This window comes from Paenibacillus sp. D51F (genome assembly GCF_053345695.1).
The window spans coordinates 171,206-228,876 of sequence record NZ_JBKFAO010000004.1 but is presented as its reverse complement, the minus strand read 5'-3'; the positions used below and the strand labels follow the sequence as shown (position 1 = coordinate 228,876).

Sequence of the window (57,671 nt, the reverse complement as noted above, 5' to 3'; positions counted from 1 at the left end):
AGGAATGGAGCCTGCGCTGTCGTGTCGCTGAAGGATCGCTAGCCAAGCGGCGGCAGCCCGGTTATACTAATGCTGTATTCATTTAGGAGCGGAACAGGTGAAGCACACCCGTCGGCGGCGAGCCGCAGGGGTGTGCTTTTTTTTGCGTCCTCCTGCCGCGGGCATGCGGTTCCCTCAGGGAGGTTGAGCAAATGGAGGCAGCGGTATATATCAGCCGATCGTCGTCAGGGAATTGGCAGGCAGGTTTGACTATCTTTCCAGAGATCGACCGGCTGTGGTTATTGAACGCGAAGTGGAGGAAGGAAGCTTGCAGCGCTGCTGGAGAGGAATTTCGTCCTGGCGCAGAGGAAGTGCTGGCATGCGGCATGCTTCCGCTGGATATTGCCGTCCGGGTTGCGGAGCTGTGGGAAGAAGCCGGCTTGAGGAGCACAGGCCATCGGCCTGCTGCGGAGATGCTGGCAAGCTGCGCAGCCGAAGCGGAACGCCAACGCGGAGAAAGAGAGCCGGCTCCACAGCGGCAGGTAGTCCGCTGGGAGGCGGACTTGGCCGCAGATCCGGCTGCAGCGCCGGGCGGAGCGGCCGAGCTGGCGCGCGCGGCCTGCGCAGCCGCAACCGGGCTGCAAGGCCGCGCGCTGCTTCGCGGCGAGGCGCATGCGCTGCTCGGCGGCGGTGCCGGAGCCGCCGGCAGCTGCGACGCCGCGCTGCAGCTAGCGGCGCTGCTAGGCCGGCTGCGCCTCGGCAGCGCCGTTGCCGCGCCAGCGGGGCGCGGGCGGCCCGGCGGCTTCGCCGCCCTCCGCTGCCGGCGCTGCGGCAGCGGCAAGGCTCAGCTGCGGCGCGCGGAATGCGCGTCGTGCGGGCGCCGCAGCTGCGCCTACTGCGAGGCATGCCTCGCCATGGGCCGCAGCCGCGAATGCGGGCTGCTCGTGCTAGGCATGCCGCAGCCTAGCCGGCGGGCGGCAGCTCCCGCCCCGCCGCATGCATTGCCGCCAGCGGCGGACAGGCTGCGCCGCTGGCGGCTGAGCCCCGCGCAGAGCGCCGCAGCCGCAGCCGCGCTGCAGTTCATCGAGCGGCCGGATCAGCCCGGTTCGGCTCATTACGCAATGCCTGCAGCGGCATTATCCCGGCCATCTGTCATCGCTGCTGTCCCCCCGGACACTCGTTCGGACGGTTCCGCAGCGGCGGAACGGGTACAATCCGAGCTCGGCCGAAGGAGTTCCGTGATGGCAAGGGTTCCAGCTCTGTTGTCCGATTTGGCCGGAGCTTTCCGTTCCCGCTTTTGCAGCCCGGCTGCCCCTCTTCCGGCATTCCTGATCTGGGCGGTGACCGGAGCAGGCAAGACGGAGATGGTGTTTCCGCTGCTGGAGTCGGTGCTCTCCAGGGGAGGCCGGGTGCTGGTGGCGGCGCCCCGCCGGGATGTCGTCCTGGAGCTGGAGCCCCGCGTCCGCCGCGCCTTCCCGGATCAGCAGGTAATCGCTCTCTACGGAGGAAGCTCCCAGCGTTGGGAGAGCGGCTCCATCACGCTGGCGACGACGCATCAGCTGCTCCGCTTCCGGGAGGCCTTCGATCTTGTGGTAATGGACGAGATCGATGCCTTTCCTTATGCGGGCGATCCGCTGTTGGCCCGTGCCGCCGCAGCCGTCTGCCGCCGCGGCGCGCCGGTCATCCTGCTCACGGCGACTCCCGGCCGGACTCTCCGGCAGCTCGCCCAAAGCGGCCGGCTGCCGCATGCCAAGGTCCCGGTCCGCTACCACGGCCATGCGCTGCCGGTTCCCCAGCGTCTTGCCTGTCCGCCAGCAGCGCGTCTGATCGAAGCGAGGAGCCTTCCCCGCAGCCTGGCGAAGGCAATCCGGATTTCTCTGGCGAGAGATGCCCAGATCTTCGTATTCGTCAGCCGAATCCGGCAGGTGGAGCCCCTGGCTGCCCGTCTGGCAGATTGGTTTCCCGGTACGGAGGTGGCGGGCACCCATTCCCAGGATCCCGAACGCGGCGACAAGGTGCTGCGGTTCCGCGAACGAGGCATTCGGCTGCTGGTCACCACGACTATTCTCGAGAGGGGAGTGACGGTTCCGAAGAGCGATGTTTTCGTCCTGGACGCCAATGACCGTATTTTCGGGGAAGCATCGCTGGTGCAGATCGCAGGCAGAGCGGGCAGATCGTCGGATGACCCCGGAGGCAGGGTATATTTCGCGGCGCCGGAATATACGGGTTCGCAGGCGGGTGCTATCCGTCAGATCCATTCGATGAACCGTCTGGCCGGCAGCGGAGCGCTCGGAAGGCCGGGCTCGACCTGCCGGTCGGAGCCGGGGAGCCGATCATGATGGCGCAGCTGCACCGCCCTGCCGGCACCGGCGATAGAACCGGTCCATTCCTGCCTGGAGGAGAGAAGCCGTCCTTTGTATCCTCGCGGCTGCGCCGCCTTCTGGACCTCCTCTCGCCGGCGCCGGCGCGCTGCATCATGTGCGGCAAGCCATACCGGCCGGGAGCTCCCAACTCCCAGGGCATCTATGCGACGACATCTCTTCCCCCGGATTCATTCCCTAGAGCCTGGCAGGATTCCCTATGCCGGCCATGCAAGGGAGGCATTCCATGGATACGGAAGACGGTCTGTCCGGTGTGCGGACGCCCGGAGCAATGCGGGGACTGCCGGAGGCGGACAAATGGGGGGCTGCTTCGCAACCGGAGCTCCGTCCGTTATGATCCCTTCATGAAGGAGCTTCTCGCGAGATACAAATACAAGGGAGACGAGGCGCTGCTCCCCCTGCTCGGCGCCATGCTGCTGCCCGCTTACGAGCAGCTGGCCTCGGATGCCCTCCGCATGCGGGCGGGGCAAGGCCGCTCTCGTCCGGCTTTTGATTTGATTACGTATGTGCCGGTCAGTCCGGAACGGCTGCGCGAACGCGGTTTCAATCAGGCGGAGCGGCTGGCGCATCAGCTCGGCATGCATGCGGGCTTGCCCGTGGCTGACCTGCTCCGGCGCCAGGAGGAACGGGGCAAAATGAGCTCCAAATCCCGGAGCGAGCGTCTGCAAGCTTCCGAGTCCTTGTTCGCGGCCTCAGCGGAAGCGAAGGCGCTTCTGCAGGCAGCCGCTCTAAGCCACGCTTCGATGCCGGGCGATCCGCCTCCTTCCAGCCAGCCGCTGAGCCTTCTCATCGTGGATGATATTTATACGACGGGAGGGACGCTCGACGGCTGCGCCAACGCGCTGCATGCAGCTTCGCCTGTACCGCTCGATATCCGGTCCCTTGCTTGGGCGCGGGCTTGAGAGCGTCCTCCCTTTTTTTCTCCCGTGCAATCGCTCCCCGCCCTCGAGAGGCGGCGGAGCTGTTTTGCATGTCTAGCAGAGGTTGCCTGCAAAACGCTTGCAACTCTTCTCGACCTCCGCGAGCACCCGCATTCTCTATACAAGGGTGGATCTTTACAAATCCCAATACATTCCTGCAATCCTGGACTCCAATGTGACGAGCTCTCCGCCGATAATAGAACTACACAGTCTGGTATAATGAAAGGGGCTTGGCCCATCTGATGAACAATCTCGACAATTGCCCGCGCTGCGGCAGGCTGTTCGCCAAAAACTTCCGCGATGTCTGTCCCCAATGCATCCGGGATATCGATCATGAATACGAGCTCTGCTCCGACTATCTCCGCAAGAACCGGGGCACGGCCATCAACGAGCTGTCCGACATGACCGGCGTCAGCATCCGGCAGATCACGAAGTTCATCAAGGACGGCCGCATTTCGCTGATGGATGCCCCTAATCTGAGTTATCCATGCGAGTCCTGCGGAATCTTGATCCGCGAAGACCATATGTGCGACTCCTGCCGGGCCCGCCTCAAGAACGACGTGCGTCGAATGAAGTCGGCTGAAGAGGAATCGCTCCGCAACACCTCGGCCTTAAGGGCCTATCAGAGCAAGAATTTGGGCAAAGATCATACTTGAGTACGGTATGAAATTCTTGTTTATACGATAAATATAGGACTTGACAATTAGTCCGGCCGCTCTATTCAGAAAGCTTTTGGGCAGGCCGATAATACGTATATAAGCCAAGGCCGATCAGAAAGCCCAATAACGAGGTGAATGGCATGAAAATAAATGAAACCGGCAGGATCCTTCCTGTCAGCGCTTATCAGAAGACAGGCGCCGAGAACCGGGTGCAGGAAAGCGCCCGTCCCCGCAAGACCGACCAAGTGGAAATTTCCGAGGAGGCCAAGGAAATGCTAGCCAGCCGCCAGCCGGAAAGCGCCGAGCGCAAGCAGCGCATCCAGGAGCTGAAGAACGAAGTGGCTTCCGGCAATTACCGCGTAGACGCCCGCAAGATCGCCGACAAGCTATGGGATCATTTGAACTTTTGAGGAGCAACCCGTTATGCGCATTGAAGATATTATCGCGACCTTGGAGGATCAGCAAGCTCTCTATTCCCAATTGAATGAGCTTGCCGAAGAAAAGACGCCTGCGCTCGTAAAGGGAGACCTCGACGTTCTTAATAAGATTCTTATGAAAGAGCGCAAGCTGACAAAGACCGCTGAAGAGCTCGAAACACGGCGGATGACCCAGGTCAACATTCATTTTTCCCGTTTGCAGCTTAGACTGAGAACAGGAAGGCTTTCCGATTTGATCCGAACCATCAGCAACCCGGAGGACAAGCAGAGACTGGCTGAAATCCAGAATGCTTTGAGCGTCAAGCTTGAGCAATTGAAAATGAAAAACGACCATAATCAGCAGTTGGCCGAGCAGGCCGTCTCCTTTGTCAACTATTCCATTGAACTCCTGTCGGTGGAGCCGGAGCAGGATTACATCTACAAGCACCCGATGAACTCATACGGGGAAGGCAAATTCATGACATTCAACACGAAAGGATAGGGGGAACCATATGGCATCCACGTTTCACTCTATAGAAACTGCCAAAAGGAGCCTATTCACTCAGACGACAGCGTTGAATACGACCGGCCATAACATCGCCAACGCCAATACGGAAGGTTATTCTCGCCAGGTCGTGAATATGAAGGCCGCCAGTCCGATCGAAGCTTTTGGCGTCAATCGTTCGAACGCGCCTGGACAACTTGGAACCGGCGTTGAGTTCTCTAACATCGAGCGGATTCGCGAAGCTTTCCTTGACGCGCAGTTCCGCGAGGAGAATGCCGCCAAGGCGGGATGGGACACCCAGCTGGAAACCCTGGACAAGCTCCAGACCATCTTCAATGAGCCTTCAGATTCGGGTATCCGCACCGTGATGCAGAATTTCTGGAAATCATGGTCGGACCTCAGCAAAGACCCCCAGAACGTCACTGCCCGAACAATTGTCAAAGAAAATGCGTTGGCCCTTACCGATGCTTTCAATCAAATCAGCAAGCAGCTGGATAACCTGCAAAGCGATTTGACTGCGAACGTGGACGTGAAAGGGAGGGAGATTCAAGGGTATCTCTCTTCGATAAGGGACCTGAACCGTTCCATCGTCAAGATCGAAGGTCTGGGAGATAAAGCCAACGATCTCCGTGATCAGCGGGATCTTCTGACGGACAAGCTCTCCAAAATCATGAATATCACCGTAACTCAAGGAGAGCAGGGCTATACGATCAGCAGCGGCGGGCAGACCCTGGTCGAGGGCTATTCGGATCCCATTCCTGTGAACGGAGCCTGGCTGAGCGAGGCTTACTCATCCGGAGGCCTCACCGGAGGAGAAGTCTACGGGATGCTCAAGTCGAGAGACGGTTATGTGGCGGATTACAAAAATCAGCTCAACGGACTTGTACGGACGATAGCGGAAGGGGACACTCAGGTCACGATACCGAAGGGATCCGTCCTTCCGGAGGGCACGGTATTGAACGGCGTCACTTACAGCGGCGCTGGCCGTACGCTTGCATCGGATTTGACGGTTGTCGTCAAAGGCATTAACGGCCTCCATCAGCTCGGATATTCCCTTCAGACAGGGACAGACGGCAAGCCTCTCCCGGGAGAAGCATTTTTTACAGCGGCGGGCGGGGGCGAGCTCACGGCAGGAAATATCATCCTAAATCAGAAGATTGCCGCCGATCCTTCCCTGATTGCGTCCTCAATGAAATTGACGGAAAACGGGGATCTGGTAAAAGGAAACAACTCTCTGGCGATGTTGATGTCCCAGCTCAATATCGGCAAGTTCGACATGGGCAACGGCGCCAGCAACACGCTCGACTCTATCTATGCTGCCGTTATCGGTCAACTCGGAGTTCAGACGCAGGAGGCTGCCAGGCAGGCGGACAACGCCAATTCGATGTTGACGCAGGTGGACCTGCGCAGGCAATCGGTGAGCGGCGTCTCGCTGGATGAGGAAATGAGCGAGCTGCTCAAGTTCCAGCATGCATACAATGCCGCCGCGAGGTTCATGACAACCTTCGACGAGCTGCTGGACAAGCTGATTAACGGAACCGGAACCGTAGGCCGCTAAGGCGAGGAAGGAGATCATCGATGAGAGTAACGAACAACATGCTGAGTTCCCAATTGCTGCTTAACCTGAACCGGAACAACAGCCGGATGACCGAGCTGCAGAACCAACTATCGACTGGACGCCAGATCAACAAGCCATCCGACAACCCTGTCGGAATCACTTACGCACTCCGTTACCGTTCTGAGCTTGCATACAACGAACAGTATCAGTCCAATGTGGACAGCGCCGTTTCCTGGCTTGATTTCAGCGACACAGTGATGGGACAGACCGGGGAGATCGTCCAAAGGCTGCGGGAACTGGTTGTGCAGGCTTCCACAGGAAGCAATCCCCAATCGGCGCTGGACAGCATCAGCCAAGAAGTCCAGCAGCTCAAGGGCCAGCTGGTGGACGTCGGCAACAGCCAGCTCAACGGAAAGTACGTGTTCAACGGCCAGCAGTACGACGTCAAGCCGTACGACCTTCCTCTAGGAGCGGACGGCAGCGTTGACACTTCTGCGGCTGCGCTTGTGAAGACGGATAACTTCCCGGTCAGCTATGTTGTCGGAGACGGCATCCAGCTTCCGGTCAATATAACAGGCAATTCCATCTTCGGCAGCCCATCCGATCCTGACAATCTATTTACTCTTATGAATCGTATTTCCGATGCCCTTCAGGCAGGAAACTACAGTCAGATTTCCTCCGAGCTTGTTGGCATCGACAGTCGTCATGACACGCTGTTGAAGAACCGCGCCGAGCTTGGCGCGCGCTCGAACCGCGTTGAGCTCATGCAAAACCGCTTAGCTGATCTAAATTCCAACTTGACGGAGCTCCAGTCTAAAACCGAGGATGCTGATTATGCGGAGCTTCTGATGAAATCCAAGATCCAGGAGAACATCTACAACGCCTCCCTCTCGGCCGGCTCCAAAATAATTACTCCTTCCCTGGTTGATTTCCTGCGGTAGGAAGGATGTGCGCGTATGAGCATAGCCCCAATTGTACAAATCCGACAGACTCCAGCTCTTATTGGAATTGATGCTGATCTGGGTCAATATTCAATCGAGCAGAAGCCGGCTGACCTTCAGATGAAGACAACTCCGGGAGAGCTGTCCATCCGGCAGTTCGCGCCTGAGCTGCAAGTAGATTCTACTGCGGCGCGAGAGGCGATAACAGGCGGTGGCCTGCCAGCTGTACTGAACCGGATTTACTCGGGAATCCAACAACTCTATTTGGAGGGCATAGCCAATCGGATGGAGCAGGGCAGCCGTATGGCTGCTATATACAATCCTTCCAATACGATAGCCGATATTGTCGGAACCGATAACCAGCCGGCCCCATTTCCGGAAACGAGAGGACCGGCTTCGATTGATAATGTGGACATAAGCTTTACGATAAGGCCTCCGGAGATCTCCGTCTCCCGGGCTTCCAGCGAGCTGCATGTGGAGGTTCATCGTCCCGATATCAGTTATGCGCGCGGCAAACTGGATATTTACATGAAGCAATACCCCGGAGTGCAGTTTATCCCTCCGGAGATCGATGTGCTAAAATAAAATCGAGAACAGCTGCAGAAACGTCGTTCAAACGCGTTTCCCTGCGGCTTTTTTTATCGATTAGGAGGAAACATAATGATGCGGATCGATACGGCGGCCATGGGCTGTCTGGAAATCAAGCCTGATCAAATCTACCTGTTCCCCAAAGGTCTGCCAGGATTCGAGGACGAGCTGCGTTTTGCCGTCATTCCGGTAGAGGATTCGGATTTTTGTTTCCTGCAATCCCTTACTCAGAAGGAGCTTGCCTTCGTGCTGGCGGACCCGTTCTCCGCATTGTCCGATTACGAATTCAAGCTGTCGGAAGCGGATAAAGCCGAGCTTGACCTGCATGACCAAGTGCGAGTGTACGGCATAGTGACTCTCCGGACTCCAATGGAGGAATCCACGATCAACTTACTAGCCCCACTTGTTTTAAGTCCCGCTGCAGGAATTGCAAAACAGATTGTGCTTCATCACAGCGAATACTCCGCCAGACATCCTTTATTTGCTTCCGACCGTGCAAAGGAGGAAGTCTGACATGCTGGTGCTGTCCCGGCGAAAAGGCGAAGCCATCATTATTCAGGATCATATTGAAATCATTGTCGTCGGCGTGGAAGGAGATACAGTCAAGCTTGGCATCTCTGCTCCTCGGGAGGTTGATGTCTATCGCAAGGAAGTGTATGAGGCCATCAAACAGAGCAATCTTGAAGCCTCTCTCATGCCTTCCATGGATGCAGTAGGCCTGCTGGCTGCGAGACTGAAAAAATAAGGTAAAAATCTCCCTGTTATGACGAAGGGACTATACAAACTTGTATAGGGTCTGCCGATAAAAGGTATATCGCCGTTGCCATAGGGCGGCCGACCTTAAGGCGGCGGCGGACCACATGGATGTGGGACATACCATTTCAGGGAGGAAATTAATCATGATTATCAATCACAACATCGCAGCATTGAACACTCACCGTCAGTTGTCTACCAACACTGCAGCAACTAGCAAATCCATCGAGAAATTGTCTTCAGGTCTTCGCATCAACCGTGCAGGTGACGATGCAGCAGGCTTGGCAATCTCCGAAAAAATGCGCGGTCAAATCCGCGGTTTGGATATGGCCTCTAAGAACTCTCAAGATGGTATTTCTTTGATTCAAACAGCTGAGGGTGCTTTAAATGAAACGCATAGCATTCTTCAACGTATGCGTGAATTGGCAGTTCAATCTTCCAATGATACAAACACAGGTACTGACCGTGGTGAACTTCAAAAAGAGATTACCCAGTTGAAAGAAGAAATTGACCGTATCGGTAACACGACTGAATTTAATACCAAGAATCTATTGGATGGTCGTTCTGGTAAGAATGCACTAGTGACTGGTAGTACAGCTACAGGCAACAAGGTTGAAGTAGTTTCTACTGGTGCGAATGCAATTGGGGCAACATATACTGGTATTACAGTTGATGCTGCAGCAACTAAAACAACTGTAGCTGCAGGTGCAGATATTGCTGCGGCAGTAACAAATGCGGCTGATACAAATCTAGTACTCAACAATGTTTCTTTCACTTTTGCTAAAGGTACATCTGCAGCGGATATGGCAGCAGCTATCAACGCAAAATCTCAAGAAATTGGATTTACAGCTACGGAGACGGGTGGAAAATTATCATTTGATGCTATTGACTACGGTTCCGGATATACTTTGAATGCAACTGGTACAGCAAAAGCAGCAGTTGGAACTGCAACTGCTGGTACAAATGCAGACGTATCAACAGGTTTGCCAGCTGGTGTGACTGCTACGGTAACTGATGCTAAACACGGTTCAACTGTTACGCTTAAAGGCGGCGCATTAGATGGTACTGTAATCAACACTGCTGGAACAGCTGACGATGCTACTTTTGAGTTAACAGTTGCTGACAATAGCCTTAACTTCCAAATCGGTGCAAATGAAGGACAAAAGATCAACGTATCAATCCAAGATATGCGTGCAGGTGCGCTTGGTGTTAACAATATTGATGTGAGCAACGCTACTAGTGCTAGTTCTGCAATCACAACAATTAATAATGCACTTGAAAAAGTATCAGGTGAGCGTTCTAAACTTGGTGCATACCAAAACCGTTTGGAGCACACAATCAACAACTTGAACACTTCTTCCGAAAACCTGACAGCTGCTGAATCTCGTATCCGTGATACAGATATGGCGAAAGAAATGATGAACCAAACGAAGAACAGCATCTTGGCTCAAGCTGCACAAGCTATGTTGGCTCAAGCGAACCAACAGCCGCAAGGCGTACTTCAATTGCTTCGTTAATCTTAACGAGTTACAAGGGGATCCTAGACTATCTAGGGTCTCTTTTGCTTGAAGGTGAACTAAAGCAAAACGAAAACATATATCATATTCTTGACATACATACGTATGATGTTCACCAACATTTGGGGCTTCTCTTCGGAGGGGCCCTATTTTCGTCTTTAGCGAATATTACGAAAGGGATGATGAGTTGAAAATGATCTTGACTCACGCGGATCTAATGTCGCTGAAAGCCGCTAAGGAGTTTCCTGAACTGTTACTCTCCTACATTGAAAGAGAATGGTGCGACCTGCACGAAGCCTACTCTGACGGAAAGGCGATGTTGGAGTTCAGCCTAGCAGGGCATGATTGCCAAGTCTGCTTGGGACCGGGCGACAGTTTGCCGAAAGAGCTCGGCTGGCCCGAGTACGTCGAACGGGTCCAGTTAGGCGGTCTTCAAATGTACAGAACGTACGTGATGGAAGCGGAAGATTGCGGCATCCTGTACTACTCGGTTGTAGGCACGCTTGATGAAGCATCCGAACGTTTTTTGATGGAACAAGCGGAAATGAATGAAAGATGAACAGCCTCAATCTCTTCGCAGAGATTGGGGCATTTTTAGTTTTGGGAGGAAGAGTGCCATGAGACAGAACGGATACGAAATGAAGAGCTCAATGGAAACGAAAACCAACTTGCCAGCCAAGCGGGTGGATATCGTGAGCCTGAAGCTTGTTAAGGAGTCGAGCGTACTGTACCGTCAGCGTATTGTCAGGTCGCCAAGGGACGCGTACGACTTGGTGCAGGGCTTTGTGGCGGATGCGGACCGGGAGCACTTTTTAGTGGTGTGCTTGGACACCAAGAATCGCCCGACCTCGATCAACGTGTGCCATGTGGGTAGCCTGAATGCCAGCATCGCACACCCGCGGGAGGTGCTAAAAGACGGCTGTTCTGACGAACGCCGCCTCAGTGCTGGTGGCGCACAACCATCCGAGCGGAGATCCAACACCTAGCCCGGAGGACATTGAAGTAACCAAAAGGCTTGTGCAGGCTGGTGAGATTCTAGGAATCGAGGTCATCGACCATCTGATCATCGGCGACGGGGAGTTCATATCACTCAAAGAAAAAGGATACCTGTAAAGGAGCGGAAAGAAGATGCTGAAAGAGACGAAGCTGTTTTCGATATACATGCTTCACGCGCATGACATAGTTATTGACGAACGGAAATTGGCATGGGAGTCAAACGTATTTTGTCGTGAGGAATTGGACGAGCAGGTCGTACCCGTTGGGGAGCTACAAGGGCTTCCGAGCCAGCTTACCATCTCCTGCTCAACGTACGATGACGAGTTTGGGAGTCAGTGGCTGTGGTCGGAGAGGCTGGCAAATGGCTGTGCGCTTGGATCGTGAAGGACGGAGAAATAGTATATCGTAATGTCCCTCTTAGAGGGGGAGAAGACGGGCAAGGTCAGGTCTAACTCCCTGCAAAAAACAACAAGATCTCCCTGCAAAACGAAACAAGGAGTGGTGCAAACCATCCCTTTCTAGTTCTACCAAGGATTTCGATGAAAACCAGATGCCCAAACTCGCTGCATAATAATCATTCTGCAGGGAGTCCATCGAAATCACCCTCGAAAGTTACCCTACTGAAAACCTCCAAATTGCTGCCATAATTTCAAAACAAATTCATAGACATCTACGTGGACGTAGAAGTAAACGTAGATGATTACGATTGCGGAAGAAACACTATGTTGAGGAACAGCAGAGAAGGCATTAGGCAGCTTGTTGAAAAGCACCAGCAAGAAAGGAATCTGTACACGAAGGAAACTAATTCAGCCGATGCACCCAGGAAGGTGCTAAAGGTGAAACCTCTTTCTCAAGTCAAAGCAATTCCCGTAGTCGCGGTAAAAGAAAGAAATGAAGGTGCTATCCTCCCTAGACATGAAATTGTTGCGCCAAATGACCCCACGATTAATTTGCCAAAGGACGATCGCCTACCGAGAAGAAAAGGACCGCGGTTTGAAGAAACGCATGTTCGTCTTACTAATTACTTGCAGAAGGAACTGTATGCAGCTGTTCAGGCCTTGAGGAAAAGCGGGGAGATCGAAAGCGTGACAGCTCTATTGGATGCGTCTGTTCGGATTACCTTCAGTGCCCTCAGTCTACCTAGGGTCTTTTTTTGTTATGGAGCGATGCACACCTCATTTGGGCGTGCGATTGGACGATCAAAACCGGCTCTCTTAACAACAACAAAGGAGGGGCTTGTTTTTGTGATTTGAGTCTGAAGTCTCTAACTGATTGAGGGGAGCGGGCCGATATAAAGGGTAACTATTCACGTCGCTAAGGGGTTGTCTGGATGAAAGTTCAATTGACCTTATCTGCTTCAGCTGCTTCTACCAATTCTACTGCTAACGTTGCTTCAATTACTGACGGCGGTTCACTCCAATTCGCCGAAGACAAGATCGGGTCCATTTCGAGTGTGAAGGAAATGGATACGCTCCTGCAGCAAGGAGTGCCGATACCTCCTGGTTCAGCACAACTGATTAAAAATATCGACCGTGCCGTCAAATCTCTCCAGGGACCGGAGACTATGCTGGATATAAGTATCCACGACAAGACCCATCAATTGCTCGTGAAAGTGATCAACAAGGAGACGGGAGATCTCATCCGGGAAGTTCCGCAGGAGAAAACCCTTGAACTCGTAGCCAAAATGATGGAGCTCGCAGGAATCATTATCGATACCAAAGTGTAAGGAGGTTCATTATGACCATTCGTATCAGTGGGAGTTCCGGCATCGACGTCGATTCTATAGTCAAGCAATTGATGACTGCCAAGCGTGTCCCTCTCGATAATCTGAATCAGAGCAAGCAGCAGGTTCAGTGGCAGAGAGACAGCATTTTGGAGCTTAACAGCAAAATCGTCGACTTTAAAACCAATAAACTTGGCAAATATGGTATCTCAGCTGCCCTCAATTCCCAGAAGGCGGTTCTGACCGGAGATACGGCATCTGTTAAAGCAGAAGCAACGGCCATGGCCAACGGAGTCAAGATGGAAGTGACAGTCGAGAAGCTGGCTACCAAGGCAACCATCCAAACGGAGGGGCTTAATAAGGATGCTATGAAGTCCATTACATCACAGTCTACTCTTGCACAAGTCTTGGCTGCTAATAATGGAGGCTCGGTTGATGAATATCAGATTAAAATCAATGATTTGGAACAGTTAGAATTTGATGGGAATACCAGCATTTCTTCTATGCTTACAAAAATAAACAGTGCGGCTTCATCCAATATAAAAGCTTCTTTTGACGAGTCGACAGGGAAGTTGATTATTGAGTCGAAAATGTATGGGAAGACAAGTAAGGTAGATGATACGGGTTCAATATTTACGGTTTTTGGAAAAGTTGATACTAGTAATTCTGCAATAGAAGGTAAGGATGCCACTGTTGTCATAAATGGGCAATCGATGACAAAATCAAGCAACACCTTTGTAGTCAACGGAGTGCAGCTGACTCTACTAGCTCAGACAGCAGCGGAGGCATCGACAACGGTTTCAACTGAAGTAAATGCAGATAACGCTCTTGCGACTATCAAATCTCTCATCAGCGATTACAATGATCTTCTCGATACATTCAATACTAAAGTAAAAGAAGCCAAGTATAGGGACTTCCTTCCGCTGACCGATGCGCAAAAAGAATCCATGAAAGAGGACGAAATCAAGAAATGGGAGGAGAAAGCGAAAAGCGGACTCCTGCGGAACGATGAATCTCTAAGCTTCGCAATAGCTTCCATGCGTTCCATCCTTTCCTCGCAAATGGGCGAGCTCAGCAAAATGGGAATTACAGCCGGACAGTATTACGAGAACGGAAAAATATATATCGATGATGAAAAGCTCAAGCAAGCCATCCAGAACGATCCTCAAAAAGTGATGGAATTGTTTCAAGGCCCAAACGGCAAGCCGGAGGATGGGATCATCGGCAAGCTCAAGGGAGTCATGGACACGGTCCTCGACAAGTTCGTCCAGAAGGCCGGTACCAGCAAATTTACAACCAGCCTTAATGTTACGCTCAAAGAAGACAGCGCCATCGGCAAGCAGCTTAAGGATTACACCACACGAATTTCGGATCTCAACTCCAAAATGTCCGCTTGGGAGAACCAATACTACAAGCAGTTCAGCGCCATGGAACAGGCCATGAATTCCTATAACGCCCAGTCATCCAGTCTGGCAAACTACTTTAAATAACGGCGGGAGGCTAATGCTATGAATATGGCAGCCTACGATAAATACCGACAGTCATCCGTAAAGACCGCGACACCAGGGCAGCTTCTATTGTCGCTCTATGATGGAGCCATCCGCTTCATTAAGATCGCTATTCAAGGCATTGAAGAGAGAAATATTGAAAATGCCAATCTGAACCTGGGAAAAGCACAGTCTATCGTCAGCGAACTGAGCGTAAGCCTTGATCCTTCCTATGAAGTATCCAAGCCTCTGGAGATGTTATACGAGTACATCAAATATCTTCTGCTGGAAGCGAATATAAAGAAAGACCGCAATCTGGCTGAAGAAGCTCTGGGATACCTGACGGACCTTCGCCAGACCTGGGCGGAGGCCAACAGGCAAATGGCAGGCCAGCAGCTGGTAACCAATGGATAAGTTGATTGAGGAGCTGGAGGAGCTTACGCGAGATTGCCTCCCCGCGCTGAATTCAAATGGCTATGTGGAACTGTACGACTTTGTACAAAAAAGAGGCCAATTGGTGGAGCAGCTTGTAGAAGCTGCAGCGCGGAGGAACCCGTCAGAAGAAGAGAAGCAACGGGTCAAGCAGCTTCTGGGTCTTGATCCGGATTTTCAAGGCGCCATCCAAAGCCGTCTTGACGAAGCCTCCGAATGGCTCGCACAAAGGAACAGGGCAAAGGTTCAATTGAATGCATACGAGAATCCTTATGATGCGGATGCTATTTTAATGGATAAAAAAAGATAGGATAGAGCTATGAAGTTACCCCTGTCATGTAGACAGGTATAAAAGAAGCACAACAAGCAGCCTTAGTCCGGTGCTCCACGGGACTAAGGTTATTCGATTTCTTTTGTAGACCGGAGAGATCCACACTTGAGCTGACCGAAGAAGCTCTCCATGCATTAACGTGTTATTGTGACAATTACCTTGAGTGACATGCTGGTTTGAGTCCCGTGCCATCCAGCAGCGGGATATATGTTTTGAACATGTTAAATCTTTTTTGGACGAAGTGTTAACCTTTCACCCTGCTTGGTCATATAAAATATTGGCTTATTCTACAAAAGGTCCTTCATAAATACAATCTTAGATAAGTTTTGACAAAAGGCGTTCATATAAAGGCAAACTTCTCTAATAATTCTGTATGAATCCGCTTCCATCTCATATTGACAACTGTTTTAATCCGGTGCTATAGTCAAAATGTGGGCCATTCATAAAGGCGTCTCACAGCATTTGAAGATGAAGGGAATGTTCTGAATGCAAGGTAAAGTGAAATGGTTCAATGCAGAAAAAGGCTACGGATTCATCGAGACTGAGCAAGGCGGCGACGTATTTGTTCACTTCTCCGCAATCCAATCCGAGGGCTTCAAAACCCTGGAAGAAGGCCAATCCGTCGAGTTCGACATCGTAGAAGGCGCTCGCGGTCCACAAGCTGCCAACGTAGTCAAACTGTAATCATCCGGCCAATTGGCCATGCATAGATGATTGACGAGAATGACAAGTGCCTGTACGAGGCCCTGCAATTGCAGGGCCTCTTTTTTTGTTTCCTTTTCGGAAATCCATGATTTTTATCGATTGAAAGCGGTTAGTAAGACACTATATAGCCAAATCAAAGAGGGAGGGACGAAGTCGGATCCGGTTTATTCATCGGATTTAATTAGGAAGAACAATATCGAATCTGCGGAACAATGCCAGCATAAATAGTAATCAGAATATTCACAATTGATCAATAAGTCTTTTGATTTGAAAGCGCAACCCATGTTATAATGGGTTCATGCAAAGGAGGAGTGCTCAATGAACTACAACATTCGAGGTCAAAACATTCAGGTGACGGACGCCATGCGCGAATACGTCGAGAAGAAGTTGAACCGACTGGAAAAGTATTTTGATGCCCCCCTCAACACAGACTCCAATGTGACGATGGCTGTCCACAAGGGACGCCACGGCGTCGAGGTGACGATTCCGATGACGGGAGTCATTCTCCGGGCCGAAGAGAAAAGCCCTGACATGTACGCCTCGGTGGATACGGTCGTCGACAAGCTGGAGCGCCAGATCCGGAAGTACAAAACGAAGGTCAACCGCAAATTCCGGCAGAATGAAAGCATCAAGACGCTGTTCCGCGAGGACGACGTGAGCTCCGTTCAGCTGCAGGATCCTGAAGACGACCTTGAAGTTGTACGCATGAAGAAATTCCAACTGAAGCCGATGGATGTGGAGGAAGCCATTCTCCAGATGGATATGGTCGGACACAGCTTTTATGTCTTCTCCAACATCGAGACCAAGGAAGTGAACGTGGTCTATCGCCGCAACGACGGCAAGTACGGCCTGATCGAGCAGGGCTGAACCGACAGCTCGAGGCCGATCGTTGAAGTCGCATCCAATAACGAATCAAACCCCGCCCTTTCCTTTGCCGGAGAGGGCTTTCTGCGTCCATTCCAGCCGTTGCCTGGCAACTAGAAGGCGGGTAAGCGCGTATATCGGATGCGGTATATTTGCGCAGCTAAGATGTCATTTGTTTTAGTACGCAAGCTTTTTATCGCCCAAATCAAGAAGAAGCCCCATTACTTATTGGAAATGATTTTCCTCTCATTGCTACAGGGTCGGCTAACTGTTAAAATTAAGGCAAAGTGGGTTTACGAAAGGGGAAAACCATGCTCGGACTGGTGAAGAAGATATTCGGCGACGCGAATGAGCGGGAAGTAAAACGGCTCTTGCGAACGGTCGAAGCGATAAATGGAATCGAGCCGGAGTTTGCGGCATTGACGGATGAGCAGCTGCGGGCCAAGACTCAGGAATTCCGCGACCGCCTCGAGAACGGCGAGGAGCTCGACGACCTGCTGCCGGAAGCTTACGCGACGGTCCGCGAAGCGGGCAAGCGCGTTCTCGGCATGCGGCATTTCGATGTGCAGCTGATTGGCGGCATGGCACTGCATGAAGGCAAGATTGCGGAGATGAAAACAGGCGAGGGCAAAACGCTGGTCGGAACATTGCCTGTTTATTTGAACGCCCTTCTCGGCAAAGGCGTGCATGTCGTCACGGTCAATGACTATCTGGCCTCGCGCGACAGCGAGATCATGCGTCCGCTGTACGAGTTCCTCGGCATGACGGTCGGCTGCAACCTGCATTCCCTCTCCCATGAGGAGAAGCAGGAAGCTTATGCCTGCGACATCACGTACGGAACGAACAACGAATTCGGCTTCGACTATCTCCGCGACAACATGGTCCTCTATAAAGAACAAATGGTTCAGAAGCCGCTCTACTTCGCCATCATCGACGAAGTGGACTCCATTCTCATCGATGAGGCCCGTACGCCGCTCATCATTTCGGGACAAGCGGCCAAGTCGACGGAGCTGTACCATTCGGCGGACAAATTCGTCAGCCGCCTGAAGCATGAAGACGACTACACCGTCGACATCAAGCTGCGTTCCGTCATGCTGACGGAAGCCGGCGTCGAGAAGGCGGAGAAGGCGTTCGGCGTCGAGAACCTGTTCGACCATGCGAACGTGACGCTCAACCATCATATCCAGCAGGCGCTCAAGGCGCATGCGATCATGAAGCGCGACGTAGACTATGTCGTGCAAGATGAAGAAGTGCTTATCGTCGACGAGTTCACGGGCCGGATCATGTCCGGACGCCGCTACAGCGACGGCCTCCACCAGGCCATCGAGGCGAAGGAAGACCTCAAGGTCCAGAACGAGAGCATGACGCTCGCGACGATTACGTTCCAGAACTACTTCCGGATGTACCGCAAGCTGGCCGGCATGACCGGTACGGCCAAGACGGAGGAAGAAGAGTTCAAGAAGATCTACGGCCTCGAGGTGCTTCAAGTACCGACGAACCGTACGATGATCCGTCAAGACAGCCCGGACGTAGTCTACAAGACCGAGATGGGCAAGTTCAAGGCGGTCGTAGAGGAGATCGTGGAGCGGCACGGCAAGAACCAGCCGGTGCTCGTCGGCACGGTATCGATCGAGAACTCCGAGAAGCTGTCGGAAATGCTCAAGAAGCGCGGCATCACGCATAAGGTCCTCAACGCCAAGTACCACGCTGAGGAAGCGGAGATCATCTCCCGCGCCGGACAAGCCGGCTCCGTCACGATCGCGACGAACATGGCCGGCCGCGGCACGGACATCCTGCTCGGCGATACGGTGCATGACATCGGCGGCCTTCATATCATCGGCACGGAGCGTCATGAGAGCCGCCGCATCGACAACCAGCTGCGCGGACGCGCGGGACGTCAAGGCGATCCGGGCTCCTCGAGCTTCTACCTGTCGCTCGAAGACGATCTGATGCGCCGCTTCGGCTCGGAAAATATCATGGGCATGATGGAGCGTCTCGGCTTCGAGGAAGACCAGCCGATCGAAAGCCGCCTCATCACCAAGGCGATCGAATCCGCCCAGAAGCGCGTCGAGGGCAACAACTTCGACACACGCAAAGTCGTCCTGCAGTATGACGACGTCATGAACCAGCAGCGCGAGATCATCTACAAGCAGCGCCGCGAGGTGCTGTTCTCGGAGAACATCCGCGATATCGTCATGGATATGGTCAAGCCGGTCATCGACCGCATCATCGAAGCCCATTGTCCGAAGGACGAGGTTCCGGAGAACTGGGATCTGCAAGCCATCGTGGATTATGCCGAAGCGACCTTCCTCAACGAGGGAGCCGTCACGAAGGAAGATCTGTGGGGCAAGGAGCCGGAGGAGATTTCCGAATTCCTGTTCGGCAAGCTGACGGCGCTCTACGACGAGCGCGAGGAAGCCATGGGCAGCGAGACGATGCGCGAATTCGAGAAGGTCATCGTGCTGCGCGCCGTGGACAGCAAGTGGATGGATCACATCGACGCCATGGACCAGCTGCGTCAGGGCATCCATCTTCGCGCTTACGGCGGTACGGACCCGCTTCGCGAGTACCAGTTCGAAGGCTTCGAGATGTTCAAGGAAATGATCGACACCATCCAGGAAGAAGTCACGAAGTACATCATGAAGGCCCAAGTCGAGCAGAACCTGGAGCGCCAGGAAGTCGTCAAAGGCCAGGTCATGGAAATGGGCGGCAGCAGCGAAGGCCGCGAGCAGCGTCCGGCCAAGCGCGAGGAGCGCATCGGCCGCAATGATCCTTGCCCATGCGGCAGCGGCAAGAAATACAAGCTCTGCCACGGCAAGTAAGGAGTTCCGCAGCTATTCAAGCTCTGCAACTGCAAGTAAGGAACACCGCAGCTGTTCAGGCTCTGCCGCGGCAAGCAGCTGAGTCCGCAGCGCGTCCAGGCTGACTGGAACGCAAGATGGTGTGATCGGCAACGCATGATGGCTGTAAACCGCAAGGCAGGATGACTGCCTGACGGCCAGCAGTCCCAACAGCATGAGAGGCCGGGAGAGACGCGTCATATGCGCCTGCTCCCGGCTCCTGTCATGAATAGACGAAAATTTGAGGTGAAGCATTGTCATGATCGACGTAACGGTTAAGCAAGACCTGCGCGAGGCGGCAAAGCGGCTCCAAGCTCTCAGGGGGTCTCTTTGACTTAGATCTCAAGCAGGAGATCATAGCCAACTATGAAGAGAAGATGACCGCTCCGGATTTCTGGGACGACAACGAGAAGGCGCAGAAGGTCATCGCCGAAATGAACGCAATCAAGTCCGTCGTAGAGCTGTACGACAGACTCGCTTCCCAGCAGGAGGATCTGGAAACGCTGCTGGAGCTGGCCGGCGAGGAAGAGGATGAATCTCTCGATGCCGAGCTGACGGATGGCGTGGCCGACCTGATGGGCAAGATCGCCGACTTCGAGCTGCAGCTGCTGCTCAACCAGCCTTATGACAGGCTGGATGCGATTCTGGAGCTGCATCCGGGAGCCGGCGGCACGGAGTCCCAGGACTGGGGCCAGATGCTGTACCGGATGTACACGCGCTGGGCGGAGAAGCACGGCTACAAGGTGGAGCTGCTGGACTATTTGCCCGGCGACGAAGCCGGCATCAAGAGCGTCACGATCTCCATCAAGGGCTACAATGCATACGGATACCTGAAGGCGGAGAAAGGCGTTCACCGGCTCGTGCGGATTTCTCCGTTCGATGCTTCGGGCCGCCGCCACACCTCCTTCGTCTCCTGCGACGTCATGCCGGAGATCGAGGATGATATCGAGATCGAGATCCGTCCGGATGACCTCAAGGTCGACACGTACCGCTCCAGCGGCGCCGGCGGCCAGCATGTCAACAAGACGGAATCCGCGATCCGGATCACCCACCTACCGAGCGGAATCGTCGTGGCTTGCCAGACGCAGCGCTCCCAGATCCAGAACCGCGAGCAGGCGATGAAGATGCTTCGCTCCAAGCTCTACGAGCGCAAGATCGAGGAGCAGCAGAAGCATCTGGCCGAAATCCGCGGGGAGCAGTCGGAGATCGCCTGGGGCAGCCAGATCCGCTCTTATGTCTTCCATCCGTACAGCATGGTCAAGGACCATCGCACCTCGGTGGAGACAGGCAACGTCGGCGCCGTCATGGACGGCGATCTCGATGCTTTCATCAACGGCTATCTGCGCCACCAGATCAGGCATCAGCCGGAAGCCTGAGGGCAAGCAAGGAACGGCGCTTCGGCACGCAGCGAATAGAAGCACGGAAGAGTTCCAACACTGGATACAGTGTGGAACTCTTTTTCGCGCGGAATGAATTCATGCTCTGCGTTACCGCGGCAGAGCAGGGGGAACCGGCTTCTGGGAACCGGGCTCTCCATGCGGCCGGCGGAGATAGAGAGGGGAAAACTCGTGAGCAACAGGAACGAAGGGTCATCGAGGGAAATGCAGATAGGCGCGGAACGCGGCAAGAGCCGTAAGCCCCGTCGCATGACCAAACCGGTCATCAATCATCCCGTCACAAATACGCTGCTGCTGCTCGCAGGAGCGTTTATCATCGCCATCAGCTTCAACTGCTTCCTGCTCCCCAACGGGGTCGCTTCCGGAGGCGTATCGGGGATATCGGTCATTATCCAGCATTTATACGGCATCACGCCCGCATATACGCAGTGGGCGCTCAATATTCCGCTGTTCTTCGCGGGACTGCTGCTGCTCGGACGCCGCTTTGCCCTGCAGACTCTGTTCGGCTCTGCCATTATGCCGCTGTTCGTGCTGCTGACGGCCCACTGGGGCGCTCCGACGGACAGTCCGCTGCTCGGATCGATCTATGGAGGAATAGGCGTCGGCCTCGGCCTCGGACTCGTATTCAGAGGACGCGGCTCTACCGGCGGCACGGATCTCGCGGCTCAAATCCTGCACCGGTACTCGGGGCTTACGCTCGGCTTGTCCGTCGCCTGCCTGGACGGACTTGTCATCGCCGCGGCCGGAGTGTTCCTCTCGCCGGAGAATGCGCTGTACGCGCTGATCGGCTTGTTCGTGACGACGAAGACGATCGACATCGTGCAGACGGGACTCGCCCTGTCCAAGGTCGCGTTCATCATCAGTTCCCGTGCGGAAGAGCTGGCAGACGCCGTGCTGCATGATCTCGACCGGGGGCTGACGCGCCTGGACGCGCATGGAGGCTATACGGGGGATGCGCGCACGGTGCTGATGGTCGTCGTCAGCCAGAACGAGGTTTCCGAGCTGAAGCGGCTCGTGCAGACGGTCGATCCCGAAGCCTTTGTCATCATCAGCCATACGGCGGAGGTGTTGGGGCGCGGGTTCAAGCTGGAGTAATCCGGCTCAGATAAGGAATGGAATCGATATCCAGCACTTTTCCGAGCAGCGGCTGAATCCAACCGGATTCGCCGCTTGCTAGGGAAAGTGTTTTTTTATTTCCCGGATTCAATTAAATACAAGGCGGCGGATTACCGGTTTTCACGCTCCGTACCGGTGGATCCGCTGCATCCAGGCGCTGCTCAGCACGGCGACGCTCCGGCTCGGCGCGATGCTTGCGGGCAGATGGGCCGGTTTGCTGGCCGCCTTTATTGGCGCCGTGTATCCCTCCTTCATTTGGACGACAGGAGGCATCCTGACGGAGACGCTTGCCGCTCTTCTATTGGTGCTGTACGTATATGTCCAGCTCCTCGCTTACCGGACACGACGGAAGCTGCCGCCGGCGACGAACTCCGGCAATTACGGGGTGCTGTGCAAGATCGTTCTGGAGCACGTGGCTCCCCATTCGCTGCTCACCTTTAATCCGCGCGGAGGCCTGTTCCGCGGCTCGGCGCTGGTCAACGGATCGGTCGTCACGTTCTCCCATCTGGGAGCGGCCGCGGCAACCGATCCGAACAGCGTCCTCTACCGGACGGGCGCGAGCGAGGAGTCCGTAGAGATTTGGATCTCTCCAACTGCCGGAAGCAATCTTCTGTTCTGCCTGCAGCTGTCGCCGCTGCCGTCCGTTAGGAACTGAACATTCATGCCGAGAAGACGCGGATTCTTTCCGCGTCTTTTTTGCTCTCTTGAAGGAAGGCGGAAGCCGGGTCTAGAAGGAAAGGATAGTCACATTTCTGGTTGTATTATTATTAATATAAACGTATAATGATTCAGGTATAAGAGGCCTGCGACGGCTTCTCTCAGGAATCAGGGCGAAGAAGGGGAGTGCTGAATGATGGGGACAAAAATAAGAGCTGCCATTGTAGGCTCAACCGGCTACGGAGGCGTTGAATTGATCCGGCTGCTTCAGGCGCATCCGTATGCGGAGGTCAGTTCGGTCATTTCCTCTTCCAGCGCAGGAACGCCGATTGCGGACGGATATCCGCATCTGTCGGATATTTTCCCCGGGGTTCTGGATGGCGTAGACCCCAAAGAGATCAAGAGCAAGGCGGATGTCGTCTTCCTGGCCGCTCCGGCCGGAGTGGCGAGCCGGATGGCGCCGCAGCTGCTGGAGGAAGGGCTGAAGGTCATCGACCTGTCGGGAGACTTCCGCCTGCCTCAGCCGGATGTATATGAGCAGTGGTACGGCAAGCCGGCGGCAGACCCGGCCTACTTGGAGAAGGCGGTGTTCGGCCTTTCGGAGATCTACGGAGAACAGGTGCGCGGGGCGGAGCTGCTGTCCAATCCGGGCTGCTATCCGACAGCGACGCTGCTGGGTGCGGTGCCGGCTATCAAGGCGGGCTGGATCGATCCGTCCACGCTGATCGTCGACGCCAAGAGCGGCGTATCCGGCGCGGGCAGGGGAGCGAGCCTCGGCACCCATTATTCGGAGCTGAACGAGAACTTCAAGGCTTACAAGGTCAACAAGCATCAGCATATCCCGGAGATCGAGCGCGTCCTGTCCGATGCGGCAGGCAGGAATATCGTCACCACCTTCACGACCCATCTCGTTCCGATGACGCGGGGCATCATGGCGACGATGTACGCTACGCTTGCGGAAAAGCGGACCGAGCAGGAATTCATCGAGCTGTATCGGCAGTTCTATGAGGGCCGCCCGTTCGTGCGCATTCGGCCGGAAGGCGTCATGCCGGCGACGAAGGAAGTCGCGGGCTCGAACTTCTGCGACATCGGCTTTGCCGTCGACAACCGCACGGGACGTGTGACGATCGTGTCGGTCATCGACAATCTCGTCAAAGGCGCAGCCGGCCAAGCGATCCAGAACCTCAACCTAATGATGGGCTGGGAAGAGAATGCCGGCCTGCAGTTCATCCCGATGTATCCTTAATTCCCTGGCGGAACCCCACTAGAAGGAGATGCGATTTACGCGATGACACAAGAGACAGCAGGCAAGGCGTTCACGATCGTCGAGGACGGCTCCGTTACGACACCGGCAGGCTTTCGGGCGGGCGGGCTTCACTGCGGACTGAAAAAAACGAGCCGCAACGATCTGGGAGCGATCGTATGCGAGGTTCCTGCGGCGGCTGCGGCGGTATATACGACCAACAAGGTGCAGGCGGCCCCGATCAAGGTGACCCGGGAAAGCCTGGCGGCGGGAGGACGGCTGCGCGCGCTGCTCGTGAACAGCGGCAACGCCAATGCCTGCACGGGCAAGCAAGGAGAGGCCGATGCGTACGAGATGCGCTCCGCCTTCGCGGAAGCGGCCGGAATTCCGGCCGAGCAGATCGCGGTGGCCTCTACCGGCGTCATCGGCGAGCTTCTCAAGATGGATCGCGTGCGCGAAGGCATCAGCCGTCTGCCGCAGCAGCTTGCGGGCGACGAGCAGAGCGCGGGTGAGTTCTGCCAGGCGATCCTGACGACGGATCTTGTGAAAAAATCGATCTGCGTCGCCGTCGAGGCCGGCGGAAGGACGATTCATGTGGCAGGCGCCGCCAAAGGCTCCGGCATGATCCATCCCAACATGGCGACGATGCTCGGCTTCGTCACGACGGATGCCAATATCGGCAGCGAAGCTCTCCAAAGCCTGCTGAGCTCCGCTACGGACCGCACCTTCAACATGATTACGGTAGACGGGGACACGAGCACCAACGACATGCTGGTCGCGATGGCGAGCGGCCTTGCCGGCGGCGAGGAGCTGACGCCGCTGCATCCGGATTGGAATTCGTTCGGCGATGCGCTGAGATATGTATGCGAGGTGCTGGCCAAGGCGATCGCCCGCGACGGCGAAGGCGCCACCAAGCTCGTCGAGGTCCGCGTCAACGGAGCGCAGAGCGACCGGTCGGCGGCTGCCATCGCGAAGACGATCGTCGGCTCTTCGCTCGTGAAGTCGGCCGTCTTCGGCGCCGACGCCAACTGGGGCCGCATCATTGCGGCCGCTGGCCGGGCCGGCGAGCCGCTCGATCCGGATACCGTCGATATTTCGCTCGGACCGATCCTGACGCTCAAGGAATCCCGGCCGGTCGCCTTCGACGAAGAAGCGGCGCTGGAATACTTGAAGGGCGACACGGTGGAAATCATCGTCGATCTCCATATCGGCGGCGGCGCGGCCGTAGCCTGGGGCTGCGACCTGACCTATGACTACGTAAGGATCAACGCGGCTTACCGCACTTGACAGCAGGAACCGTTAACAGGCGAAAATATAAGCGGCATGAAGCTTCAACCGGCTTGAGCATAAGCGGCATGAAGCGGATGAAGGAGCATGAGGCAGATGGAACAGCGGTTTGTGATGAAATGCGGGGGAAGCACGCTTGCGGCTCTTCCCGCCGCGTTCTTCGAAGATCTCCGGCGCCTGCAGGAGCAGGGCGTGAAGCCGGTCATCGTGCATGGCGGCGGCCCCGCCATCTCCGGGACGCTGGAGAAGCTCGGCATCGAGACCGAGTTCGTCGACGGGCTCAGGCGGACGACGGAGGAAGTGCTCGACGTCGTCGAGATGGTGCTCTCCGGAACGATCAACAAGGAGATCGTCAGGCGCATCCAAGGCGCGGGAGCGCGGGCGCTCGGGCTCTCCGGCGTCGACGGCATGCTCATCCAGGCCAGGCCTGTCGGCAATGCCGACAAGGTCGGCCATGTCGGCGAAGTGACGGACGTCAACGCGGAAATCATCGAAGGCGTGATGGGAATGGGCTACATCCCGGTCATCGCGCCGGTCGGCATCGATGCGGCCGGACAGCGCTACAACATCAATGCCGATACGGCGGCTGGAGCCGTCGCCTCCCATCTGGGCGTGGAGCGGATGATCGTCGTGACCGACGTGCCGGGCATCATGCGCACCGTGGACGGAGCCAAGACGGTCCTGCCTCGCGTGAGCGCGGCCGATATCGAGGAGATGATCGCCAGCGGAGAAATCTATGGCGGCATGATCCCGAAGGTGCGGGCGGCGCTCGCCTGCTTGCACGGCAATGTCCGCGAGGTGACCATTGTCAGCGGCACCGAGCCGGACATTCTCAGCCGGGCGGTCCTCGAGGGCGGCGTCGGCACAGTCATCACAGGCTGAAGCGGGAAGTGGACTCCGAAAACGGAGGGCTCTTCCGATGGAGCAGACTCCGAAAACGGAGGGCTCTTCCGATGGAGCAGACTCCGAAAACGGAGGGCTCTTCCGATCGCTGTTGAAGCCCGAATTCCTTGAACTTACCCCATGAATGGGGGAATCCGGTCTTCAAATGTGAACGCTCCGCTTCTTCAGAGTCCCTCCGTCTTTCTTCGTCCTTGCGCCTTGCTCGGATGGAAGAAGAAGCTCTGCCTGCTGGCTGGCCCCTCCATCAGCAGAGTCAGAAATCCGCTCTGCGGAGCCTGCCTGTAGCGGCAGCTTGAGGCTGATCCGGAGCGAAGCATCCGGAGTAGCGCCTTGGAGCCAGAACCCGGAGCGGAGCACCGAATTGGCGCCTTGGAGCTGAAGCCCGGAGCGAAGCGGCCGAATTGGCGCCTTGGAGCTGAAGCCCGGAGCTAAGCAACCGGGAAGGCACCTTGGGTTGAAGCCTGGAGCGAAGCATTCGGGGTGGCCCTTGGGGTTGAATCCCGGAGCGGAGTGGCCGGAATGGCCCTGGAGAAATGACAATGGTCGCCTTTGCCGCCGGATTTCTACCATTGAATTCATCTATTCATGAAATCTGGCGGCAACAGCGATCGGAAGGGCCATCCGGCCGCGGAGCGAATTCAGGATTCAACAGCAGGAAGGCCATCCGGCAGCGGAGCAACTCTAGGATTCAACAGCCGGAAGAGCCATCCGGCCGCGGAGCGAATTCAGGATTCAACAACCGCAAGGGCCATCCAGCAGCGGAGCGAATTCAGGATTCAACAGCAGGAAGGCCATCCGGCAGCGGAGCAACTCTAGGATTCAACAACCGCAAGAGCCATCCGGCGGCGGAGCGACTCTAGGATTCGACGCACCAAGGGCCATCCGGCGTGGAGCGACCTCCAGGAGTCAGCGCAACAACAGCCATCCGGCTGCGAGTCCATTTAACGATAGGGAGAGGTGGATCTGCAATGAGTAACAGCGCACTGTTTCCAACCTACGCAAGATATCCGATCGCGCTCGTCAAAGGCGAGGGAAGCTGGCTCTGGGACGATGCCGGCAAGAAATATCTCGATTTCATGAGCGGCCTCGCCGTCACGAACCTCGGCCATGCTCCGAAAGTGATCAAGGATGCCCTCGTGAAGCAGCTGGATGAAGTCTGGCATGTGTCGAATCTGTTCCATATTCCGGGGCAGGAAGCGGCAGCGGAGCTGCTCGTGAAGCATACATGCGCGGATGCGGTCTTCTTCTGCAACTCCGGAGCGGAGGCGAACGAAGGCGCGATCAAGCTGGCCCGCCGGTACTTCCAGAAGATCAAGGGAGAGCACCGGTACGAGATCATCACCTTCTCCCAGTCCTTCCATGGACGGACGCTCGCGACGCTGACGGCAACGGGCCAGGACAAGGTCAAGGAAGGCTATCTGCCGCTGCCGGAAGGCTTCACCACCGTGCCGATGGACGATCTCGACGCACTCAAGGCTGCCGTGAACGAACGGACCGCCGCGATCATGCTGGAGCTCGTCCAAGCCGAGGGCGGCGTCCTGCCTGTCCGGGCGGAGTTCCTGCACGACATCGTCAAGCTGTGCAAGGATAACGGCATTCTGCTGATTGTCGACGAGGTGCAAACCGGCATGGGACGCACGGGCAAGCTGTTCGCACACGAGCATTACGGCGTGCAGCCGGATATTTTCACCTCCGCCAAAGGCCTGGGAAGCGGCTTCCCGGTAGGCGCCGTCCTCGCGAAGGAATTTCTCCGCGAAGCGTTCACTCCGGGCTCCCATGCGACGACCTTCGGGGGAACGCCGATTGCTTCCGCCGTCGTCAAGGCGACGGTCGAGGAAATCGCCGGCAACCGAGTGTATGACCGCGCGGCAGGCGCGGCCAGCTACCTGACCGGACAGCTGCGCGAGAAGCTCGCCGGCAATCCGTGGGTGACGCAGATCCGCGGGCTCGGCCTGCTGATCGGCATCGAATGCGCAGGACCGGTCGCCGACGTGATCGCGACGATCCACGAGAGCGGACTGCTGGTCGTGCCTGCCGGCCCGACCGTCATCCGCCTGCTGCCGAACCTGCTCGTCTCCAATGACGAGATCGATCAGGCGGTCGGCATCATCGCCGCCGTCCTCAAGGAGAAGACGGTCACGGCATCCCAGAACTAGACATCCCGGAACGAGAAGGGATACAGGTTCCCGATCCCCACGAATCCAAGCGCCGCCGGACGACCGGCGGCGAGCAAAGAAAGAGCAGGTGTTCCATTGATGCAGCAACCTCTTATCTTGGCCGGAGCCCGCAGCGAGGAGCTGGCGGCAGGCCTCAAAGGGCGCGATTTCCTCGCGCTGGCGGACTACACGCCGGAGGAGCTCCGCTACCTCATCGATTTGGCGATCGAGCTGAAGCGCGTCCAGAAATCCGGAGAGGCCTATCATCCGCTCAAGGGCAAAACCCTCGGCATGATTTTCGAAAAGGCGTCCACCCGCACGCGGGTCAGCTTTGAAGTCGGCATGTACCAGCTCGGAGGACATGCGCTGTTCCTGAGCGGCAACGATCTTCAGATCGGACGCGGCGAGCCGATCTCGGACACGGCGCAGGTGCTGTCCCGCTATCTGGACGGCATCATGATCCGCACGTTCGCGCACCGCACCGTCATCGAGCTTGCGCGCGCTTCCACCGTGCCGGTCATCAACGGCCTGACCGATTCCGAGCACCCATGCCAGGTCATGGCCGATTACCAGACCGCCCTGGAGCATAAGGGCAGGCTGGAAGGCCTCAAGGTCACCTACATCGGAGACGGCAACAATATGGCGCATTCGCTGCTCATGGGCGCGGCCAAGCTCGGCCTGCACATGAGTGTGGCGACTCCGGAAGGCTATGAGCCGGACGCCTCTATCGTGAAGCAGACCCAGGCCGTCGCTGCGGGCACGGGATCGGTCATTCACGTCTGCCGCGATCCGCGCGAAGCGATCGAGGGAGCGGACATCGTCTACACCGACGTATGGGCGAGCATGGGCCAGGAGGCCGAGCAGGCGGAGCGCGAGCGGGCATTTGCCGGCTATCAGGTCAATGAAGACTTGACGAAGCATGCCAAGGCCGACTATCTGTTCATGCACTGCCTGCCCGCGCACCGCGGCGAAGAGGTGAGCGAGGGCGTCATCGACGGCAAGCATTCCATCGTATTCGACGAGGCGGAGAACCGCCTGCACGCGCAGAAAGCGATCATGGCCGCACTCATGTAGAGGCGGCTCCGACTATATCCAGATCCGGGCCTGCCTCATGGCATGAAGCTTCCGGAAGGGACAGGGAAAGGACGATAACAGCGACATGGCAAAGGAAAAAATCGTGCTGGCCTATTCGGGCGGCTTGGATACATCCGTCATTCTGAAGTGGCTCAAGGAAACGTATGACGCGGAAATCATCGCCTTCACGGCCGACATCGGCCAGAAGGAAGAACTCGACGGCCTGGAGGAAAAAGCTCTGGCGACCGGCGCCTCCAAGGTCTATATCGACGACCTGCAGGACGAGTTCGCCAAGGACTTCATCTATCCGATGTTCCAGTCCGGAGCTCTCTATGAGGGGCAGTACCTGCTCGGAACGTCCATCGCGCGGCCGCTGATCGCCAAGCGCATGGTCGACATCGCCCGCGCCGAAGGGGCGACCGCGATCGCCCACGGCGCGACGGGCAAAGGCAATGACCAGGTGCGCTTCGAGCTGACAGCCGCTGCGCTGGCGCCGGACATCAAGGTCATCGCGCCTTGGCGCAGCGAGGAATTCCGGGCCCAGTTCCCGGGACGCGCCGAGATGATCGCTTACGCCGAGAAGCACGGCATTCCGGTTCAGGCATCCGCAGCGAAGCCTTATTCCATGGACCGCAACCTGCTGCACATCAGCTTCGAGAGCGGCATGCTGGAGGATCCTTGGTTCGATCCGAGCTCGGAGGAGAACGAGGGCATGTACGTGCTCAGCGTGTCTCCGGAGCGCGCCCCGGACAAGGCCGAATACGTGGAGCTGACCTTCGACCAAGGCAACTGCACCGCGATCAACGGCGAAGAGCTGAGCCCGCTGCAGGTGATGGACAAGCTCAACGAGCTGGGTGGCAAGCATGGCATCGGCCGTGTCGACATGGTCGAGAACCGTTTCGTCGGCATGAAGAGCCGCGGCGTATACGAGACTCCGGGAGGCACGATCCTGTTCAGCGCCCACCGCAAAATGGAGTCGCTGACGATGGACCGCGACGTCATGCATCTGCGCGACTCGCTCATCGCAAAGTACGCGACGCTTGTCTACAACGGCTTCTGGTTCGCGCCGGAGCGGCTTGCGCTGCAGGCGCTCGTCAATGAAAGCCAGAAGAACGTCAGCGGAACCGTCCGCCTCAAGCTGTACAAAGGCAATGTCATCGGCGCCGGCGTCAAAAGCCCGGTCAGCCTGTACAACCCGGACATCGCTACGATGGAGGCCGATCCGTCGCAGGCTTACGACCAAGGCGACGCGACGGGCTTCATCCGGCTGAACGCGCTGCGCCTGAAGGTTTCCTCCGGCGTGGGGCAGAGCCGCAAGGACTGACCTGGCGAAATAGGATTTCGGTCCTGACAAGCAGGCCCGAAGGGCTGCCTGAATGTTGCCGAAAGCCGATCGACGCGCCTGAGCCTTTGCAGGGCGGGCGATGAATCCAAAACAAGCATAAGGGCTTGCTGCGCCAGTCCGGCGCGCAAGCCCGTTGTCATATCCGAAGGGGGAGCAGGGCGATGAGCAAACTGTGGGGCGGAAGGTTCACGAAGCAGACCGACCAGCTGGTCGAGGAATACACGGCGTCGATTACGTTCGACAAGGAATTGGCGGAGGAGGACGTGCGCGGCAGCCTGGCGCATGTGTCGATGCTCGGGAAGCAGGGCATTCTGCCGGCAGAGGACGTCGAGACGATCAAGGGCGGGCTGAACCGCGTTCTGGAGCGCATCCGCAAGGGTGAGCTGGAGTACAGCGTCTCCGACGAAGATATCCATATGAACATCGAAAAAGCGCTGATCGACGATATCGGCCCTGTAGGTGGCAAGCTGCATACCGGCCGCAGCCGCAACGACCAGGTGGCGACGGACATGCATCTGTACCTGCGCCGGCGCGTCGTCGAGTTCGTCGGCCTGCTGCGCAGCCTGCAGGAAGCGCTCATCGGCCAGGCCAAGGAGAACCTGGACACGATCGTGCCCGGCTACACGCATCTGCAGCGCGCCCAGCCGATCCTGTTCGCCCACCATTTGATGGCCTACGTCAGCATGTTCGGCCGCGACGCCGAGCGGCTGCAGGACAGCTACAAGCGCATCGACACGCTGCCGCTCGGAGCCGGCGCGCTGGCGGGTACGACGTTCCCGATCGACCGCCATTACGTAGCGGAGCAGCTCGGCTTCGGCCGTGTATACGAGAACAGCCTTGACGCGGTCAGCGACCGCGATTTCATCCTGGAGTTCCTCTCCCACGCTTCCATGATCATGATGCATCTTTCCCGCCTGTCGGAGGAGCTGATTCTCTGGTCGAGCACGGAGTTTCGTTTCGTGGAGCTGGACGACGCCTTCTGTACGGGCAGCAGCATCATGCCGCAGAAGAAGAATCCGGACGTGCCGGAGCTTGTGCGGGGCAAGACGGGCCGCGTGTACGGCAACCTTGCGGGCCTTCTGACGGTGCTGAAGTCGCTGCCGCTCGCCTACAACAAGGACATGCAGGAGGACAAGGAAGGCATGTTCGATACGGTGAAGACGCTCTCCGGCGCGCTGCGCCTGTTCGCCCCGATGATCGCCACGATGAAGGTGAACGGCGGACAGATGCGCGAGGCGGTCAACAAGGACTTCTCCAACGCGACCGATATCGCCGATTTCCTTGTCGGCAAAGGACTGCCTTTCCGCCAGGCGCATGAGGTGATCGGCAAGACGGTGCTGTACTGCATCGAGAACGGCAAATTCCTGCTGGACCTTACGCTGGATGAATTCAAGGGGTTCTCGGAGCTGTTCGACGAGCGCATCTACGAGGTGCTGCAGCCGGAGACGGTCGTCAATGCGCGCAACGTCTACGGCGGCACAGCCCGTCCGCAGGTCGAAGCCGCCATCGGGCGCGCGGAAGCCGTGCTCGCGGAGACGGCTGGCTGGGTAGAGGCGTATTCCGCCAAGCAGAATTAGCAGGCTGCATGCCTGCGCAGCTCCGCAAGCGATGCCTTGCGATCGGAGCGAAGGGAAGAGGGCTCTGTCCGCCTTGCGCGGATGGGGCTCCTTGTCGTTCCAGGACAAGCCGTCGTGCGGCTAGGGTCAGAGGAGCGGGCAAGACAGGCTCGGCGGAGGGCAGGGAGAAAGCAAGGAGAGAAAAGGGCAGGGAAAGAGAGGAGAGGGAGGAGATCCACAGGGGAGGACAGGAGAGGACAGGAGAGGACAGGAGAGGACAGGAGAGGACAGGAGAGGACAGGAGAGGACAGGAGAGGAGAGGAGAGGAGAGGAGAGGAGAGGAGAGGAGAGGAGAGAACAAGGAAATAGATGGAGGTATTTGGGTTGAAAAAGAGGGGGAAAGAGGGGGACGGTAAGGGGAGAATTGGTCAGAGAGGACAGGAGAGGCGCTCTAACATCGGCGGGGTGGATTTTGGGGATTGAATTCTTTATCATCTATAGCAAAGGCAGGCCATGTCATTAACCGTACTCACGCCTAGTTCGAGAAAGAGGTGACGTTCATGCAGCTGCTGGCGATTTTCTCGATGCTCATCGACCATATCGGCGTCATTTTCTTCCCCGACTCCACAGGCTGGCGCATCGTCGGGCGGATCGCATTTCCCATTTACGCCTATGGAATCGCCGTCGGCTGCCTGATGACCCGCTCCCGAAAACGATACATCGGCAGGCTCGCGCTGCTCGCGGCCATCGCGCAGGTTCCTTACATGCTTGCGTTCGGAACGAGCCATTACAACGTCATCTTTACTCTGCTTGCCGCGGCGCTCGTCATCTTCGCCCTCGATGGCCTGCTCGAGTGGAGCGCCAGCCCAGCCGGCATTCCCGGCAGCGAACGCAGCGGCTCAAGCAGAGGCCGGCGCATTGCCGGCGGGACTGCCGCGGCCTTCCTGGTGGCAGCAGCCTGCATCATCATGCAGGAGCTTCCTTTCGACTACAATGCCTACGGCTTGCTGCTGATCCTGATCTTCCGGTATGCAGGGCCGAAGAGGATGGTGGTGCTGCATCTGCTGCTGAACGTAGCGATCATCGCCGCATATGGATCATCGTGGGTGCTTCAGCTGTTCAGCATCGCCCCGACGCTGCTGCTCGCCTATGGAGAAGACTGGCGCGAGGGGCTCGACAAGCTGAAAGTTCCCCGCTGGCTGTGGAGATCTTTCTATCCTGCCCATCTGGCGGCTCTGGCGGTATTGGACTTCATGCTTCGCAGCTGAGCATTCGAGCACCCGAGCATCAAAGGCACCCGAGCACAGAGAGCACCCAATCACCAAAGAGCACCCAATCACCAAAGAGCACCCAATCACCAAAGAGCACCCAATCACCAAAGAGCACCCAATCACCAAAGAGCACCCAAGCACCAAAGAGTATCGGAGCACTAAAGAGCACCGGAGCAACTCCGAGTGAAGCCTGTTTGAACATAATTCCTTTGAGCGCTCTTTCTTCACGGTAAGATGGGGCTCTGAAGTCTGCGGCTGGATGCGCGAGCCGGCATAGTGCAGCATAAAAAAAGAGCGCCGGGCGTCGACGGACGCAGGCGCTCTTTGTCTTGCGGATGCAGGCTTTGGTTGGTTTCCATCCTTGCTGCAGGGGAGTTCCCTCCATTGAAGCGAGGTCGCTCCTGCTCGCCCGAATTAGGCGCTTGTCGCATTCAGCAAGCCTGGAAGCTCTTCGGCCGGGATCGGCTGGCTGAAGAAATACCCTTGGGCTTCATGGCATTGGCGCTGCTGCAAATACTGCAGCTGCTCGTCGGTTTCCACGCCTTCGGCGATGACCTTGAGCCCGAGGTTGTGGGCCATGTTGATGATCGTATGGACGAGCGCTTCGTCCTTGGCATCCTGGAGGAGGTTGCGCGTGAAGGAGCGATCGATTTTGAGGCTGTCGATCGGGAACAGCTTCAGGTAGCTCAGCGAGGAATAGCCGGTGCCGAAATCGTCGATCGACAGGCAGATGCCCATCGCTTTGAGCCTGTGCATGATCGAGATCGCTTTCTCCGAGTTCTGGACGATGCTTTCGGTCAGCTCGAGCTCAAGGTACTGCGGATCCATGCCGGTCGCCTCCAGCGTCGCGCTGACCATCTCGGCAAAGTCGTTCTGCTGGAATTGGCGGGAGGAAATGTTGACGGCGATCCGAATCGGCTCGTAGCCCTCGTCCTGCCAGGCTTTGTTCTGGCGGCACGATTCCTGCAGCACCCATTCCCCGATCGGGATGATGAGGCCGGTTTCTTCGGCCAGAGGAATGAAATCGGCCGGGGAGATAAGGCCCCACTGCGGATGCTTCCAGCGGACGAGCGCCTCGAGACCGACGATCATGCCCGACATGATGTCGACCTGAGGCTGATAGTGAACCTTGAACTCGCCTCTCTGGAGACCTTTGCGCAGGCCGTGCTCCAGCTTCATCCTGTGGGTGACCGCTTCGTTCATTTCCGGCGTGTAGAACTGGAAGTGGTTCTTGCCCTGCTCCTTGACGCGGTACATGGCCGTATCGGCGTTCTGGATGAGCGTCTCCTGGGTCTGGCCGTCGCCGGGGTACACGCTGATTCCGATTGAAGGGGTGACGAACATTTCGTTCCCGGAGATCAGGATCGGCTTGGTGAAGCTTTTGACGATGAGGCGGGCTTTGCGGCTGATCTCATCCGAGGTCGTGCCCGGCAGCAGGATGATGAACTCGTCTCCTCCCAGACGCGATACGGTATCGCCGCTGTCGACGCAGTCCCGCAGCCGCTTCGATACCTGGATTAGCAGCAGATCGCCTGTAGAGTGTCCGAGCGTGTCGTTGACATATTTGAACCGGTCCAGGTCGATGAACAGGATGCCGACCTGGTGGCCTGTCTCCTTGGCGAATTCAAGCGATTGCTTGAGCCGGTCTCCGAGCAGCAGGCGATTGGGCAATCCGGTGAGAGCGTCGAGATAAACCATCTGGTTGATTTTTTGCTCGGCTTTTTTCCGTTCGGTGATGTCCCGGATAATGCTGCTGAAGTACTTCTTTCCGTCTTCGGTCCATGATGCCAGAGACATTTCAATCGGGAATTCCACTCCGTCCTTGCCCAGCCCGGACAGCTCCAGCACGCTTCCGGACCCGTCGGGAGCAAGCGTCGAAGCATAGGGAGCGATTTCCTTGCGGTGCTCGTCGCGCAGGCGGTCGGGAATGATCATCTCCAGCGGCTTGCCGGCCGCCTCGGCTTCGGAGTAGCCGAAGATGCGCTCGGCTCCCTTGTTCCAGGACTGGATGATTGTCCGGCTGTCGGCGAGGATGATGGCGTCGCTGGCGGATTCGACGACGGATTTGAATTTGCGTTCGGACTCCATCGACTGGGATTCGAAGCGCCGGTTCAAGTAGGTGCTGATGAAGACGAGGCCCAGGATGACGAGCATGCCGATGAAAATCGCATAAGCGAGAAGCGTGTTGTCCATCGAAGAGTGGTGGCCGGCGGGAGCGCCGCCCATATGGTGGAAGGAAGCGGCAGCCATGCCCGTATAGTGCATGCCGGCGACAGCCAGCCCCATCAGGACCGCCCCGGCGGATTTGAATCTCCACACGCCGGGAGTGCCTGAGCGCTGCTTGATGGCGAAGATCAGATGAAGGGCGGCCAGGGAAGCCAGGACGGAGATGGCGCATGATGCCGCTACCAGAAGGATGTTGTAGGTCACATGCGCCTCGACGACAATGGCCTTCATGCCGGTATAATGCATGGAAACGATCCCGGCTCCCATCAGCACGGCGCCCGAGCATGAGCGCAGGACAGGAAGAGACGAGCCGCTGACGGTGATCAAGGCAAGGCCGGAGGCGAATATCGCCGGTACGATGGATACCAGGACCAGCATCGGATGATAGGTGACCCGGACGGGCAGATGCATGGCCAGCATGGCGACGAAATGCATCGACCAGATGCCGAGCCCCATCGCGACGGCGCCGGAAAGGGTCCAGATGTAGCGCGTGCGTTTTTTGGCCTTGTCGATCAATATGGCAAGATCAAGAACCGTGAACGATGAGATCACGGCGATCAGGATGGATAGGACAGCAAGCGGCATGTTATAGGAGCTGTGAAGGATAGGCATCGGCGGTTGATCTCCTTAGACAATCGGCGGACGGCGGCAAGCCGGTTTCCTTTTTGTATATAACGGCAAAGTGCAGATGGTTGGTAAGCTTTTTTTGAAGAAGGAAAAAAATTTCTTCTCTTCGATTGTTTCAACATGGGGAGAAACGGGTATAGAAAAAGTTGCCATTCCCTTTTCGGATATATCTGGAAAAAGAATATATTTATCGAAATGAAAATAATTTGGGGAGACTGGCCCTCTTGGCCGAGGCTGGATTATAAGATTAGGAGCGGGTATGGGTGGAATGCTCAAGCTGCAGGATGGAACCGTTGGGAATCGAGCTTCGCTGCGGCGGAGAGGAAAGTCTGCTCGCCGTCCGCGAAGCGGCAGATCAACTGAGGAGTCAAGGAAAAGGCGCGGTTTTCGAGGACAACATACTGAGGATATCGGAAACGGAGTTGCCGGGCATGCTGGATTTTTGCCGGGACCATGCCGACGCCGAGATGATTACATTTCGGATTGCTGCCGAAGGAGGATGGAGGCCCTTGGCCGAAGCCGGCTCGATCGCCGGCACGAAGTGGGTCGACGACCTGATCCGGGAGAAGCGGATCATCTGCCATATCCAGCCGATCGTCAACGGGAGCGGGGAGCTGTACGCCTATGAGTTCCTGGCGAGGTTCATCCGGGAGGACGGGACCTTGATCTACCCGGGCGAAATGTTCCAGGCGGCCCGGGAGCGGGGGCGTCTGTACGCGCTGGACAAAGCTTGCCGAATGGCTGCGGTCAGGCATGCGGCTCCTTTGAAAACAAGAGCTTTCATTAATTTTGTCCCGACATCCATCTACGCTCCCGAATATTGCCTCCGGACGACCGTGAATCTTGCGGCGAAGCTTGGAGCGGATCCTTCCCTGTTCGTCTTCGAAGTGGTGGAGACGGACAAGGTCGAGGACACGGAGCATTTGAAGCGGATTCTGGCCTACTACCGCGAGCGGGGATTCCAGTGCGCCCTGGACGATACGGGTGCGGGATACAGCACGGCAGATCTGTTGGAGGAGCTGAGCCCCCATTACATGAAGCTGGATATGCAGAATGTGCAAGGCGTCGCTCAGGATGCGGACAAGCAGCGCTCCGCGCTTTCGTTTCTGGAAGCGGCCTTGCAGGCCGGCGCCGTCCCGCTTGCAGAAGGAGTCGAGCAGCAAGAAGATTTCGAATGGCTGAAGCGGCATGGCTATCAGCTGTTCCAGGGCTATCTGTTCGGCAAGCCGGCCCCGGTGGACCGTTATTATCCCGGCGGCAGCGATGCGGCGGCTGCGGTCATCGCTTGAAGGCGCGGAATTCTGGCCTCGCTGCAACCGACTGCGCAGTCATGGACTACTGCGCAGTCATGGACTACTGCGCAGTCATGGACTGAAGGCGAACACCTCCATCACCTCCATGCGGCAGCTATCGTCATCGGCTGAAGGCCAATATCCCCGCCGCGCCGATGACAAGCACGCGCTCATCGGCTGAAGACGAGGAGCATTGGCATCGGCTGCTATGGCAGCAGCCGGATGCCGTCCTCCAGCAAGCCTGCCGATGGAACTTCCGGCAGGTCCGTGCCGCCAATAGCCGGACCGGAGTCCAAGCCGTCGGGTGACGGGGATGCCGCGCGCTCCGGCTGCCGCCCGATGCCGACGATTTCCGGCTGGGCTTTGTACGTATCCCGGGAAATGCGGAGGCGCGAAGTCTCTTTGCCCTTTACATAACGGATCCGATACGTATCGACTACATAACCTCTTTTGCCCGGCGTCAAAACCCGGCTCTCGCCGGGAGCAAGCAGCGAGGTCGGCTCCAGCTGAACGGCAGGGGAGAGGGATCGGACGGTCTCGGATCGGATCTCATACTTGACGTCGGGGGAGAGCGTGCCGTATAGCTTGACCGTCAGCTTTCCATCGCCCGAGCTTGTCTGGATGAGAATATGCTTGCCGGTGGAATTGCGGAACCGGAAGTTGATGACGCCATCGGCAAAGGTAGCGTCCCGCCCCAGAGGGAGATAGGAGACGGGAAGCGAATGGTTGCGCCGCTCCACGATGTCGAGGCCGGCCAGCAGCACGGCATTGTAGAGCGTGCTGGACACCTGGCAAATGCCGCCCCCGATGCCGGGGGCGAGCTGGCCGTTCAGAATGACGGGCGCTTCCCGGTAGCCGGTCTCGCGCTCCGTGATTCGGATGATCTCTCCATAATCGAAGACGTCGCCCGGCTTCATGATCCAGCCGCTCAGAGTTCGGGCCGTCTCCGAGACATTGAACGCCCTTCCCTGGGAGCTGGCGCTGTAGTCGGTTGTGAAGCTGGCGATCAGCCGATCGATTCCTTCCTCCCGCAGCGACGCCAGCGTGACCTTGGGGAGCACCGCTTTCATTTGAAGCCTTCCCTCCAGAACGGGGCTGACGCCCAGCTGCTTCAGCAGCGCTTTGCCTTTGAGCCCTGTCAGGGAACGAGCCGAGGGCAGGCGCGAATCCTGCAGCTCTGACGCGGCAATCCCGCCAAGCATCGCCCAAGCTCTGACCTGGGCGTACTGCCGGTCCAGATCCAGGTGGAGGACGCTCCGCCCCTGCGTGTACACGACTCGGTCATCCGGGGCAATCGTCCGCATCGCGTCGACGGGCTGCCGCTCGTCGTAGAAGCCCCATTCCCTGCGCAGCGCGGCATCGAACGTCCCGCGGCGGGACTCGAGCTTCGCCTGCAGCCGCTGGTCCCAATGCCAGCGGTACTTGGCCCGGCTCCACGCGGAGCCTGTGGCCAGCCGGCGGATCGCAGCCTCCGCTTCCTCCAGCCGGAGCCGGAACCCGAGCGCCCGCAGCGTCCAGGAGGCGCTGCGGGCCGCTTCGGCTTCCAGGCCGCCAGGCGCGTTGCGGGCCGCCACGGCCGCCAGGCTGCCGGGCGCATCGGCCGCAGGTATGCCGCCGGCAATTCCTTCGGCGCTGCCGGTTTCGTTCGGAATACGGCTTGCCGCAATGCCCCCGCCGGCTGAGGCCGGGGGCTTGTCCGCGTTGAAGGAGGCGAGGCCTCCTCCGTCCATCAGGATGACCGCGCGGCCATCCATCGCTTCTCCGTACGCTTGCAGCAGCCGCAGCGCCTCCTGCTTCGGCAAGCCTCCGACAGGCAGCCCTCCCGCCGCGGTGCCGGAGGGAACGGTCGTTTTGGAGCCGTATATCCATAGAGCTCCCCATGCGGCGCAAGCGGCGAGCAGCAGGGCAAGGAGAATGATCAGCATCAGATGCAGCCTTTTCACGGGCAGTCCTCCCATCAGGCATCGTTCGTCATGTATATGCCCGGCCTGGGGCAATTAGTATCTTCGCGGCTTTCCTTTTCATGGTAAACTACCACTTAAAGCCTGTGGAAACAGGCACCGGACGCCATAGGGAGGAATACCGATGATCAGGGTGCTGATTGCCGACGACAATTCATTCATCAGGGAAGGAATGCGCATCATCCTCGCCAGCTTCGGCGAGTTCGAGATCGTCGCCGCGGTCGAGGACGGCCTCCAGGCCGTCGACTACTGCAAGGCGAATGAGGTGGATGTGGCGCTGCTGGACGTGCGGATGCCGAACATGAACGGGGTGGAAGCCGCCCGGCTCATCTCGGAGGGGTCGCAGGCGAAGCCGCTCATCCTGACGACTTTCGACGATGACGCCTATATTCTCGATGCGGTGCGCAGCGGCGCCAAGGGATATCTGCTCAAGAACAACGACCCGGAGCAGATCGCGGCTGCGATCCGCAGCGTCCATGGCGGCCACAGCGTGCTGCAGGACGCCGTGCTGGAGAAGCTGAGAGCCGGCCTGACCGCTCCCGCCGCCCCGGCGGCTCCGGAGCCGGCGATCGACCGCAGCCTGTTTACGGAGCGGGAGCTCGAAGTCATGGCCCGGATCGCGAAGGGGCGGTCCAACAAGGAAATTTCCCGCGAGCTGTTCATCTCCGAAGGCACGATCGCCAACTACATCACCTCCATTTTGAACAAGACAGCCCTGGAGCACCGGACGCAGATCGCGATCTACTATCTCACGGGCAAGCTTTCCTGACGCCATGCAGCTGTGGACGATGGGCAACAAGCTGCTTGCGCTGGCCTTCATCATGGCATCAGCCTACTTCGCCGACGGGACCGCGGCGCATTCGTCGCTGCTCATGCTTCTCGCGCTTCTCTACATCGCGCTAAGCATGTCGGTTCGCCTGCTTGGCCACATCAACGCCAAAACCGGCGCCATTGCGGCGGTCATCCTGTTCGTGCTCGCCGCGAGCGCATACGGCAGCCCCTTGTTCGTGCTGCTGCTGCCTTTCAGCGCCTGCGAGCTGGCCTTTCTGCACGGCAGGCGGAGAGCCATGCTGCAGGCGGGATCGCTCCTGCCCCTGCTCTTTCTCCGGGACGGGCTGCTTGTCGGCTATGTTTTCGTAGCCGTTGCGGCCTGGTTCCATTATCTGCTGTACTCGGCGCAGCTCATGAAGGCCATCGGCCTCGAGGAGGAGCTGGACCGGCTGCGCATGAAGCAGGAGAGGCTGGCCCGCCGCCTGAGCGACGGGCAGGAGCTGCAGCGGAACTCCGAGTACACGCACAAGCTGGAGGAGCGCAACCGGCTGTCGCAGGAAATCCATGACGGCGTCGGCCATTCCATGACCGGCGCCCTCATCCAGATGGAGGCGGCGAAAATGCTTCTGGCACGGGATCCGGAGCGGGCGGGGCAGCTGCTGGACAATGCGATCGGCATCTCCAAGGGGGCTATCGAGGAGATCCGGCTGACGCTGCATCGCCTCAAGCCTCCGACGGAGCAGCTCGGGATGAGCCGGCTGCGCGAGAAGGTCGAGAGCTTCGGGATGAGCAGCGGCCTGCAGGCGGGGGTCAGCGGGAGCGGCGATCTAGAGTCCATCGGGCCTCTTTATTGGAAGATCATCCAGGACAACGTGACGGAATCGCTCACCAATGCTCTCAAATATAGCGGCGCGACGGCCGTTCATGTCGAGGTCAGCGTGCTGAAGCGCTACATCAAGGCGGTCGTGACGGACAACGGGCGGGGCAAGGACAAGATCGTCAAGGGGCTTGGACTCAAGGGCATGGAGGAGCGGGCGGCTTCGGTCGGAGGCACCGTCGTCGCGGACGGCAGCCGCGGCTTCAGCGTCACGACGCTGCTGCCATGCGGGGAGAAGCCATCGCAAGGAAGGGATACATGAAGAAATTCATGGTCCCCCGGACGGCTGCCCTCCGCAAGAACATGAGATTTCTCATATCCAAAGGATGAACTTATGCACTGACATAGGGGCATCCTTTTTTCTTATACTGAGAGCATCAAATGGTTGAGGGAAACGGAGTGGGGATCAATGAACGTGTTGGAAATTCAAGGTCTGACCAAAAAATTCGGAAATTTCGTCGCGGTGGACAATATGACTCTGAACGTGAAGGAAGGCGAGATCTTCGGCTTCCTCGGGTCCAACGGAGCGGGCAAGAGCACGACGATCAACATGATCTCCTCGCTGCTGCAGCCGAGCGCGGGCGAGATCCGCATCCTCGGCAAGGACAGCCGCAAGCATAGCCGCCACGCCAAGACGAACCTGGGCATCGTGCCGCAGGACCTGGCCATCTACGACGACATGACCGCTTATGAGAATGTGGCCTTCTTCGCCGGCCTCTACGGCCTGCGGGGCAAGCTGCTGAAGGAGCGGACCGAAGAAGCGCTCGAATTCGTCGGCCTCGGCGACCGCGCCAAGAGCCGTCCCTCCACCTTCTCCGGCGGCATGAAGCGCCGGCTGAACATCGCCTGCGCCATCGCGCACAAGCCGAGCCTGATCATCATGGACGAACCGACCGTCGGCATCGATCCCCAGTCCCGGAACTACATTTTGGAGTCGGTGAAGAAGCTCAACGAATCCGGCTGCACGGTCATCTACACGAGCCACTACATGGAGGAGGTCGAAGAGATCTGCTCCCGGGTCGCCATCGTCGACCATGGCAAGATCATCGCGGACGGCACCAAGGAGCAGCTCAAGGCGATCATTACGGATGTCAAGGATCTGTCGATCGAGCTGAAGCCGGGCTCGGCTTACTGCCTCGAGAGCCTCAGCCGGATTCCCGGCGTGCGCGCGGTGAACGAGAAGGAAGGGCGCCTGAGCATTCAGAGCGACGCGGCCGTGGACAATCTGAACCGGATTCTGAAGTCGCTGATGGACGGCGGCGCCGAAGTGAAGGCATTGCAGGAAGAAGAGCCGAATCTCGAGACGGTCTTCCTGACGCTGACGGGCCGCAGCCTGCGGGACCAATAGGAGGTGTCGAGATGAATGTCATCCAAATCGCGCTCAAGGAAATGCTCCTGAGCTTCCGGAACCGGCGCACGCTGTTCTTCATGCTCGCCTTTCCGCTTGTCCTGATGCTGGTGCTCGGCACGGCCCTTACGAATGCGTTCAGCACGACAGCTTCCATGGATACGATCCGCGTGCTGGTGCAGGATCAGAGCAGCGGCGCCGCGCAGCAGGGATTTGCGGGATTCCGGGCGGAGATGGAGAAATCCGGCTTTGCTTTCACGGATTTGAAGCCCGGCATGGACGGGGCGGCGGAAGTGGAGAAGAACAACTATGACGACTATGCAATCGTGGCGAACAGCGGCATCAAGCTGTATGGAAGCGACCGCAACGCCGTCGCGAGCAACATGACCCAAGGCATGCTCTCGGCCTATGCCGACCGCTACAATGCCGCAGCCGCCATCGCGGCGGCCGATCCGGCCAAGGCTGCCTCCGCATTCCAGCCGGCGCCTTCCGGCGGGTACGTGAAGGAGCTGTCGCTGGATCTGGACCGCATGCCGGGCTCGATGGATTACTACGCGGTCGCGCTGACCGTCATGATCGCCCTGTGGGGCGCGATGTCGGCGGCCAACCTCGTCAAGAGCGAGATCAGGCAGGGCACGGCGGCGCGCCTGGTGGCCGCTCCTGTGCGCAAGGGAGAGATTTTTGCCGGCAAGGTGCTGGGCAATCTGGCGGTCAACATGCTCTGCGTGCTTGTCGTCATTACGTTCAGCAAGCTCGTCTACCATGCCTACTGGGGCGACAACCTGCCTCTCGTCCTGCTCGTCCTGCTCTCCGTCGTCGTGCTGTCGACCAGCCTGGGGCTTGCGGTCAGCTATCTCCTGAAGTCGAGCGCATCGGGCGGTCTGATCTCCCTGGCGGTGCAGGCTGCCTCCTTCTTCGGCGGCGCGTACTTCCCGATCGGAGTGGTCGAGAAGAACAGCCTGCTGGGCATTGCCGCCAGCCTGTCCCCGATCCGGTGGGCGAACATGGCCTTGAACAATATGATCTACCTCGGCGACAACACCCAAGTGTTTCAGACCATCGGCCTCAACGCCGGTCTTGCCGTGCTGCTGCTGGCAGCCTCGGCCTATATGATGAGCAAGCGGGAGGGATTGTAACATGTGGAGAGATATATGGTGGGTGGCCGTCCATACCTTGAAGAACACCTTCCGCAAAAGGAGCAGCCTGCTCGTCTACCTGGGGCTGCCGATCATCGGAGTCATCGGCTCGATCATGCTCTACGGCAGCTCGGGACAGCAGGTGCTGCGCGTCGGCATCGCCAATGAGGACGGCAGCGCCGTCATCGCCGCCGATACGGCGGCCTACGTCAGCAGCCTGCAGCATGTGAAGACGACGCTGCTGACGCGGGAGGAGCTGAAGAAGAAGCTGGCGTCGGCGGACCTGGACTCGGGCCTGATTATGGAGAGGGGCTATTCCGACAGCGTGGCGGCAGGCAAGCCGGAAGGAATCGCCATTCAATCCGTCAAAGGCCAGACCGTGACGGCATATATCAAAGGCATGCTGAACGCATACCTGGACAATACGGCGGCCATAAGCCGCACAGCCGGCGGGGACCGGGCGGCCTTCGACAAGCTGTATGCCGATTACCGCGGCGGAGAGTTCAAGCTCGAGACGCAGCAAGTCGCCGATACATCCCTGACGAAGGCGATGTCGGTCCAGTCCATCGGGTTCCTGATCCTGTTCATGATGACCGCGGCCGTCAACCTGTCGGAAATCATCCTGAAGAGCCGCGAAGACCGGACGTATTACCGCATTCTGTCTTCTCCCATCAGCGCCCGCTCGTACGTGCTCGCCAACGTCCTGGTCAACATCGCCGTCATGGTCGTGCAGGTGGCCGTCGCACTCGTCGCGCTCCGCTACGTCTTCGGCGTCGACCCGGGTCTTCCGATCGCCCAGCTCGGGGGCATGCTGATCCTGTTCGCCCTCGTCTCCGTCAGCCTCTCGCTCGTCATCGTCGCCTTCTCCAAAAACTCGGCGGTATCCGGGGCGATGTCGAACTTCATCATTACGCCGAGCTGCCTGCTGGCCGGATGTTTCTTCCCGATCTCGATCATGCCGGACACGATCCGCAAGATCGGCGACTTCATGCCGCAGCGCTGGGTGCTCCAATCGATCGACGAGCTGCAGACCGGAGATACGAGCCGGATCGCGATCAACCTGGCCGTGCTGGCTGCCTTCGCTCTTGTGTTCTTCCTCGTCGCGGCTTACAAGTTCGGCCGCAACAACGACACGAAAACGTTCGTGTAGGCAGTCTCGCCGCCAAAACAAGGCAAATAGGGCATATGAGGCAATTGGTGCAGATAGGGCAAACGTGCAAATGGTGCAATAGGGCAAACGTGCAAATGGTGCAATAGGGCAAAGGGAAAACAACCGGCGGGCATCCCGCCGGTTGTTTTTGCATTCAGTAAACGTCCAATACGGGGCTCCCGCCCCGGATCATGCCGGTGACGGCGTCATACAGGTTGGGAGGATGCTCGGCGATCCGGTGGCAGGCACAAGTACCATTCCTCGCCATACGTGACGTAGATCCGGGTCGGGACGCCGGATTCCTTCCAGTCCCGAGCCGACTCCGGGGCGATTCCGTACCGCATCTCGAGCTCGGCCAGAGGATGCCGGACATACCCGCGAGCGTCCGCCTCCTGGCAGGCTCCTATGACAATCCTCAAGGCGCCGGGTGCGTCAGCAGCATGAGGTCGCCGAGCGAGCGCGGCAGCCGGGCCTGGAGGGTGATGCCGAGATTCGACGCCTGGTTTTGATTCCGTCAGGTTGTGGGAATAACAGAAATAGGAAATCCAGCATATGGGAGGTTCAATCATGGACAACAGCAATCCTTCTTCATCCAGCAAGCTTCCCCGCTACCCGGAATCGATGTGGAGGGCAACGGAGGAGCTGCCGCAATTCGAATCTCTGCGCGGCACCGTGGAAGCCGATGTGGCCGTTATCGGAGGCGGCATCACGGGGATAACGGCGGCTTACCTGCTCAGCAAGCAGGGGCTCAAGGTCGTGCTTGCGGAGGCGGGCCGGCTTCTGGACGGAACGACCGGACATACGACCGCCAAAATCACAGCCCAGCACGGCATGATCTACGACAAGCTGCTGCAGCATTTCGGCAAGGAGCAGGCCAAGCAGTATTACGATGCCAACGACGAGGCGTTGAAATGGATGACGCAAATCGTGGCGGAGCTCGGCATCGACTGCGGTCTGGAAACTCAGGATGCCTATATTTATGCCGATAACGATGCCGACTTGAAGCAGCTGGATACGGAGTGGAAAGCCTACCAGACTATCGGCATACCGGGAGAATGGACGGACAAGCTTCCGCTGGACGGCTTGTCGGAGAAAGGCGCGATCAAGCTGCCGGGCCAGGCGCAGTTCCATCCGCTGCAATACCTGAAGAAGCTGCTGGCCGAAGCGCAGCGCCACGGTCTCAAGGTGTACGAGAATACGACCGCGAGCGGAAAGGTAAAGGAGGACGACAACGGGCGCCTGCAGGTGGAGACGGAAGCGGGAGGCACCATTTCCTGCAGCTGGGCCGTTTCGGCCTCGCATTTTCCATTCACGGACGGCGGCGGCTTGTTCTTCTCCCGGCTGCATGCGATGCGCTCCTACATCGTCGCGGTCGAGCCGGAGAAGCCTTTCCCGGGCGGCATGTACATCAGCGCGGGCAGCACCGTCCGCTCGCTGCGCTCGGCTCAGCTGGGAGACAAGCGGGTCGTGCTCGTCGGCGGAGACAACCACAAGACGGGCCAGGGCATTCCGATGATCCAGCATTTCGAGGCGCTGGAGCAATTCGGAGATTCCCTGCTCGGCGCCAAGAGCATTCCTTACCGATGGTCCGCGCAGGATCTCGTCACCCTCGACGAAGTGCCCTACATCGGGCCGATCACGGGCAAGCATCCCAACCTGCTCATCGCCACCGGCTACAACAAATGGGGAATGACGACCGGCACGCTCGCCGCGCTGATCGTGAACGATCTCGTCGCGAACGGCCAGAGCAAGCATCTGGAGCTGTTCAAGCCTTCGCGCTTCAAGGCCGACCCGTCGCTCAAGACGTTCGTGGCCCAGAACGCCAACGTCGCCGGAGAGCTTATCTCCGGCAAGCTGGACGCTCCGTCCCGGACGCCGGATTCGCTGGAGCCGGACGAGGGCGCCGTCGTCAAGGTCAAGGGCAAGCGCGCCGGCGCCTATCGCGACTCGCAAGGAGCGCTGCATGTCGTGGATACGACCTGCACGCATATGGGCTGCGAGTGCAAGTGGAATTCCGGCGACCGCTCCTGGGACTGCCCGTGCCACGGCTCGCGCTTCGGCTATGACGGCACCGTGCTGGAGGGACCGGCGACGCAGCCGCTGAAGCAGCTGGAGGTCGAGCAGGGCTGATTTTCGGGCAAGCGTCCGGCCTCTGCCGGCTGGATGCTCAGAAGAGAGAGGGAATTCAAGAGGCTGTCCCCTGGGTCGTGGAGATGGCCAGGGGCAGCTTCTTCGTTTTTTATGCGCATCCGGTTTCATAGGAGAGGAGTGGGGCTCGGAACGAGCCCTATTTGCTTTAGCCAGCCCATTGCTGGAAAATAAGGCTCAAGTAGCAGTCTCATCCTTGTCCTGCGTATCTCAAGCCAGCCTCGGGCCGGCTTTTTTTGCTGCGGCCAAAACCGTTTGACGGCGTTCGAAGTCTAATGCGGAGAAGGGGAGGGAAGGGCTTGGACAACGAAACGACGACAACGGCCTGCCAGGTTCCTGAACCGGCCGCTTCCTTGTCAGAAGCACAAGCAAGGGACGGCTCCGCGGCGTTGGCCGCCCAAGCCCGGGCGGGCGACGAAGGCGCCTTCCTGCAGCTGATGGGCGATTCGCGGGATCGGCTGCTGCGGATCGCCCTGGCTTACCTGCGCAGCGAGGAAGCGGCGCTGGAAGCCATTCAGGAGACGACCTTGCGTGCGTACATGAAGCTGGGCAAGCTCAAGGAACCGGCTTATTTCCAAACCTGGCTGATCCGGATTCTGATGAACGTCTGCATCGACGAACAGAAGCGGCGCCGCAGACAGAGACCGGCCGAAAGGCTGCCCGAAGCTCCCGCTGCGGAATTCGGAATGCCTGGAATCGATGACAGGCTGCGGATGGAGGAGGCCATTGCCGAGCTGGAGCCAAAGCTCAGGCAGGTTGTCATTCTCAAATATTACGACGATATGACGCTGACGGAAATCGCCAAGCTGCTGGAGAAGCCGGAGGGCACGGTGAAGACCTGGCTGAACAAGGCGCTGGCGAAGCTGAGAGCATGGATGAGAGAGGGGGAGGCGCGGGATGAAGGATGATCAGCAGCCGGATTTGTCCGTTCTGGCCGAAGACAGGGGGATTGATCCTGTTCTCGCAGGACGGGCGGACGCAGCGATTAGGGCGGGACTTGCGGCCGGCAAGGAAAGGAAGCGGGGAAGGCGAAGGGAGGTCAGCCGGAGAATCTATGCCGCTTCGGCCGCTTGCCTCCTGCTCCTCGTCTGCCTGGTGACCATCCGCGTATCCCCGGCATTCGCGTCTGCCGTCAGGCAGATTCCGGGAATGGCCTCGCTGGTGGACGCGATCCGCCAGGAGTACGCCAACGACCAATCCATCCTGGACGCGGTGGATAACGACTACATGCAGAAGGTAGGGCTGTCGGATGAGCATGGCGGGCTGAGGTTCACCGTGGAAGGCATCGTCGCGGACGAGTTCCGGATGAATCTGCTGTACAGCATCGAAGGGCTGCGCCCCGATGAACAGGTCGAGCTGCATGATTTGAGTCTGACTGACGGGACGGACCGGCGGCTGCAAGTCGGCTACGGCTCATCCGGGCACGTCACGGGCCAAGCGGGCGGTGCCAAGAATATGGAGAACATCTCCGTTCTGTTCAGCAAGGAGGAGCCGTTGCCGGATAAGCTGGGCGTCGTGCTCACGCTCCGCAGCCAGGAGTACAAAGTGGCGTTCGCGGTGGACACCGGGAAGTTCGCGGGGCATTCCCGCTCCGTCCCGATGGATTATACGCTGGAAGCCGCCGGACAGAAGATCATCTTCGAGCGGGCCGTCATCTCTCCTCTTACGATTAAAATCGAAGCGCGCTATGCGAAGAGCAATACGATGAAGATTTTCGGCGGAGGCGACATGAAGCTGGTGGACGATTCCGGCAAGGAATGGTCCGTTCCGTCCATGAGCTCCGGAACGAACGATCCCGACCGGACGGTCTTCACTTTCCAGAGCAGCTACTTCCGCAAGCCCCAGGCTCTGTATTTGACGGGAACCTGGTTCCGGGCTCTGGATAAGGGCAAGGATGAGATCGTCATCGATACGGAGAAGGGCTTGCTGCTCAAGGCTCCGGACGACAAGGTGACTTTGCTGGGATCGACGGAGAGCGGCGGCGAGCTGCAGCTGCGGTTCAACCTTGATACGGGCCGCAAGGACGACAGCATGAGCTACAATCTATTGGACGGATCGTTCATGGACGGGAGCGGAAGCTGGCATGAAGGCAAGCAGCTGGGATCCTCGGTTAGCGCTGATTCCGATGAGATGAACCAGATTCTTGCGTTCAAGTACAAAGGGGGCGCCTACAAGCAGCCGCTCACGTTCCCGATCGGCAACTATCCGAATTATATCGAGCGCCAATATCGGATCCCGATATCATTGTCCGGGGTTTGGGATCAGGATTGACTGCGAGACAGCAGCGGAATTGCGGGGCACGGAACGCCGATCGGCGCGCCGTGCCTTTTTGATGTTCTTTTTCGGCGGGACAGACAAGGTTTTTTCGACATTTATCTACAAATCGTTGCCAATCTACCGATGTAATGAGAGGGAGTTTCTCTCCCTTGTTCGACAAGGCGGCGAAGGGACGCTTGTCGAATCCGGAACTGCGGACCGGACATGCAGATGAGAATTGTGAAAATTAAGGAAATCCCTTCTTGCAGGAGAGGAAATACGCCTTTTCTGTCGAACATTCATAAGCGGAAAACAGACAGGATGTGAGAACACCCGTGATTGAAATGATGGACATCTGGAAGACCTACCCCAACGGCGCGCATGCGCTGCGCGGGATCTCGGTCGTCATCGACCGCAATGACTTCGTGTACATCGTCGGGCCCTCGGGCGCCGGCAAGTCCACGTTCATGAAGCTGATCTACCGGGAAGAGTACCCGACCAAGGGGCAGCTCTTCGTGAACGGCTTCAATATAGGCAAGCTCAAGCCGCGCAAGATACCGTATGTACGGCGCAACATCGGCGTCATCTTCCAGGATTACCGCCTCCTTCCGAAGCTTACCGCCTACGAGAACGTCTCGTTCGCGATGGAGGTCATCGAAGCTCCCCGCAAGCTGATGAAGAAGCGCACGATGGAAGTTCTGGAGCTTGTCGGCCTCGGCGGCAAGCATGGCCACTTGCCGGCGCAGCTCTCCGGCGGCGAGCAGCAGCGCGTGGCGATCGCCCGCGCGATCGTCAACAATCCCAGCGTCATCGTGGCCGACGAGCCGACGGGCAATCTCGATCCCGAGACGAGCTGGGGCATCATGAACCTGCTGGAGGAAATCAACTTCAGGGGCACGACCATCGTGATGGCGACGCATAACCGCGAGATCGTGAACTCTCTTCGCAAGCGCGTCATCGCCATCGAGAACGGCGTCATCGCGCGCGACCAGCTGAGAGGGGACTACGGCTATGAAGGCTAGAACCCTCCTGCGCCACATGCGCGAAGGCGTGCGGAACATCTTCCGCAACGGCTGGATGAGCTTCGCCTCCATCAGCTCAATCTTCATTTCCCTGTTCATCCTCAGCGTCTTCGTCCTGCTCGCGCTCAACGTCAACAAGCTGGCCGACCAGCTGGAGAGCACGGTGGAGATCCGCGCCTTCCTGCAGCTCGACACGACGCAGCAGCAGATCGATTCGCTGGAGACCAAGATCCGCAATATCCCCGAGGTCAAGAGCGTCGAGTTCCGGACCAAGCAGCAGAACCTGGAGGAAATGAGCCAGATGATGGGCAGCGACGGAAAGCAGCTGCTGCAGGACTATCAGGGCGAGGACAATCCGCTTCCCGCGTCCTTCGTCATCGAAGTGTACGATCCGCAGACGATCGCGTCCGCCGCCGGCCAGATCGAAGCGCTCGGCGCGGGGCAGGATCCTTCCCCGTTCCTGCGGGTCAAGTACGGCCAGGGACAGGTGGAGACGCTGTTCAAGGTGACCAACGCCGTGCGCAACATCGGCCTGATCCTCGTCGCGGGACTGGCTGTCACGGCCATGTTCCTCATTGCAACGACGATCAAGACGACGATCATCAACCGCCAGCGGGAAATCGGAATCATGAAGCTGGTAGGGGCGACCAATGCGTTTATCCGCTGGCCCTTTTTCGTTGAAGGCGCGCTCATCGGATTTTTCTCCTCTGCCTTGACGGCCGCCGTCATTCTGCTCGGATACCAGGAGCTGTTCAAGCAGTCCGAGTTCGAGCTGGGCCTCATGAGCATCAGGCTTGTCACCATACAGGAGGCCGCTCCGATCATCGCGCTGCTTACGATCGGCATCGGCACGCTGCTTGGCGTGTGGGGCAGCGTATTATCGGTCCGCCGTTATTTGAAAGTGTAGGAGGATGCAAGCGCAGATGAAGAAGAACAGGGTTATTCTTGCCTGTCTTGCGGCTGTCCTGGCTCTGACCGTCTTTCCGGCGGGCGGAGAGGCGGCCTCGCAGGTGGACAAGATCAACAAGGAAATCAAGCAGGTCCGCGATCAGATGCAGGCCGCTTCCCATAACCGCAACCAGGCCGAGAAGGATGCCAAGACCGTGGAGGTGCAGAAGGTCCAGACGGCGGAATCGCTCAAAGCCGTCATGACGGAGATCGACACCGTCGGCACTCGCCTCAGCCAGGTCCAGAGCGAGGTTCGCGACACGACTGAAAATCTGCAGAAGACGGCACAGGAGCTCGACGATGCCGAGAAGCGGATCGGCAAGCAGGATGACCGCCTGCAGTCCCGGATCCGGATGACATATATGAACGGCAGGGTCAGCTACCTGGAGGTTCTGCTCAATGCGGCGAGCTTCGCGGATTTCCTCAGCCGCCTCGACTCGCTTCATACAATGATGAGCCAGGACAAGGTCATCCTGCAGGAGCGCCGGCACGACAAGGAGCTGGTCGAGGAGAAGAAGAAGGAAGTGGAATCCCAGCTCGCCGAGGTCAAGGGGCTGTACGCGAAGATAGCCGATTACCAGCAAGTTCTCTCGGAAAAGGAATCGGAGAAGCAGCAGCTGATCGCCACGTACGACGACAAGCTGGAGGAGCTTGGCGAGATCAGCGAGGAGCAGGAGCAGCTTCTGCTGGACCTGGCGGCCAAGGAATCCGCGCTGATCAAAAAGAAGAACGCGCTCAAGACGTATTACACCGGAGGCAAGCTTGCCGTTCCGCTGAAGGCCAGCTACCGCCTCAGTTCGCCGTTCGGCTATAGGATCCATCCCATCACCGGCAAGCGCAAGCTGCATGCCGGCGCGGATATGGCGGCTCCGGAAGGAACGAGCATCTACGCGGCTGAATCCGGGGTCGTTCTCATCGCGCAGTGGTGGACCGGATACGGCAACTGCGTCGTCATCGATCATGGCGGCGGCTTGTGGACGATATACGGGCATATCCGCAATGGCGGCATCAAGGTGGAGAAGGGCGAGACCGTGAAGCGCGGCCAGCTCATCGCCGAAGTCGGTTCGACCGGCAACTCGACCGGCAATCATCTCCACTTCGAAGTGCGCAAGGACGGAACGCCGGTCAATCCGCTGCCTTATTTGAAATAATGGATAATGGACGAAGACCCGCCGTTTGCGAGGGTCTCCTCTCCCGGTCGATATGGACGATTGTGAAGTCTGAAGGCTTCCCGCTTTTGCGGGGAGCTTTTTTGTTGCGGTCCGATGCGATCTGCTCCTGTCGCAGACGCATCCCGACATGCATGACGCCGGAAGCGGCTTGCTTTTCGATCCGTGAAGCTGTTTTTGCTTCCTGGTGTCGAAGCGGCTTGCCTGCTGCTTCTGTTGGACGTTCTGTGCATGATTCGGCTTCGAAGCCGCAGGCCGGGGAGGATCTGTGCTTTTCCGGCTGCTGCCAAATAAAACCCGGACCGTTGTCGCATACTAGAATTCTCATGCAGGTCTGGAACGAAACAGCAACCGAGGAGGAGAACGGTATGAAGTCATTGTCACTGCGGATGGTCCGGCGGACAGCCGCATTGGGCGCGGCGGCGGCGATCGCCCTGGCGCTGCCTCAAGCAGCCGGGGCGGCCGCCCGGGCGCCGGCGCCGGTCCATGCGCCGGCCAAGCCGGCGGAAGCCGCGGAACCGCAGTCCAGCGGCCTGAGCAAGGAAGAGCTGCAGAGAATCAATACGGTGCTCGATTTGATCCAGAAGCAGTATTATGAGCCCGTTGACCGCGCCAAGCTCGTGAGCGGGGCGCTCAGCGGGATGATGGAATCCCTTGGAGATCCTTACTCCACCTATATGGATGTTCCTACAGCCAAGCAGTTTTCGGAGACGGTGGAAGGGGCGTTCGGAGGCGTCGGCGCGGAGGTGTCCCTGGAAGAGGGCAAGCTGACCGTCGTCTCGCCGATGAAGGGGTCGCCGGCGGAGCGGGCGGGCTTGCAGGCGAAGGATGTCATCCTATCCGTCAACGGCATCAGCCTGGGAGGCCTGCCGATCTCGGAGGCGGTAGCCAAGCTGCGCGGTCCAAAGGGCTCCAAGGCCGTCCTCGTCATCCAGCGCGCCGGCAGCGGCAAGCCGATGACCGTTACCGTCGTGCGGGACGAGATCGGCGTGGAGACCGTGGAAGCCCGTCTGCTTCCAGGGAGCATCGGCTTGATCGAGATTCGGCAGTTCTCGCTGAACACGGCCGACCGCTTCGCAGAGGAGCTGAACAAGCTCGAGAAGCGGAAGCTGAAAGGGCTCGTGATCGACGTCCGCAACAATCCGGGCGGCATTCTGCCGGTGGTGGAAAAGATATCCGAGCCGTTCATCCCGGCAGGAAAGCCGATTCTGCAAGTCCAGCAGCGCGGACAGCGCGCCGAGAAGATCCTCTCCAATGGAAAAGGCAAGCCGTATCCCGTTGCTGTGCTGATCAACAAGGGAAGCGCCAGCGCATCGGAAATATTGGCGGGCGCCTTGAAGGAGTCGGCGGACGCTGTGCTCGTCGGCCAGACTTCCTTCGGCAAAGGAACGGTCCAGGTCAGCTATGACCGCAACCTGGAAGGCGGGCTCGTCAAGATGACGATCGCCAAATGGCTGACGCCGCACGGCGTCTGGATTCATCATGAAGGCATCCGTCCGGATATTCAGGTGAAGCCCCCGGCTTTATATACGGTATCCCGATTGTCGCGGTCGGGAGAGCCGCGGAGGGATGCCATCAGCGAAGACACGAAGACGCTGCAGGCGATGCTCGTCGGCCTGGGATACAATCCGGGACGAACAGACGGCTATTACAACGAGGGGACGGCTGCCGCGGTGAAGGCGTTCCAGCGGCAATGCGGTCTCCAGGAGACCGGATCGGCCGATCCGGCTACGCAGGAAAAGCTGGAGAAGACTGTTCGCGAGTGGGTGCTCAGCGGCAGCCACGACACCCAGCTGGAGGCTGCGGCGCAGGCGCTCCGCTCCGGCAAGGGAGCCCGGAAGCAATAAGCCCTTGCGGCAGGGCGCAAGAAGCCCCCTTTTCAGCCGCCGCGAAGTCGCCGCGCAAATCAGGGCCGAAATCTTCCATGGGGAGGATTTCGGCCTTTCGTTGTCGAAAACAATACGACTGGAAGGTACACTTTGGGAGTCATTCTTTTGAAAATGAGGTGCTTGCTGTGGACACGGCCTTGGAGATACTCCGTCACTACGGGACAGCGGCCGTCAGGCTGTTGTCCCAGCCGTTTTATTATTTGGCGCTGTTGCTGATCATCCTCTCTTATATCCGGCAGACCCGGACGGAACGCAAGCTGTTCCATGTGCGCCTGCATGCCTGGCCCAAGCTGCTCGGCCGCGCCGTCTTGAGCGGCCTGATCGCTGGCGCTGCCCTCTCGATCGGCGCAGCCTTCATCGGCATGAGCTTGACGCCTTCCGCCGCGCTCTGGCTGTGGGGGACGGCCGCCCTGCTCATGCTCGTCCGCGTCCGATATCTCTGTTTTGCTTACAGTGTCGGCGTGCTCGGGCTGCTGCAATGGTTCAGCGGCCTGCTCGGCCTGACAGACGGGCCGGGCGGCTGGCTCGGACGAGCCGCTCTCTCGCTGGACAATCTCGACATTCCCGGCCTGCTGCTGCTCGTAGCCGGCCTGCATGCGGCCGAGGCTTTGCTCGTCCGCCGGGATGGCGCCCGGTTCTCCTCGCCGCTGTTCCTCGAGGGCAAGCGCGGGAAGCTGATCGGAGGTTACGCCTTGCAGGGCTACTGGCCGGTGCCCCTGCTTCTGCTGGTGCCGTCCGCTTCGGCGGCGGCCTCGCTGCCATGGACGCCTCTGCTCGGCGGCTCCGCATGGGACGGCGGCTGGACGGTCATTGCGCTGCCGGCGATCATCGGCTTCACCGACCTGACGCGCTCGGAGCTCCCGAAGCTCCAGTCCCGCCTTACGTCGCGCCGGCTGCTTGCCTACAGTGCCGTGCTGGCTGCGGCCGCGCTTGGGGCCGCATATGCGGAGCCGCTCGTACCGGTTGCAGCGCTGCTTTCCCTCGGGCTTCATGAAGCCCTCATCCTGCTGGGATCGATGCGGGAGCGTCAGCGTCAGCCGCGCTTCGTCCATGACGAGCGGGGCTTGTGCATTCTCGGAGTCGTGCCGGGAACGCCGGCAGAGGAGATGGGCCTTGAAGCGGGCGAAGTGCTCCACAAGGTGAACGGGCAGAAGGTAAGGACCAAGGAAGATCTGCATGCGGCGCTGCATATGAACTCCGCTTTTTGCCGGATGGAGGTGTTCAATGCCGACGGGCAGCTCAAGTTTCTGCAGAGGGCCAGGTACGCCGGCGAGCATCACCAGCTTGGAGTGCTGCTGGCTCCCGATGAGGACGCGGGCTATTATGCTGCTCCGGCGCATGTGTCCGTGCTGGGCCTGCTCAGGCGAAGCCGGGCTGCGCGGCGCCGTGTCCGCAAGGATACGACGATGTAGCGTCGGCATGCCGGGACGCTTGGCGGATCGGGCTTGAGCGCGGGCCAATCCGTTCCGCTTCCGCTCCGATGCAATCAAGCTTTGAACGGGTCGCCCCTTCAGTCCGCATGCGTGCCATCAAAAAAGGCTTCCGGAGCCCATCCTCATGGATGGGCTCCGGAAGCCTTTTTATTGCTTTCCAGCGTGCTTGCCTAGCTGTTGTTCGCTGCCGCGTTTTCCGCGCCGGCGCTGTTTTCTGCTGCCTTGGCGGCAGCATTTTCTTCGAACGAATTCGTAATCGTCGCCTTGCCGCGGAGGTCGGTGATGAGCGTCTGGGACAAGGTGCCCAGCTGCTGATATTCAAGCGTTTCCGTGATCTCCGCTTTTTTCTCTTCCAGCGTTGGCGTCGAGGCTTGCTTGTGGTCGATGACTTTGATGATATGGTAGCCGTAGTCGGATTTGATCGGTGCGGAGATTTCGCCGACCTTGAGGTCGAAGGCCGCCTTCTCGAATTCCGGAACCATGGCGCCTTTGCCGAAGTAGCCGAGATCGCCGCCATTGGCCGCGCTGCCGGTGTCGGTCGATTTTTCCTTGGCGATCGCCGCGAAGTCGCCGCCGTCCTTGAGCTGCTTCTCGATGGCGTCGGCTTCTTCCTTCGTCTTGACGAGAATATGGGAGGCTTTCACCTGCTCTTCGGTCGCGAAGGAAGCTTTGTTCTCATCGTAATACTTCTGGATATCCGCATCGGTTACCTTGACTTTATCCTTGAGCAGCTTGCGAAGCTGCACCTGCATCTGCAGCTGGTTGTTGAGAACGTCCTCCGACAAGCCGGCCTGCTTCAGAGCGTCCACAAACGCGCTTTCGCTGCCGAAGTTCTTCTTGACGTCGGCAAGCTCCTTGGCCATTTCATCTTCAGTGACCTCGATCTTCTTGTTGCTGGCTTCCTGGTCGACGAGCTTCATCGTGATGAGGCTGTCCAGAGCAGTCGTGCCGGCGGAAGGAACCATCGCCTCGTACAGCTCGTCCTTCGAGATCTTCTCGCCGTTGACGCTGGCAACCGTACCGCCCGATGCTGCGCCGCCGTTGCCGTTGAAGAGACTGACAAGCGCAATGACGAGCGCGACTGCCAGCACGAGCGAAGCAATCATCCAGCCGGTAGCGGCCCCGCTGCGGCGAGGACCCGATCCGTTGCCGTCCGTCAGCGGCAGATCAGCCGCTCCTGCGGAGGTGTTGACCACGCTTCCTTCCGTGACCGGCACCGATCCGAACGCGCGCTCGGGATCCGCCGTATGGATCTCGGCGTCGTTCTCGGCCTGGCGCAGGGATTCCTCGGCGCGCTCCTCCTCGACAATATCCTCGGCTTGGAGCGTTTCTTCGCGATGCTCGTCGCCGCTGCGGCCAGCGAATTCGACGCCCTCGTTCGTTGCCGTATCTTCCATCGTAAGATGCTCGTCCTGTTTCGGATCGACCGGATCGAGATGATCCTTGGGATCCTTGTCCTTATCTGCCATGAAACGATTGACTCCCTTCTGTATCCTTCAAAGAGTGGTGAATGGAATAGATTCTGCATAGTACTTGCTGCGAGAATAATAGCAAAATCCATGCCGGGTTACCTTAACGGAACATGAAATTTCTACAAATTGGTTTTGAAAAAATCAATCGTGACATCCAGAGCCTGCTCCAGAGCCTCCGTCGTGCCGGCAAAAGGATGAACGGCGCCGAACGTATGGCCGGTTCCTTCCAGCTCGAGCGCTTGCTGATGGGGCGCCGCTTCCTGCAGGCGGCGGAAGCCTTCGACCAGACGAGGAGCATCCGCGCTTCCTTGGATCATCAAGATCGGAATCCGGAGACCGGCGAGGC

52 protein-coding genes and 1 pseudogene (1 of these 53 cut by a window edge) are annotated in these 57,671 nt (G+C 58.2%); 48 read left to right on the top strand and 5 right to left on the bottom strand.

Annotated elements, in window-relative coordinates; translation table 11 throughout:
- Positions 1-191: 191 nt before the first annotated feature.
- From ACLBWT_RS10090 to ACLBWT_RS09925, 34 genes and pseudogenes are all read left to right on the top strand, one after another.
- Positions 192-2,318, top strand: a complete 2,127-nt coding sequence (locus ACLBWT_RS10090; protein ID WP_447662932.1) for a helicase-related protein — start codon at positions 192-194, stop codon at positions 2,316-2,318.
- The gene (locus tag ACLBWT_RS10085) at positions 2,315-3,262 is read left to right on the top strand and encodes a ComF family protein (RefSeq protein ID WP_447662931.1); all 948 of its coding nucleotides are present in this window, start codon (positions 2,315-2,317) and stop codon (positions 3,260-3,262) included. The genes ACLBWT_RS10090 and ACLBWT_RS10085 overlap by 4 nt, the downstream gene beginning before the upstream one ends.
- Positions 3,263-3,522: 260 nt before the next feature.
- Complete coding sequence (locus tag ACLBWT_RS10080) at positions 3,523-3,936, top strand: TIGR03826 family flagellar region protein (RefSeq protein ID WP_447662930.1); 414 nt, start codon at positions 3,523-3,525, stop codon at positions 3,934-3,936.
- 143 nt (positions 3,937-4,079) lie between these two features.
- Positions 4,080-4,349, top strand: a complete 270-nt coding sequence (gene flgM, locus ACLBWT_RS10075; RefSeq protein WP_447662929.1) for a flagellar biosynthesis anti-sigma factor FlgM — start codon at positions 4,080-4,082, stop codon at positions 4,347-4,349.
- A 13-nt stretch (positions 4,350-4,362) separates the two neighbouring features.
- On the top strand, positions 4,363-4,857 hold the full coding sequence (locus tag ACLBWT_RS10070; RefSeq protein ID WP_447662928.1) for a flagellar protein FlgN: 495 nt from the start codon (positions 4,363-4,365) through the stop codon (positions 4,855-4,857).
- A 10-nt stretch (positions 4,858-4,867) separates the two neighbouring features.
- A complete protein-coding gene (gene flgK / locus ACLBWT_RS10065; RefSeq protein ID WP_447662927.1) occupies positions 4,868-6,418 on the top strand; it encodes a flagellar hook-associated protein FlgK in 1,551 nt (516 codons plus the stop codon).
- 20 nt (positions 6,419-6,438) lie between these two features.
- Positions 6,439-7,359, top strand: a complete 921-nt coding sequence (flgL, locus tag ACLBWT_RS10060) for a flagellar hook-associated protein FlgL (protein WP_447662926.1) — start codon at positions 6,439-6,441, stop codon at positions 7,357-7,359.
- Positions 7,360-7,374: 15 nt separating this feature from the next.
- The gene (locus tag ACLBWT_RS10055; protein WP_447662925.1) at positions 7,375-7,944 is read left to right on the top strand and encodes a DUF6470 family protein; all 570 of its coding nucleotides are present in this window, start codon (positions 7,375-7,377) and stop codon (positions 7,942-7,944) included.
- A gap of 75 nt (positions 7,945-8,019) precedes the next feature.
- Positions 8,020-8,460: a flagellar assembly protein FliW gene (locus ACLBWT_RS10050; RefSeq protein ID WP_447662924.1), complete on the top strand. Its 441-nt coding sequence runs from the start codon at positions 8,020-8,022 to the stop codon at positions 8,458-8,460.
- Between the two features lies 1 nt (position 8,461).
- The gene (csrA, locus tag ACLBWT_RS10045) at positions 8,462-8,692 is read left to right on the top strand and encodes a carbon storage regulator CsrA (RefSeq protein ID WP_447662923.1); all 231 of its coding nucleotides are present in this window, start codon (positions 8,462-8,464) and stop codon (positions 8,690-8,692) included.
- Between the two features lie 154 nt (positions 8,693-8,846).
- The gene (locus ACLBWT_RS10040; RefSeq protein WP_447662922.1) at positions 8,847-10,217 is read left to right on the top strand and encodes a flagellin N-terminal helical domain-containing protein; all 1,371 of its coding nucleotides are present in this window, start codon (positions 8,847-8,849) and stop codon (positions 10,215-10,217) included.
- A 187-nt stretch (positions 10,218-10,404) separates the two neighbouring features.
- A complete protein-coding gene (locus ACLBWT_RS10035; RefSeq protein ID WP_447662921.1) occupies positions 10,405-10,776 on the top strand; it encodes a hypothetical protein in 372 nt (123 codons plus the stop codon).
- A gap of 58 nt (positions 10,777-10,834) precedes the next feature.
- Positions 10,835-11,330 (top strand): annotated as a pseudogene (radC, locus tag ACLBWT_RS10030) (RadC family protein).
- A 15-nt stretch (positions 11,331-11,345) separates the two neighbouring features.
- Positions 11,346-11,597 carry a hypothetical protein gene (locus ACLBWT_RS10025; protein ID WP_447662920.1) on the top strand — a complete coding sequence of 84 codons (252 nt, stop codon included), beginning with the start codon at positions 11,346-11,348 and terminating at the stop codon, positions 11,595-11,597.
- 338 nt (positions 11,598-11,935) lie between these two features.
- The gene (locus ACLBWT_RS10020) at positions 11,936-12,466 is read left to right on the top strand and encodes a hypothetical protein (RefSeq protein WP_447662919.1); all 531 of its coding nucleotides are present in this window, start codon (positions 11,936-11,938) and stop codon (positions 12,464-12,466) included.
- Between the two features lie 77 nt (positions 12,467-12,543).
- Positions 12,544-12,939: a flagellar protein FlaG gene (locus ACLBWT_RS10015; RefSeq protein WP_447662918.1), complete on the top strand. Its 396-nt coding sequence runs from the start codon at positions 12,544-12,546 to the stop codon at positions 12,937-12,939.
- A gap of 11 nt (positions 12,940-12,950) precedes the next feature.
- Entirely contained in the window at positions 12,951-14,426 is a 1,476-nt protein-coding gene (gene fliD / locus ACLBWT_RS10010; RefSeq protein WP_447662917.1) for a flagellar filament capping protein FliD, read from the top strand.
- Positions 14,427-14,444: 18 nt separating this feature from the next.
- On the top strand, positions 14,445-14,837 hold the full coding sequence (gene fliS / locus ACLBWT_RS10005) for a flagellar export chaperone FliS (RefSeq protein WP_447662916.1): 393 nt from the start codon (positions 14,445-14,447) through the stop codon (positions 14,835-14,837).
- Entirely contained in the window at positions 14,830-15,165 is a 336-nt protein-coding gene (locus tag ACLBWT_RS10000; RefSeq protein WP_447662915.1) for a hypothetical protein, read from the top strand. The genes fliS and ACLBWT_RS10000 overlap by 8 nt, the downstream gene beginning before the upstream one ends.
- Positions 15,166-15,672: 507 nt before the next feature.
- Entirely contained in the window at positions 15,673-15,870 is a 198-nt protein-coding gene (locus ACLBWT_RS09995; RefSeq protein WP_028599014.1) for a cold-shock protein, read from the top strand.
- A 339-nt stretch (positions 15,871-16,209) separates the two neighbouring features.
- Entirely contained in the window at positions 16,210-16,758 is a 549-nt protein-coding gene (hpf, locus tag ACLBWT_RS09990) for a ribosome hibernation-promoting factor, HPF/YfiA family (protein WP_447662914.1), read from the top strand.
- 308 nt (positions 16,759-17,066) lie between these two features.
- On the top strand, positions 17,067-19,577 hold the full coding sequence (secA, locus tag ACLBWT_RS09985) for a preprotein translocase subunit SecA (protein WP_447662913.1): 2,511 nt from the start codon (positions 17,067-17,069) through the stop codon (positions 19,575-19,577).
- A gap of 277 nt (positions 19,578-19,854) precedes the next feature.
- Positions 19,855-20,971 (top strand): peptide chain release factor 2 gene (prfB, locus tag ACLBWT_RS09980; protein ID WP_447662912.1). Its coding sequence is split into 2 segments (ribosomal slippage): positions 19,855-19,926 and positions 19,928-20,971, totalling 1,116 coding nucleotides; the frame shifts between segments, so codons are not numbered across the junction.
- Between the two features lie 270 nt (positions 20,972-21,241).
- Complete coding sequence (locus tag ACLBWT_RS09975) at positions 21,242-22,087, top strand: YitT family protein (protein ID WP_447663107.1); 846 nt, start codon at positions 21,242-21,244, stop codon at positions 22,085-22,087.
- A gap of 235 nt (positions 22,088-22,322) precedes the next feature.
- A complete protein-coding gene (locus ACLBWT_RS09970; protein ID WP_447662911.1) occupies positions 22,323-22,763 on the top strand; it encodes a hypothetical protein in 441 nt (146 codons plus the stop codon).
- A 198-nt stretch (positions 22,764-22,961) separates the two neighbouring features.
- Complete coding sequence (argC, locus tag ACLBWT_RS09965) at positions 22,962-24,011, top strand: N-acetyl-gamma-glutamyl-phosphate reductase (RefSeq protein ID WP_447663106.1); 1,050 nt, start codon at positions 22,962-22,964, stop codon at positions 24,009-24,011.
- A 42-nt stretch (positions 24,012-24,053) separates the two neighbouring features.
- Positions 24,054-25,295, top strand: coding sequence for a bifunctional ornithine acetyltransferase/N-acetylglutamate synthase (gene argJ / locus ACLBWT_RS09960; RefSeq protein WP_447662910.1), 1,242 nt, complete (start codon positions 24,054-24,056; stop codon positions 25,293-25,295).
- Between the two features lie 96 nt (positions 25,296-25,391).
- Entirely contained in the window at positions 25,392-26,177 is a 786-nt protein-coding gene (gene argB, locus ACLBWT_RS09955; protein WP_447662909.1) for an acetylglutamate kinase, read from the top strand.
- A 989-nt stretch (positions 26,178-27,166) separates the two neighbouring features.
- Positions 27,167-28,354: an acetylornithine transaminase gene (locus tag ACLBWT_RS09950; protein ID WP_447662908.1), complete on the top strand. Its 1,188-nt coding sequence runs from the start codon at positions 27,167-27,169 to the stop codon at positions 28,352-28,354.
- A gap of 99 nt (positions 28,355-28,453) precedes the next feature.
- Positions 28,454-29,428, top strand: coding sequence for an ornithine carbamoyltransferase (gene argF, locus ACLBWT_RS09945; protein ID WP_447662907.1), 975 nt, complete (start codon positions 28,454-28,456; stop codon positions 29,426-29,428).
- Between the two features lie 85 nt (positions 29,429-29,513).
- Positions 29,514-30,752: an argininosuccinate synthase gene (locus tag ACLBWT_RS09940; protein ID WP_447662906.1), complete on the top strand. Its 1,239-nt coding sequence runs from the start codon at positions 29,514-29,516 to the stop codon at positions 30,750-30,752.
- Between the two features lie 182 nt (positions 30,753-30,934).
- Positions 30,935-32,350, top strand: coding sequence for an argininosuccinate lyase (argH, locus tag ACLBWT_RS09935; RefSeq protein ID WP_447662905.1), 1,416 nt, complete (start codon positions 30,935-30,937; stop codon positions 32,348-32,350).
- 8 nt (positions 32,351-32,358) lie between these two features.
- Positions 32,359-32,745 (top strand): hypothetical protein, encoded by a 387-nt coding sequence (locus tag ACLBWT_RS09930; RefSeq protein ID WP_447662904.1) that lies wholly within the window; start codon positions 32,359-32,361, stop codon positions 32,743-32,745.
- Between the two features lie 144 nt (positions 32,746-32,889).
- Positions 32,890-33,597: a TraX family protein gene (locus ACLBWT_RS09925; protein ID WP_447662903.1), complete on the top strand. Its 708-nt coding sequence runs from the start codon at positions 32,890-32,892 to the stop codon at positions 33,595-33,597.
- Positions 33,598-33,616: 19 nt separating this feature from the next.
- Here ACLBWT_RS09925 and ACLBWT_RS09920 read toward each other — a convergent pair whose 3' ends face one another.
- Together ACLBWT_RS09920 and ACLBWT_RS09915 are read right to left on the bottom strand one after the other, a co-directional pair.
- Positions 33,617-33,985 carry a hypothetical protein gene (locus ACLBWT_RS09920; protein WP_447662902.1) on the bottom strand — a complete coding sequence of 123 codons (369 nt, stop codon included), beginning with the start codon at positions 33,983-33,985 and terminating at the stop codon, positions 33,617-33,619.
- 29 nt (positions 33,986-34,014) lie between these two features.
- Positions 34,015-36,438, bottom strand: a complete 2,424-nt coding sequence (locus ACLBWT_RS09915) for an EAL domain-containing protein (protein ID WP_447662901.1) — start codon at positions 36,436-36,438, stop codon at positions 34,015-34,017.
- A gap of 299 nt (positions 36,439-36,737) precedes the next feature.
- On the opposite strand from ACLBWT_RS09915, the gene ACLBWT_RS09910 reads away from it, so the two are divergent.
- Entirely contained in the window at positions 36,738-37,742 is a 1,005-nt protein-coding gene (locus ACLBWT_RS09910; protein WP_447663104.1) for an EAL domain-containing protein, read from the top strand.
- A 209-nt stretch (positions 37,743-37,951) separates the two neighbouring features.
- Here the strand turns inward: ACLBWT_RS09910 and ACLBWT_RS09905 are convergent, their stop codons facing one another.
- Positions 37,952-39,688: a VanW family protein gene (locus ACLBWT_RS09905; RefSeq protein ID WP_447662900.1), complete on the bottom strand. Its 1,737-nt coding sequence runs from the start codon at positions 39,686-39,688 to the stop codon at positions 37,952-37,954.
- A gap of 142 nt (positions 39,689-39,830) precedes the next feature.
- Between ACLBWT_RS09905 and ACLBWT_RS09900 the strand changes: the two genes are divergently transcribed.
- The 13 genes from ACLBWT_RS09900 to ACLBWT_RS09840 all read left to right on the top strand — a co-directional run bounded on the left by ACLBWT_RS09900 (position 39,831) and on the right by ACLBWT_RS09840 (position 55,832).
- On the top strand, positions 39,831-40,475 hold the full coding sequence (locus ACLBWT_RS09900) for a response regulator (protein WP_447662899.1): 645 nt from the start codon (positions 39,831-39,833) through the stop codon (positions 40,473-40,475).
- A gap of 4 nt (positions 40,476-40,479) precedes the next feature.
- Positions 40,480-41,616, top strand: coding sequence for a sensor histidine kinase (locus ACLBWT_RS09895; protein ID WP_447662898.1), 1,137 nt, complete (start codon positions 40,480-40,482; stop codon positions 41,614-41,616).
- Between the two features lie 147 nt (positions 41,617-41,763).
- Positions 41,764-42,702 carry an ATP-binding cassette domain-containing protein gene (locus ACLBWT_RS09890; RefSeq protein WP_447662897.1) on the top strand — a complete coding sequence of 313 codons (939 nt, stop codon included), beginning with the start codon at positions 41,764-41,766 and terminating at the stop codon, positions 42,700-42,702.
- 11 nt (positions 42,703-42,713) lie between these two features.
- A complete protein-coding gene (locus ACLBWT_RS09885) occupies positions 42,714-43,838 on the top strand; it encodes an ABC transporter permease (protein WP_447662896.1) in 1,125 nt (374 codons plus the stop codon).
- A 1-nt stretch (position 43,839) separates the two neighbouring features.
- Complete coding sequence (locus ACLBWT_RS09880; RefSeq protein WP_447662895.1) at positions 43,840-44,988, top strand: ABC transporter permease; 1,149 nt, start codon at positions 43,840-43,842, stop codon at positions 44,986-44,988.
- Between the two features lie 567 nt (positions 44,989-45,555).
- Complete coding sequence (locus ACLBWT_RS09875) at positions 45,556-47,118, top strand: FAD-dependent oxidoreductase (protein ID WP_447662894.1); 1,563 nt, start codon at positions 45,556-45,558, stop codon at positions 47,116-47,118.
- A 317-nt stretch (positions 47,119-47,435) separates the two neighbouring features.
- Entirely contained in the window at positions 47,436-48,044 is a 609-nt protein-coding gene (locus tag ACLBWT_RS09870) for a sigma-70 family RNA polymerase sigma factor (protein ID WP_447662893.1), read from the top strand.
- Positions 48,034-49,407, top strand: a complete 1,374-nt coding sequence (locus ACLBWT_RS09865) for a DUF4179 domain-containing protein (RefSeq protein ID WP_447662892.1) — start codon at positions 48,034-48,036, stop codon at positions 49,405-49,407. Before ACLBWT_RS09870 ends, ACLBWT_RS09865 begins: the two co-directional genes overlap by 11 nt.
- Before the next feature lie 320 nt (positions 49,408-49,727).
- Positions 49,728-50,414: a cell division ATP-binding protein FtsE gene (gene ftsE / locus ACLBWT_RS09860; protein WP_049868334.1), complete on the top strand. Its 687-nt coding sequence runs from the start codon at positions 49,728-49,730 to the stop codon at positions 50,412-50,414.
- Positions 50,404-51,321 (top strand): permease-like cell division protein FtsX, encoded by a 918-nt coding sequence (gene ftsX, locus ACLBWT_RS09855; protein ID WP_447662891.1) that lies wholly within the window; start codon positions 50,404-50,406, stop codon positions 51,319-51,321. Before ftsE ends, ftsX begins: the two co-directional genes overlap by 11 nt.
- Positions 51,322-51,337: 16 nt before the next feature.
- A complete protein-coding gene (locus ACLBWT_RS09850) occupies positions 51,338-52,513 on the top strand; it encodes a murein hydrolase activator EnvC family protein (protein ID WP_447662890.1) in 1,176 nt (391 codons plus the stop codon).
- Positions 52,514-52,899: 386 nt separating this feature from the next.
- Positions 52,900-54,378: a S41 family peptidase gene (locus tag ACLBWT_RS09845; RefSeq protein WP_447662889.1), complete on the top strand. Its 1,479-nt coding sequence runs from the start codon at positions 52,900-52,902 to the stop codon at positions 54,376-54,378.
- A 167-nt stretch (positions 54,379-54,545) separates the two neighbouring features.
- Positions 54,546-55,832, top strand: a complete 1,287-nt coding sequence (locus ACLBWT_RS09840; protein WP_447662888.1) for a PDZ domain-containing protein — start codon at positions 54,546-54,548, stop codon at positions 55,830-55,832.
- A gap of 191 nt (positions 55,833-56,023) precedes the next feature.
- Here the strand turns inward: ACLBWT_RS09840 and ACLBWT_RS09835 are convergent, their stop codons facing one another.
- Both ACLBWT_RS09835 and ACLBWT_RS09830 read right to left on the bottom strand, forming a co-directional pair.
- The gene (locus tag ACLBWT_RS09835; RefSeq protein ID WP_447662887.1) at positions 56,024-57,322 is read right to left on the bottom strand and encodes a foldase protein PrsA; all 1,299 of its coding nucleotides are present in this window, start codon (positions 57,320-57,322) and stop codon (positions 56,024-56,026) included.
- Between the two features lie 122 nt (positions 57,323-57,444).
- Positions 57,445-57,671 carry the end of an alpha/beta hydrolase family protein gene (locus ACLBWT_RS09830; RefSeq protein ID WP_447662886.1) on the bottom strand. 610 nt of this gene lie beyond the right edge of the window, so the window shows 227 of its 837 coding nt (coding positions 611-837); its start codon lies beyond the right edge, outside the window; it ends in the stop codon at positions 57,445-57,447.

Coding starts and splice junctions, on each gene's coding strand:
- hpf (WP_447662914.1), top strand. CDS start 16,210: ATGAACTACAACATTCGAGGTCAAAACATTCAGGTGACGGACGCCATG.
- ACLBWT_RS10015 (WP_447662918.1), top strand. CDS start 12,544: ATGAAAGTTCAATTGACCTTATCTGCTTCAGCTGCTTCTACCAATTCT.
- argF (WP_447662907.1), top strand. CDS start 28,454: ATGCAGCAACCTCTTATCTTGGCCGGAGCCCGCAGCGAGGAGCTGGCG.
- flgM (WP_447662929.1), top strand. CDS start 4,080: ATGAAAATAAATGAAACCGGCAGGATCCTTCCTGTCAGCGCTTATCAG.
- fliD (WP_447662917.1), top strand. CDS start 12,951: ATGACCATTCGTATCAGTGGGAGTTCCGGCATCGACGTCGATTCTATA.
- ACLBWT_RS09925 (WP_447662903.1), top strand. CDS start 32,890: ATGCAGCTGCTGGCGATTTTCTCGATGCTCATCGACCATATCGGCGTC.
- flgK (WP_447662927.1), top strand. CDS start 4,868: ATGGCATCCACGTTTCACTCTATAGAAACTGCCAAAAGGAGCCTATTC.
- csrA (WP_447662923.1), top strand. CDS start 8,462: ATGCTGGTGCTGTCCCGGCGAAAAGGCGAAGCCATCATTATTCAGGAT.
- ACLBWT_RS10025 (WP_447662920.1), top strand. CDS start 11,346: ATGCTGAAAGAGACGAAGCTGTTTTCGATATACATGCTTCACGCGCAT.
- secA (WP_447662913.1), top strand. CDS start 17,067: ATGCTCGGACTGGTGAAGAAGATATTCGGCGACGCGAATGAGCGGGAA.
- argB (WP_447662909.1), top strand. CDS start 25,392: ATGGAACAGCGGTTTGTGATGAAATGCGGGGGAAGCACGCTTGCGGCT.
- ACLBWT_RS09920 (WP_447662902.1), bottom strand. CDS start 33,985: ATGGAGGGAACTCCCCTGCAGCAAGGATGGAAACCAACCAAAGCCTGC.
- ACLBWT_RS10090 (WP_447662932.1), top strand. CDS start 192: ATGGAGGCAGCGGTATATATCAGCCGATCGTCGTCAGGGAATTGGCAG.
- ACLBWT_RS10000 (WP_447662915.1), top strand. CDS start 14,830: ATGGATAAGTTGATTGAGGAGCTGGAGGAGCTTACGCGAGATTGCCTC.
- ACLBWT_RS09835 (WP_447662887.1), bottom strand. CDS start 57,322: ATGGCAGATAAGGACAAGGATCCCAAGGATCATCTCGATCCGGTCGAT.
- ACLBWT_RS10050 (WP_447662924.1), top strand. CDS start 8,020: ATGATGCGGATCGATACGGCGGCCATGGGCTGTCTGGAAATCAAGCCT.
- ACLBWT_RS09845 (WP_447662889.1), top strand. CDS start 52,900: ATGAAGTCATTGTCACTGCGGATGGTCCGGCGGACAGCCGCATTGGGC.
- ACLBWT_RS09875 (WP_447662894.1), top strand. CDS start 45,556: ATGGACAACAGCAATCCTTCTTCATCCAGCAAGCTTCCCCGCTACCCG.
- ACLBWT_RS09910 (WP_447663104.1), top strand. CDS start 36,738: ATGGAACCGTTGGGAATCGAGCTTCGCTGCGGCGGAGAGGAAAGTCTG.
- argC (WP_447663106.1), top strand. CDS start 22,962: ATGGGGACAAAAATAAGAGCTGCCATTGTAGGCTCAACCGGCTACGGA.
- ACLBWT_RS10085 (WP_447662931.1), top strand. CDS start 2,315: ATGATGGCGCAGCTGCACCGCCCTGCCGGCACCGGCGATAGAACCGGT.
- ACLBWT_RS09900 (WP_447662899.1), top strand. CDS start 39,831: ATGATCAGGGTGCTGATTGCCGACGACAATTCATTCATCAGGGAAGGA.
- ACLBWT_RS10080 (WP_447662930.1), top strand. CDS start 3,523: ATGAACAATCTCGACAATTGCCCGCGCTGCGGCAGGCTGTTCGCCAAA.
- ACLBWT_RS09995 (WP_028599014.1), top strand. CDS start 15,673: ATGCAAGGTAAAGTGAAATGGTTCAATGCAGAAAAAGGCTACGGATTC.
- ACLBWT_RS10020 (WP_447662919.1), top strand. CDS start 11,936: ATGTTGAGGAACAGCAGAGAAGGCATTAGGCAGCTTGTTGAAAAGCAC.
- argH (WP_447662905.1), top strand. CDS start 30,935: ATGAGCAAACTGTGGGGCGGAAGGTTCACGAAGCAGACCGACCAGCTG.
- flgL (WP_447662926.1), top strand. CDS start 6,439: ATGAGAGTAACGAACAACATGCTGAGTTCCCAATTGCTGCTTAACCTG.
- ACLBWT_RS09915 (WP_447662901.1), bottom strand. CDS start 36,438: ATGCCTATCCTTCACAGCTCCTATAACATGCCGCTTGCTGTCCTATCC.
- ACLBWT_RS09950 (WP_447662908.1), top strand. CDS start 27,167: ATGAGTAACAGCGCACTGTTTCCAACCTACGCAAGATATCCGATCGCG.
- ACLBWT_RS09890 (WP_447662897.1), top strand. CDS start 41,764: ATGAACGTGTTGGAAATTCAAGGTCTGACCAAAAAATTCGGAAATTTC.
- ACLBWT_RS10040 (WP_447662922.1), top strand. CDS start 8,847: ATGATTATCAATCACAACATCGCAGCATTGAACACTCACCGTCAGTTG.
- argJ (WP_447662910.1), top strand. CDS start 24,054: ATGACACAAGAGACAGCAGGCAAGGCGTTCACGATCGTCGAGGACGGC.
- fliS (WP_447662916.1), top strand. CDS start 14,445: ATGAATATGGCAGCCTACGATAAATACCGACAGTCATCCGTAAAGACC.
- ACLBWT_RS09885 (WP_447662896.1), top strand. CDS start 42,714: ATGAATGTCATCCAAATCGCGCTCAAGGAAATGCTCCTGAGCTTCCGG.
- ACLBWT_RS10070 (WP_447662928.1), top strand. CDS start 4,363: ATGCGCATTGAAGATATTATCGCGACCTTGGAGGATCAGCAAGCTCTC.
- ACLBWT_RS09865 (WP_447662892.1), top strand. CDS start 48,034: ATGAAGGATGATCAGCAGCCGGATTTGTCCGTTCTGGCCGAAGACAGG.
- ACLBWT_RS09880 (WP_447662895.1), top strand. CDS start 43,840: ATGTGGAGAGATATATGGTGGGTGGCCGTCCATACCTTGAAGAACACC.
- ACLBWT_RS09895 (WP_447662898.1), top strand. CDS start 40,480: ATGCAGCTGTGGACGATGGGCAACAAGCTGCTTGCGCTGGCCTTCATC.
- ACLBWT_RS09930 (WP_447662904.1), top strand. CDS start 32,359: ATGCCTGCGCAGCTCCGCAAGCGATGCCTTGCGATCGGAGCGAAGGGA.
- ACLBWT_RS09850 (WP_447662890.1), top strand. CDS start 51,338: ATGAAGAAGAACAGGGTTATTCTTGCCTGTCTTGCGGCTGTCCTGGCT.
- ACLBWT_RS10055 (WP_447662925.1), top strand. CDS start 7,375: ATGAGCATAGCCCCAATTGTACAAATCCGACAGACTCCAGCTCTTATT.
- ACLBWT_RS09975 (WP_447663107.1), top strand. CDS start 21,242: ATGACCAAACCGGTCATCAATCATCCCGTCACAAATACGCTGCTGCTG.
- ftsX (WP_447662891.1), top strand. CDS start 50,404: ATGAAGGCTAGAACCCTCCTGCGCCACATGCGCGAAGGCGTGCGGAAC.
- ACLBWT_RS09940 (WP_447662906.1), top strand. CDS start 29,514: ATGGCAAAGGAAAAAATCGTGCTGGCCTATTCGGGCGGCTTGGATACA.